The sequence below is a fragment of the Clostridium sp. Cult2 genome (genome assembly GCF_021655075.1).
In the GTDB taxonomy this organism is placed as follows: Bacteria; Bacillota; Clostridia; order Tissierellales; family Tepidimicrobiaceae; genus Schnuerera.
The window spans coordinates 1-57384 of sequence record NZ_PPXX01000048.1 but is presented as its reverse complement, the minus strand read 5'-3'; the positions used below and the strand labels follow the sequence as shown (position 1 = coordinate 57384).

Here is a 57384-nt window from a genome sequence, read left to right as displayed (position 1 = left end):
TGGCGATGGCTACCATTAATCCATATATTTAAAATTTTCTAGGTCCTTTTTAGCTTAATTTTTTTATTTTATTTTTTCATAGGTTACTTTACACTATCACCTTATTATCTTAAAAGGTTAGCTGCAATAACCATTTGCTGTACTTGAGAAGTACCTTCATATATCTCGGTAATCTTTGCATCTCTCATCATTCTTTCCACAGGGTAATCCCTGGTGTATCCGTATCCACCATGTAATTGGACACATTTAGTAGTTACATTCATAGCTGTATTAGCTGCAAACAACTTAGCCATTGCTGCTTCCTTATTATATGGAAGTCCCTTTGCTTTATTGTAAGCTGCCTTATATACCAATAGCTTTGCTCCTTCTATTTCAGTAGCCATATCTGCAATCATCCATTGTAAACCTTGAAATTTAGCCAAAGGTCTACCAAATTGTTGCCTTTCCTTTATATATTTAATAGTCTCTTCCAAGGCACCTTCTGCAATGCCTAAAGCTTGAGCTGCTATACCTATTCTTCCACCATCTAAAGTTGACATGGCAATTTTAAATCCTTTGCCTTCTTGTCCTAGGAGGTTTTCTTTTGGAATAATACAGTCTCTAAATATTAATTCTGCGGTAGATGATCCTCTAATTCCCATCTTATCTTCAATCTTTCCTATGCTAAATCCAGGAGCATCCTTATCCACTATAAAAGCAGATATACCTCTAGTACCTTTAGATTTATCTGTCATGGCAAATATTATGTAAACATCTGCTTCTCCACCGTTTGTTATAAATAATTTGGTTCCATTTAATATATAATTGTCCCCATCTAACACTGCTATAGTTTGTTGTCCTGATGCATCAGTTCCTGCATTTGGCTCTGTTAATCCAAAAGCTCCAAGTTTTTCCCCTTTTGCCAAAGATACTAGATATTTCTTTTTTTGTTCTTCAGTACCATATTTAAAAATAGGCCAACATCCTAAAGAAGTATGGGCAGAAAGTATAACACCTGTAGTGCCACAAACTTTTGATAATTCTTCTACAGCTATAGCATAGGCTATTTCATCCCCGCCAGCTCCACCGTATTCTACAGGAAAAGGTATCCCTAATATATGATATTTAGCCATTTTATCTACTGTTTCTCTTGGGAACCTGCTAGATTCATCGATTTCTGCTGCAATAGGTTTCACTTCGCATTCAGCAAATTCTTTCATAGTATTTCTTATCATTTCCTGCTCTTTTGATAATTTGAAATCCATATTTTTCCCTCCCTGATTTTAAACTAATCCTCCACATAGTTAATTATAAACCATTTTACTGATTATTTCCATAAATTTTGTTAAATTTTTGTCTTTCTTTCCTATAGGATAAATTCGTGTTATTTATCCATGATAATTACAAATGCCTATAGCTTCAGGTTTCCCTGAAGCTATAGGCATTTGCATACAACTTTTTTATAAGAATCTTATTTGCTTATCTATTAAATAATAGGTTTTTTGTGATTTGTTTCACGATGTTTCTATTGTTACTCCCTTACATAGTCAGATTTATTATTTAAGAAATAAGATAATGTAAATAAAGATTCATTTAGATGAACATTTTCTACTATCATTTCATCATCTACCCTCAAATCTGCTGGTGCAAAATTCCAGATACCTTTGATTCCGCTTTTCGTATAAATATCGGCAATATCTTGGGCACTTTCCTTAGGAGTAGTTATTATCCCTATTTCTACATTATTTTCTTTAATAAATTTTTCTAACTCATCTACGTCTTTTATTTCTATATCTCTAATTTTTAATCCTATAAGTTTTGGGTTTTTGTCAAATAATGCTAAAACTTTAAAACCTGCATCTTGAAATCCTTTATAATTTGCAACTGCTTGACCTAAATTACCAGCCCCTGCGATTACTGTGTTATAGACTCTATCTAGACCTAAAATTTTACCTAGTTGCCCCTGTAGTTCCTCAACATTATAACCATATCCCTGTTGCCCAAATCCACCAAAATTGTTTAAATCTTGTCTAATTTGGGAAGCAGTGAAACCAGTCATCTTACTCAATTCTTGGGAAGAAATCCTATTAATTCCTTTTCTAAGTAAATCTCCTAAATACCTATAATATTTAGGTAGCCTTCTAATCACAGTTATCGACACCCTATTTTCTCTGTCCATTTTCACACCCCTATCTATTACTAATTAAAGTTTAATCGATATTATTATAACATTTTGCCATTGATAGGTCAATTATAGCTGATTTTCCTCTACTTATTCCTATGTATATTATAAAATTAATTACTAATAATATTATTATAATAACCAAAAAGGAGGATTTCATGGCAAGTAAAGAACAATTGAGGAAAATAGCTATATATTGTGATTCTTATAGCCCGAGGAAAGATGATTCTTTAAATATGACTTCCCAAGTATATGAAGAGAAATTTGAAAGTTGTGAGAATTGCTCTCATTTTACTAAAGAAGGTAAATGTGATGTAGATTTAATTGATAAAGTTCTTACAAGTTTATCTATGGAACAAGATTTAAAATCATAATAAAGCCCTATACTTTAAAAGGGCTATTTTTTTTGGTAAAATATAAGATATAGTATGTAATAGATAGGAGATTGGAATATGATAGTTCTTTCATGTAATAATATATCAAAGACTTATGTGGTTGATAAAATTTTGGATAATATTAGTTTCACAATAGAAGATGGAGATAAAATTGGTCTTATAGGACTTAATGGTTCTGGTAAAACTACTCTTTTTAATATATTGGTTGGGGAGATTTCCAAGGATGAAGGGGATATTTATGTCCAGAAGGATTTAAATATTGGATACTTAAGGCAGCATACGGATATTAATAGTGACAAAACCGTTTTTAGAGAATGTCTTCAGGTATTTCAACCGTTAATTGATATGGAGAAAAATTTAAGAGAGTTAGAACATCAAATAAGCCTTGAAAGCGATAAAGGTAAATCGGAAAATTTGAACAAAATAATGATTAAATATTCATATCTGTTGGAAGAATTTAATAATCAAAATGGCTATGGTTATAAATCTGAGATTAAAGGAGTTTTAAAGGGTCTTGGGTTTAATGAAGAAGATTTTGATAAGGAAATAAATGTTTTAAGTGGTGGCCAAAAAGCAAGGCTTTCTCTAGCTAAGCTATTACTGGAAAAACCTGATTTGTTATTATTAGACGAGCCTACTAACCATTTAGACCTAGAAGCTATTAATTGGTTAGAGTCCTACCTTCTAGAATATAAAGGGGCTGCTCTGATAATATCTCATGACAGATACTTTTTAGATAATGTAGTGAGTCGAATATTCTATCTGGAAAATTTAAAGTTAAAATCATATAATACCAATTATTCTAAATTTATGGAAGAAAGAAAAAAAGAATTGGAACTATTAAAAAAAGATTATGAAAATCAGCAAAAAGAAATTAAAAGGCAGGAAGAAATTATTAGGAGATTTTTTAATTATGGAGGCCAAAGATATATAAGACAAGCCCAGAGTAGACAAAAATTATTGGATAAAATGAAAACTATAGATAGACCTGTGGGTACTAAAAAAGTAAAAATATCCTTTGAACCCAAGATTAAAAGTGGCAAGGAAGTTTTAAAAGTTGGAAATGTAAATAAATCCTTTGGGGAGTTTAAATTACTGGAAGATATTAATTTTGCCATTTATAGAGGAGAAAAAGTAGGATTAATAGGGCCTAATGGAATAGGAAAAACCACCTTGTTTAAAATGATACTAGGCCATATTCCTTATGAATCAGGTAGTATTACTCTAGGCCATCATGTTCATGCCGGTTATTTTGACCAGGAACAGTCTAAATTGAATTTGGACAAGACGGTAATAGATGAAATATGGGATGAAAATCCCAAGTTTAATCATTATCAGATACGGTCCATCCTCAGTCGTTTCCTATTCATTGGGGATGATATATTTAAAGAAATATCTGAATTAAGTGGAGGAGAAAGAGGAAGGTTAGCTCTTTTAAAGATGATGCTTTCCAATGCCAATTTTCTTCTAATGGATGAACCAACTAATCATTTGGACATTGATTCAAAGGAAGTGTTAGAAGATGCAATTAATAATTATGAAGGAACTCTATTAGTTATATCTCATGATAGATATTTTTTAAATAGAGTTACAGATAAAATATTGGAATTAACAAAAGAAGGAATTTCAGAATATCTGGGTAATTATGATTATTATTTAGAGAAAAAAAATGAAATAATAATAGAAGAAGATGAAGACTTTAGGACAAAAACCCAAATTAAACTAGAAAGAAAAAAAGAAAGAGAAAAAATTGAAATAGAGAAAAAAAGAAAGAAAGAAATACTAAAATTAGAAAAAACAATTGAAAAAAAAGAAAAGAAAATTGAAGAATTGGATAATATGCTATGTAAACCTGAATTATATGAGGAGCCAGATAAAATTATCCAATTGACTAAGGAGAGGGAAAATATTCAATTGGATTTAGAAACTCTTTATGAAAAATGGATAATAATGACAGAAAATTAGTTTTCCCATTTTATCTCCATCTTATACACATAATCCACAAAACTATCCACATATCCTTGTCCATTTCTTAGCAGTTGTACAAGCCTTTCCACATTATCCACAAATGTTTATTGTAAACCTATTGGCTTTTGTGAAGATAATGTGGAAATTTTGTTGACAATTATCCTTTTAACTCTAAATTTGGCACTACGTTTAGATGTAAATCAGAAACCTGTCCCTTTATATAATTAAAATAAGCAGCAGAACCTATCATGGCTGCGTTATCCGTACATAGTATTCTTGAAGGATAAAATATTTCTATATTTTCCTCCCCTCCCCTTTTTTTCATTAAATTTCTCAATCCTTCATTGGCTGCCACTCCACCAGCCATAACTATTTTTTTAGATTTCTTTTCCTTAGCAAGTTTAATGGTTTTTTCCACAAGAACCTCTATTACCGCTTGTTGAAAACTAGCAGCTACATCCTTTACCACTATTTCTTCCCCTTTTTGCTTAGTTTGATTAAGATAGTTCAACACAGCAGTTTTAAGGCCACTAAAACTAAAATCATAACTATTGTGTTCTAAATATACTCTTGGAAAATCTATAGCCTTGGGATCTCCTTCTTTGGATAGTTTATCTATTAATGGTCCACCAGGATAGGATAGCCCTAATGCTCTAGCTACTTTATCAAAGGCTTCTCCTGCAGCATCATCTCTTGTCCTACCTACTAACTCATATTGAGTGTAATCTTTTGCTTGAACTAAGTAAGTATGTCCTCCTGATACTATCAAACAAGTGAAAGGAGGTTCTAAATCCTTATGGTCGATATAGTTAGCACATATATGGCCTTCTATATGGTTTACTCCAATTAAGGGTTTATTTAGAGCATATGCTATAGCTTTAGCACTAGATATACCTACAAGTAATGCACCAACCAACCCTGGTCCTTGAGTAACTCCTATTAAATCTATATCATCAAAGGTAATACCACCATCATCTAAAGCTTCTTGGATTATTATATTTATATTTTCAATATGTTTCCTTGAAGCAACCTCAGGAACTACTCCTCCAAATTTTCTGTGAATTTCTATTTGAGAGGAGATTATATTGGATAAAACTTCTCTACCATTTTTTATTACAGCACAGGAAGTTTCATCACAAGAAGTCTCAATAGCTAATGTTATAATATCTTTATTCATTTCTTCACCTCATTAAAATTGGATACTCTTCCACATTATTATTGCATCTTCATTATTATCTTGATAATACTTTGGTCTAATTCCATGTTCCTCAAATCCATATTTTTTATAAAGGGATTTAGCTATTTCGTTAGATTTTCTAACTTCTAAAGTCATAGCCCTTATATTTCTATCTATACATAATTGAATTAGCCCTTCTAAGAGTCTATTACCTACACCTAACCCTCTATATTTTTCATCTACTGCAATATTAGTAATATGCCCCTCATCTAGTATTAGCCATATACCCCCGTATCCTGCCACATTTCCGTCTACTATTGCTACTATATATTTAGCCAATAGATTTTTTGTTAATTCTAATAAAAAGGCCTCCCTTGACCATGGAGGGATAAATGCTTCTCTCTCAATTTCCATTACTCGGTCTAAATCTTCCTCTCTCATTTCACGAATGAATATGTCCATAATTAGCTTTCCCTCTTTCTTAACTCTCGTTGCGCCTGAGATTCTCTTAGATATTCAGGAACAATATTATAATAATCATAATGATTATGTTCATTAACCTTCAACAATGCGAGTTCAGCAATACTTGAGGCTCTACAGCCATTTAAATTTATGGGAGATAGATTTGCTTTGTCTTTTAATCTACTATTTATCTTTTCTTGGTGAATAAAGGCTCCATTTCCATTTATCATTATATTGCTAAAATCTTTATTAAGCATCTCTAATAATTCATCCATCTCCATTATAGAAGGTTTTAATATATTTATAAGCCTGCCCTTTTCCCATTTATATATACCTGTATAAACCCTATTTCTTCTAGCATCTATCATAGGTACTATTGGACCTTCATGGACTAGATTAAAGGCCAATCCTTCTAAAGTAGAAATTCCTATAATAGGCTTATCAAATACATGAGCAAAGGATTTCATTGTAGCAATTCCAATTCTAAGACCTGTAAAAGAGCCAGGCCCTAGCCCTACTCCAAATAAATCTATATCTGATACATGCAAATTCAGATTATCCAATACTTCCTTTATCATAGGCACTAGATTTTCAGAATGGGTCATCTCTTGGTTTAAAGAATATTCACCTAACAATCTTTGATTATCTAGAACAGCACAAGTTGCCATCATGGTGGATGTATCTACCCCTAATACTTTCAATTTATATTCAACTCCTTAACTATTTTTTCATATCTTTCCCCTTGACCAGATATAGTTATGATTCTTTCATCTAATTTTTTACCCTTTTCTATATTAATATCTATCCTATTCCTTGGCAAAATATCCTCAATTTTATCGCCCCATTCTACTATGGTAACACCATTGGAGTAAAAATAGTCTTCATAACCTAAATCCAATAAATCCTCTTCATCTTCCAATCTATATACATCAAAGTGGTACAACCAAAATCTACCCTTATACTCATTAATTAAAGTAAAGGTAGGACTAGTAATATAATCAGAAACTCCCAATCCTATACCTATAGACTTGGTTAAAGTGGTCTTTCCTGCACCCAAATCTCCTGTTAGGGAGATTAAATCTCCACCTTCTAGGAGGCTTCCCAATTTTTCTCCAAGCTTTTCCGTTTCCTTTAATCCTTCTAATACTATTTTAACCATTAAATCAACCTTCCTATTCTGTAAACTACTTATTATTATAGCATTTCACTATTCAATTCACAATTATTAAAAAAAGACCCTTCGCATTCGTTCAGGGTGACATATAAGTAAATTGAAACTATCTCTAATTTACTCTTGTCATTCTGAACGTAGCGAAGAATCTCTTCATATCAGTGGTTCTGAAGATAGGGAAGAACCTTTCCCTTCAATTATTACTTGTGAAGTATAGGTGATACTCTTTTGTATAGCAGCAAAGTAACCAAAGTTACTACTGCACCTTTAAATAGATTAAATGGTACTACTGCATATAAAATCAAGGTTTTAAAATCTACTACATATTTATTTACTGCAGAACCCATAGCAACGATCTTATCTATGGGTAGTCCAAAAAGCTTTGCATAAAAAGGAATCATAAAGTAATAATTAATAAGTGATATGGATATTGTCATCACTAGGACACCTGTAACCATTCCAATTATTGCATTCTTAAATGTTTTCTCCCTATAATAGAATAACCCAGCTGTATAAACAAATATACTACCTACAAGGAAATTTGCGAATTCTCCTACTCCACCAGTACCTGAACCTTCTAGTAACAGATTTAGTAGATTCTTAACCAGTTGGACTAATACTCCCGCCATTGGTCCTAAAGCAAAAGAACCTATTAGAGCAGGTACATCGGAGATGTCGAATTTTAAAAATGTTGGTGTGAACCATAGTGGAAAATCTAATAACATTAATATTAGGGCGATTACGGACAAAACCGATATTTTCACCATTGTCTTAGTATTTAGATTTTCCTTTTTTAGTGTATACATAAAATTCCCTCCATATATTTATTTCTTCAGGGAGGTCAATAAAATAAGCCCCGAAATAAACTTCGGGGCGTAGGTAACAGACTTAACAGATTAAACCTTAAGTATAATCTATAATCTTCTTCCATCCAGACTTTAACTGTCGGCCTTGGAATTACACCAAGTCAGCTAATTGCTTAGCTCGCGGGCTTTACCGCCGGTGAGGAATTACACCTCGCCCTGAAGATATTTATTTAACTACATAAAGTATAGTATAATATTTATCAATTGTCAATAGTTTTAAATGGGACAGCGAGAACCGTCCCTGCTGCCCCAAGACAAGAGAACCGTCCCTCTGTCTTATTTAAAGTCCCTTTACCATGTGTATTGCTTCTTCTGTATAACTGGTTCGAACTTTCATATATCCATTAAACATGTTATTTATCTCATCATCTCCCGTATCTACCATCAAAGGTCTTCCATTTAAGGACATAAGCTTTTGTTTAGATGCTATTATAATTATATTTTCCTTTCCTACCTTTTTAATTACATCTCCACTAATCTGCTGGTTGCCTCTTCCAAATATATAGCCTTGTCCACCGATTACCGTAACTATTATCTTGGCTTTATTTCCTTCTATATATCTTAATATATCCTTTTCATTAACATCAGAGGCTACTAATTTCTTATTTTTTACTATATCTATACCTAACAAGGTATTAGGTAGTTCCAATTTTTCCATAATGGGTCTAGTGGAAGTACCTGAACCTATTATATATAATACATCCTCTTCCATCTGTTCAATAATCTTATCCGATATTCCATCTAAAGCTGCCTCTTCCCCCATTATTCCACCAGATTTTTGATTTTGTACTAGTCCTGGTTCAAAGGGCACTTTCATATAACCATATAATTTTGCAGTAACTTGCCCCATCCTAAAGGCATCTTCATCAATATCCATAACTTCCATTTCTTTTATTTCTATCTCCCTACCTTGGAGATATTTTAATGCTATCTCCCCTGCAGATTTAGGATGATTGGCATAAACTCCTGAATGAATTTTTACCCCTGCAGGTATACCTATGACTGGAACCCTATCTCCTATTGCATTAAAAATATTCCTTGCAGTTCCATCTCCTCCTGCAAACAATAGAAGGTCTATCCCTTGATGTACCATCTCAGTAGCTATTATTTCTGTATCCTCTGAACTATATCTTTTCTTTACTGTACCTACTATTTTAGGATTAAAACCTAATTCTTTAGCTTCTTCTTCTCCCATACTTCCAGGACCTGTTATTAATTCAATCTGATTCTTAATATCAATTAGCATTTCTAAAGCCTTTTTAGCCTTATTAGGCGATTCAGGAAAGGCTCCTAGTTCAATAGCTTTTTCTAAAACTTCCTCCCCATCAGTACCCTTCAATCCTACTTTTCCACCCATTCCTGCAATAGGATTTACTATGAATCCAAGCTTCAAATCATCACCTCTCTACTTTTTATAAACTATTTCTCCATTGATAATAGTTATATAAGTTTTACAATCAATATCCTTAATAGGATTGCTATCGAATATAACTATGTCTGCATCCTTGCCTACTTCAATACTACCAACCCTATGATCAATCCCTGTAATCTCTGCTGCATTTATGGTTATTGCCTTTAAAGCTTCCATCTCATCTAAACCAGATTTATGAGCTAGCCCTGCACATATTGGAAGATACTGTAATGGTATAACTGGGGCATCGGTGGTTATAGCTACCTTAACTCCAGCTTCATCAAGAATTCTTGGTGTATCAAAAGTAAGGTTTTTCAATTCAAATTTAGACCTATTGGATAGAGTTGGACCAACAATAGCTCCTTTACCTTCTTCTGCCAAATAATCAGCTATCAAATGGCCTTCTGTACAATGGTCTAGTGTTATATCTAAATCAAATTCCTTTGCAATCCTTATGGCGGTAAATATATCATCAGCTCTGTGAGCATGAGCCTTAAGTGGAATTTCTTTATTTATTACCTTAGCTAAAGCTTCCATCTTCATATCGAATTCAGGCATCTTTGATGAATCTTCCTTTGCTAATTCCTTCTTTTCTAAATAATTTTTAGCTTTATACAGGCTTTCTCTAAGTATAGCTGCAGTAGCCATTCTAGTCATTGGGGATTTTTTCTGAGATTCATATACCCTTTTTGGATTTTCACCAAAGGCTATTTTCATAGCTACTGGTTCTTTAACAATCATATCATCTACTCTTTTACCATAGGTCTTTAATGCCACAAACATTCCACCTATAACATTGGCAGAACCTGGACCTGTTACTGCAGTAGTAACTCCTCCCATATAGGCGTCTTTAAAGGATATATCCATAGGATTAATTCCGTCTATAGCCCTTAAATGAGGTGTTACCGGATCTACCATTTCATTTCCGTCACTACCTTCAAATCCTATTCCTTCTTCCCACATACCTAGATGGCAGTGAGCATCAATAAATCCTGGAACTACCATCCTTCCTTCTGCATCAATTACTTGAGCATCTAATGGAGCCACTAAATCCTTTCCAACTTCTACAATCTTATTGCCTTTGATAAGAATAGCACCATTTTCTATTATTCCACCAGCCATAGTAAATATTTTTCCATTTTTAATAAATATCATTGAACTTCCCCCCTAATTATTTCGTTACACTAATTAATATTATAACCATTATTTTAAACACGGGCAATATCATCTTTAATACTCATTGAAGAAAAATAGATGGTGAACTTAGTCCCCTCACCTAATTTGCTTTCCACATATACCTTTCCATTATGCTTATGAAATATTTTCTTTGCAATACTTAGTCCTAGGCCCGTACCTTTTGAGCCTTTAGTAGTAAAATAGGAATCGAATATTTTGTTTTTAGTACCTTCATCCATACCCTTTCCCGTATCTGATATTTCCAATACAGCATGTTCTTCATCATCATAGGTCTTTACAGTCAATACACCGTTATTATCCATGGCGTCTATTCCATTTAATATTATATTTATTACGGAATGTCTAATATCGTATTCATTTGCATATATATGGCTTTTGGAGTTTAAATCTACCACTAATTTCATACTATTATTATCACTACCAAATCGCTTGAATTTGTGTTTTATCATCTCTATAGAATTATTTATTATATAGTCAAACTCATATATTTCTTTTAAAGATTCATAAATTCCCTTTGTATGATTCTTTATTTTATCCGTAATACTTTTTCCATCTAAGGCAGTCTTAGCAATTATTTCAAGGTATTCTTTGATTTCTCCGGGATCTTGTAGATATAGGGAAAGTTGTGCATAGCCTAATATGGTAACCAATAGATTGTTTATATCGTGGACAGTGCTTTCCATTAACTCACCTAAAGTCTCTAAGTACTCGTTTCTTATCATTGCTTTTTTATATCTTTCATCAACAGCATGATATTTAGCTAGTAAAGCTAAGGATTCATGTGCCAATTGGGTAGAAGTATAATAATCAAAATCGTTAACTCTATCCACCAAAATAAAATCATGGTTGTCTAACATATAATTAATAAAATTTCTATTAAACTCTTCTATAATATACTTTAGAATAAATCCAGTTTTCCCCATTGCATTCATGCTTTTAAATGTCCTATAAATATACTCTACCTTATCATTTTCCATTGAATTCCAAAAATAATCTAAGGTTATATAAACTTGATTTTTGTTAGACCCTTTATTATCCAATAAGGTTAACCCCATCTCAATTGCCCCTAGAAACCTTTCTAAATCAATATTATCTTCTAATAAAAAGTTATCCCTATTAATGAACATAAGTTTACCTGTTTTAATTAAAAGGTTTAAATCTAGCTCCCAGATATTCCCCAAATAATTAATACATTGCTCTTCATTATCTCTTGAACATATATATACCATACCCCCACCATTGTTAAAATAGCTTTCTATATGTTTTTTAAAAGGCTTCCTTTCTTCACTACCATAATTAGAGCTCAACACACCAATAAATGCATTTTTACTATTGATTATTTTTTCAACTTCCCACATTTATATCCCCCCATAATTTAAACATCCTTAATGCTAAGGCTAATCCTTCCTCTGTCAATATCTACTTCTAGTATTCTAACCTTAACAATATCCCCTACTTTAACTACCTCCTTAGGATGCTTAATATATTTATTTGATAAATGAGATATGTGAACTAATCCGTCCTGTTTAACGCCTATGTCTACAAAGGCACCGAAATCCACTACATTACGCACAGTACCTGTTAACACCATATCCTCTTTTAAATCTTCCATCTTTAATACATCTGTTCTAAAAATAGGTTTTGGCATCTCATCTCTTGGGTCCCTTCCTGGTTTTTCAAGCTCTGTAATTATATCTTTCAAGGTCAAAATACCTACACCAAGTTCTTTTGAAATGGATTCTATATTGTTTTCATCTATGTTTTTGCCTATTAACTTTTCAGCAATAGGATAGGACTCTGGATGTACTGCTGTATTATCCAATGGATTGTCTCCCTCTGGAATCCTTAAGAATCCTGCACATTGGGTAAATGTCTTAGGCCCTAACCCTTTTACCTTTAATAACTCTTCTCTATTACTAAATTTACCCTTTTCTTCCCTATATTCAATAAGATTTAAAGCAACCCTTGATGAAATACCAGATACATATTTTAGTAAAGATGGGCTAGCAGTATTTAAATCCACTCCAACTGTGTTAACACAATCTTCTACTACTCCTTCTAAAGCTTCATTTAATTTCACTTGATTTAAATCATGTTGATATTGGCCTACACCTATATGTTTTGGCTCTATTTTTACCAGTTCTGCCAAAGGATCCTGTAACCTTCTTCCTATGGATATAGCCCCTCTAATAGATACATCTAAATCTGGAAACTCTTCCTGGCCTATTTCCGAAGCTGAATATACAGAAGCTCCTGCTTCATTTACTATAATATAGGATACTTTTTTATCGATTTCTTGAACCATTTCCGCTATTATCATTTCAGTTTCTCTAGAAGCAGTTCCATTTCCTATAGCGATTATCTCTACACCATATCTATCAATAAGGTCTTTTAACTCCTTCTTTGCCTTATCCACTTGATTTTGTGGTTCTGTTGGAAATACGGTTGTAAAAGTCAATAACTTCCCAGTGTCATCTATTACTGCTACTTTGCAACCCGTCCTGAAAGCAGGGTCTATTCCCATAACGACTTTTCCCTTAATAGGAGGCTGCATTAACAACGGCTTCAAGTTGAGAGCAAATACCTTTATAGCTTCTAATTCTGCCCTTTCTGATAGACTGCTCCTTATTTCCCTTTCTATGGAAGGGAATATTAGCCTTTTATAGCTATCTTCAATGCTCGTTTCTAAATATTCCTTCGTTTCTGTTGAGTTCTCAATAATTACATTGGATTTTATCTTTGAAAGTATTTCTTCATCCGGGAACAATAAATTGACTTTAAGAGCTTTTTCCTTCTCTCCTCTATTTATTGCAAGAATTCTGTGATTAGGTATGGTTTTGATAGGTTCTTTATAATCATAATACATTTCATATACGGATTGTTTCTCTTTTTCTACACCTTCAGTTTGGATTATGCCCCTCTGAATGGCTATCTTCCTTATCATATCCCTATATTCTGCATTATCGGAAATTACCTCTGCAATTATATCCATTGCTCCAGTTAATGCCTCTTTCTCAGTATTCACTCCCTTCTCTTCATCAATATAGGATTTGACTATCTCATTTAACTGTTCAACTTCTTGGGATAATAGGATATTAGCTAAGCCTTCTAATCCCTTTTCCTTAGCAATAGTTGCTCTAGTCCTTCTTTTTGGTCTATAAGGCCTATAAAGGTCTTCTACTCTTTGAAGGGTTTCAGATTTTAAAATATCCTTCTTTAAATCCTCAGTTAATTTCCCCTGACTTTCAATAAGCCTTATTACCTCTTCTTGTCTTTCCTTTAAGTTTCTTAGATAATTTAATCGTTCCGATAATTCCCTTAAAACCGTATCCTTTAAATCGCCTGTCTGTTCTTTTCGATATCTAGCGATGAAGGGGATGGTATTACCTTCATCTATTAGATTAATAGTATTTGAAACTTGGAAAGGTTTAAGATTAAATTCTTCTACTAATCTTTTATTTATATCCATCTTAGTCTCCTTTCAATTAATTATAGTTTATTATAAAAACAACTAATAATCTTAGTAGATTTTCTACAAAAATATATAATTCTAAATCCTTTAAAAAAGCCTTCTCTATTAGAAGGCCTTTTGTTTTAGATATTCATTTATAAACAAATCTATATCTCCATCCATAACCCTATTGACATCTCCTATCTCCGCCTCTGTTCTATGGTCTTTTACCAGACTATAGGGGTGGAATATATAGGAACGAATTTGAGACCCCCAAGCTATTTGTGTGTACTTCCCTTGCAAATCTTCTATTCTCTCTTTTTGTTCTTCTTCTTTTAATTGTACAAGTTTAGCCTTTAACATATTCATAGCTGTTAATCTATTACTATGTTGAGACCTTTCATTTTGGCACTGAACTGTAACACCAGTAGGTATATGGGTTATCCTTACAGCAGAGTCAGTAGTATTAACATGTTGACCTCCCGCTCCACTTGCTCTATAGGTGTCAATCTTTATATCTGATTCATTTATTTCTATATCTATATCATCATCTAATTCAGGATATATATCTATACTAGCAAAAGATGTATGCCTTCGATTGGAAGAATCGAAAGGTGAAATTCGTACTAATCTATGAACTCCCTTTTCAGATTTCAAATAACCATAAGCATTATAACCTTTTATAAGCATAGTAACAGATTTTATTCCACCTTCTGTATCCGATAGTAAATCTAATATTTCCACTTGAAAACTCTTTTGTTCAGCCCATCTTTTATACATCCTTAGAAGCATTTCAGCCCAGTCTTGAGCCTCCAATCCACCAGCTCCTGAATGAATGGATAGAATAGCATTATTTTTGTCGTATTCTCCTTTTAACAAGGTGGAAAGCTTAAATTCTTCTGCTTTTTTTGATAGCATTTCAAAATATACTTCTATTTCCTTATATACTTGATAATCTTCTTCTTCAATGGCTAGTTCTATTAATACCTCTAAATCCTCAATTCTACCTAATAAATCTTCATATTCTTTTACTTGGCCTTTTAAATTACTTACCTTTTGCATTATTTTCTGAGCTCTATCTGAATCCTCCCAAAAATCCTCTGCAAAAGACTCCTTTTCTAGCTTTTCAATTTCTTTCTTTAAACCATCTAAGTCAAAGTGAAACACCTAATTCGTCTATCATTTGATTTATTTCTTCTACTTTATCTTTATATAAATAAATTCCTTCCATATTTGCTCCTTTCAATTTCATATTCAGGCAACCAAAGGTCACCCCTACTGTCATTCTAACCATATTATTGTCATTCTGATCGACAGCGAAAAATCTTTTTTAGACCCTTCCTAAGTTATGCTCATACTGGAATTCTCAGGGTGACATATGGCAGTCATTGGCTAAGCTCCACAACATTTCTTGTATTTTTTACCGCTACCACAAGGACATGGATCATTTCTTCCTATTTTTTTCTTTTTCACAATTGGTTGTTGAGATTTGCCACCTGTGTTTAAGGGTTCTGCTACTCTTTTTCTTTGCATTTTTTCTGGTGATTGAACATGGTACAAATACCTTACTGTATCCTCTTGGATACTATGATTCATCTCTTCAAACATTTCAAATCCTTCATTTTGATAGGCTCTAACTGGATCTTCTTGACCATAAGCCCTTAAGCCTATGCCCTGTCTTAATTGATCCATAGCATCTATGTGATCCATCCATTTACTATCAACTACCTGTAATAAAATTACCCTTTCTATTTCTCTAAATAGTTCTTCTCCTATTTCTTCTTCTTTTTCCTCATATCTTTTTTCTCCAATATTATAAAGTACATCTATTAGTTTCTCCTTGTCTAAGGATTCAATATCATCAATCTTAAGCGTACCCTTGGGTAAAAACATATTCCCTAAGTGATTTTCTAATCCATTTATATCCCACTCTTCTGGATATTTGCTCTGTCTTGTATATATTTCTACTGCCTCTTCTATTATATTTCTTACCATCCCTAGGATATGTTCTCTTAAATCTTCCCCTTCTAATACTTTCCTTCTTTCAGCATATATAACTTCCCTTTGTTTATTCATTACATCGTCATATTGTAATACATGCTTTCTAATAGCGAAGTTGTTACTTTCTACTTTTCTTTGAGCATTTTCTATGGATCTAGTAAGTAATTTATGCTCCAATGGCTCATCATCAGGCATGTTTAAACCATCTACCATATCCTTCATCCTCTCGCCGCCGAAGAGTCTCATTAAATCGTCTTCTAAGGATATATAAAATCTAGATGAACCTGGATCTCCTTGCCTTCCAGAACGACCACGAAGCTGATTATCTATCCTTCTAGATTCATGCCTTTCAGTACCAATAATATGAAGTCCACCAACCTTGATTACCTCTTTTGCTTCTTGCTCCGTATCTTGCTTAAGCTGTTCATATAGCTTTCTATATTCCTCTCTGGCCTTAACGGTCTCTTCATCGGATATATCCATAAAACTATCAACTCTAGATATTATTTCCTCTGAGTGCCCTCTTTTTTTCAATTCTAATTTTGCCAAATACTCAGGATTTCCACCAAGTACAATATCCGTACCCCTTCCTGCCATATTAGTTGCTATGGTTATAGCTCCAAACCTTCCTGCTTGGGCTACTATTTCCGCTTCCCTTTCATGGTGTTTGGCATTTAATACTTCATGAGGTATACCTTCCTTTTTAAGCATTTTACTGAGGATTTCAGATTTTTCAATGGATATTGTACCTACTAAAACTGGTTGGCCTACGCTATGTTTTTCCTTAATCTCTTTTACTATAGCATTAAATTTTGCCCCTTCATTTTTATATACAATATCAGGAAAATCCTCTCTTATAACTGGTTCATTGGTTGGAATCTCAACTACATCCATTCCATATATTTCCCTAAATTCTTCTTCTTCAGTTTTAGCGGTTCCAGTCATACCAGCTAATTTTTCATACATTCTAAAATAGTTTTGGAACGTAATAGTAGCTAAGGTTTTTGATTCGGATTTTACATGTAATTTTTCCTTAGCTTCTATGGCTTGGTGTAAACCTTCGCTGTACCTTCTACCATACATAAGCCTTCCAGTAAATTCATCTACTATTATTACCTCTCCATCCTTCACCACATAATCTATATCCCTTTTCATTATATTATTGGCTTTTAGTGCTTGATTTATATGGTGAGCTATTTCCATATTACTTGGGTCTGCTAGGTTTTCTAAACCAAAATAGCTTTCTGCTTTTGAAGTTCCCTTTTCAGTCAAATTACAAGTTCTAGCCTTTTCATCTATTAAAAAGTCTACTACTTCTTCTTTTATCTCCCTATCGAAAGGATCCCTTTTATCCTCTTTAGGATCCAATATCCTGCCAGTCAAAGTCCTTACAAAGGAGTCAGCAGCTTCATATAGTTTAGTGGATTCTTCTCCCTGACCAGATATTATTAAGGGAGTTCTAGCCTCATCAATTAATATACTATCCACTTCGTCCACTATAGAATAGTATAATTTTCTTTGAACCATTTCCTCTTTATAGATGACCATATTATCCCTTAAATAATCAAATCCAAATTCATTATTGGTTCCATAGGTAATATCACAGTTATAAGCAGCTTTCCTCTCTGCATTACTCATACCATGGACAATACAACCTACAGTTAGGCCAAGAAATTCATATACCTTTCCCATCCATTGTCTATCCCTTTTTGCTAGGTAGTCGTTGACAGTTACTATATGAACCCCTTTACCAGTCAATCCATTTAAATAAGCTGGCAAAGTAGCAACTAAAGTTTTCCCTTCTCCAGTCTTCATCTCTGCAATTCTACCTTGATGAAGAATAATTCCCCCCATCAATTGAACTCTAAAATGTTTCATTCCTAATACTCGATAAGAGGCTTCTCTAACTACCCCATAAGCTTCTGGTAATATATCATCTAAAGATTCTCCATTGTTTAACCTGTTTTTAAATTCTATAGTCTTATTTTGAAGTTCTTCATCAGATAATTTTTGCATATCCTCATCTAAGGCTTCAATTTTATCTACTAAAGGTTCTATTCGCTTCAATTCCCTTTCGCTATAAGAACCAAATATTTTATTTAAAAAGCTTTTCATCCTTTTACCGCCTTTCAATATTGACTAATATCCACTATTACATTTTATCATTTATTAATATTTCAAACAAGATATAATAATTCAGCATAGATACACCTATAGTCTATATCCACCCATAAAAGAATCTTCACCAAGCATTATTTCTTGGATTAAGGCAAATATTCCAAAGCTAATAATCAAATCCCCTAAACTCATTGTTCTAGGAATTGGATAGGGTTCTGAAAATAGAATTGTATCCCCTAATACTGGAAATTTAATATCTTCTACCATAGGATTGTTTATTAAGTTTGGCCTTTCCCAGTTATTAGATATTAATACAATAAAATTTAACACATATCCGAATAATATTGCCCAGAAAGACCTAAGTTTAATGTTTGTAAGAACTCCTATTAAAATTAATATATAAGAAATTATCTGTAATTGTTTATTGTATACCAATAATTTATTTAAGCCGTCTATTTCTTCTACTTTAGATAAAAAAACAAATATGTATTGAATTAAAATTCCCAAAATAAAAACCCAGATGGTCTTATGATTTATAGATTTAAATCTTTTTAACTTACCACCTCTAATTAATCCAATGATTATAGAAATAAGTATAGCTTCTACAAACATGTTATCATCTCCCTTTTGCCTATTAAGGTAAAATAAAATTGCAGGATATACTATCCTGCAATTATAAATCTATCTTAATTATACTATTAAAACTCTGGTTCAATCAACCCATAGTTGCCATCTTTTCTTTTGTATAAAACATTTAAATCATCAGAATCCGCATTCATGAATACGAAGAAATTATGTCTTAATAGCTCCATCTGTAAAATAGCTTCTTCTACATTCATAGGCTTCATATCAAATCTCTTTGTCCTAACAACCCTTGGTTTATCTTCTTCTTCATCATTTAGAGGCATAATATTTTCAAATCTAATGGTCTCACCATTATTATACCTTCTTTGAAGTTTTGTTTTATGCTTCCTAATTTGACGCTCTAATACATCTACAGCTTTATCAATAGAAGCATACATATCATCACTTGATTCTTCAGCCCTAAGTATGGTTCCAGGTAGGTTTATGGTAACTTCAATAATCTTTCTATTCCTTTCTACACTGTAAGTTACATTCCCTTCTGCATTCTTTTGAAAATACTTGTCTAATTTCCCTAATTTCTTCTCAGTTACATCTTTTAAAGCTTCTGTGACCTCCATGTTTTTTCCAACAAAATTTAGTTTCATAAACCCCAGCTCCTTTCATATAAGCAAAAACTTATATCCTTTATTATTATAATATACCCATAAAAGGTGAGTATGTAAACATAAAAAATGTTTTTCTATTATAAAAGTTTATTCATCAATTTTGAATAATTATTTATCAAATAATTAACAATTTGTTGTTGATGGTTTGTGGATAAGTTCATGGGCTATTTGTGGATAATGTGGATTCTTTTGTGGGTAACTGTTTATAGCAAGATTATTTTGTGGATTGTTATCTTGATAAAATCTGCATAAGTTTTTTATTCTATTTTTTTCTACTTTTTTCCTTGTTTTTAGCAAATTTTTTACCTAATATTTATTATTTCTCTTGTAGTATTAAATTTCTTATCCACAAGATGATGTATTGTGTACAATTTACAATTCATATTCACCCTTAACAATTATTTGTGAATAAAATTTCCTTGAAATTAACATTTGCCAAAAACACAAAAAGAAATAGGCAATACTATATCCTATTTCTTTTCATCTATTAATATACTTTCCGTTGTAGATGCATTATACCCTTTATATGCTTTTTTCCCTTCTTTTAATTTTCTTAGTTCTAATTTAGTTTGTTCTAGTCTTTCTTTCATAGCTTGAGTATTTTTCTCATCCAACAATGAAATGGTCATAAGAGTTGAAGATACTTCCTTAACCACCTCTTTTAATTCTCCTAGATTAGGATATTCCTCTAAATTTAATTCATCTATACTATCAATTGAATTCTCTTTTTTAATCTGAGAAAATATGGTTATAAAGGATAAATCTAATTTATCGATTTTTTTCATAAGTCTATCCTTATTGTCCATAATATTGGTTAAACTATCCATATCTTCTTTTTCTATTTTATCCATCTGTTTCTTTGAAATATTGTACATACTATTTAATAATCGATTTTTCTCTTTAGTTATGGATATGAGTTCAGCAATCCTTTCTGTTGACATAAACTACACCTGCCTATTTTTATATACCTTCTTTTTAACCACTTTCATTACTTCTTTCCATGTATCTCTCATGTCAGTTATTATTTCCAATGCTTCATCTATAGGTTTAATGTCTTTACTAATATTTGCATCTATCAATTTATTTATAATAAAATCATATAGTTTTCTTAAATTTGATGATATTTCATATTCCATATTTAATGATGAATTTAATTCTATTATTATATCCTGTGCTCTAATTAACGCCTGGTGGGCTTTCTCTATCTGATTATTTTCTATATTGTATTTAGCAATGTTCATAAATTTAATACCTCCATCATATAACATGAGGGTTAACTCTTCAGGAGTAGCTGTATATACCGTGTTTTGTTTATATTGATTTAAGGCGTTATATGTCATCTTCCCCATCCTTTCATTGTCCCATAAACTGCTGCATTAGCCACATACTCTGCTGATTCATTCTACTTATGGCCTTTTCCATAGCAGTAAACTTTGCATAATAGTTATTCTCTTTTCTAAATAACATTTCATTTAAATCATCTATTTTTCTACTATATTGTAACACGTCTTTATCTAATAAACTAATACTACTATGATTTGTAACAAACTCCAGTAGAATATTGGATTTGACACCCCTATATAAATCTGCATTATCCCCTGCACCAGATTTTTTGATTATCTCTTCCATACCCATCATTAGGTTATCGTATACTCTTGTGATTATACCTCCTATTTCACCTTGCTGAATTACTTCTCCATTCTCATCCTTTTTTTCAGGTACACTTTCTTTGAATAGGAACTCCATTACTCCCTCTGGGTCTTTAGCTATAGCTTCTTTTAATTTTTCCTCATTTATTACCAATTTCCCGCCAGCACTGCCTCTAGAATATTGTTCTGTGCTAATACCTATTTCAGTAATGAGCTTAAAGGGCCCACTGAATTCATCAGAGCTTTCATATAAAGACTGCCTAATATTGAGCATAGTCCTCCCTATTATATCATCATTTCTAAGTAATCCTGATTTAGCCTTTTCTTCCCAAAGTTCTATATCTTCCTTTTCCATTGCTTTCTTTTGTTCTGATGTTAGGGGTTTATAATCTCTATATACCTTTTCACCTAATAGTTTATTGGCCTTGACCACCAATTCATTGTAGTCATTAATGAATTGTTCTAATTTTTCATAAACCCCATCTACATCTGTAGCTACATTTATGGTAAATTCACCTATACTAGCCAATTCCATAGTTATTCCGTTTATGGTAATATGGTTGGATTCATATTCTATGCCAGTGGCTCCGTTAAAGTCGATTTTAGCATTCACACCTTCCTTACTATAGTTTAAATTCTGCTCATCTTTATTAATGTTTAGCTTCAACTTATTAACAAAATCTTCTCCATTCCCATCAGCTTTTATTTCTATCTTAGCACCTTCACCTGTCCCTGTGGTCTGCAAGAAAAATCTATCAATGCTGGCATCATAGGAAGCTCTAACTCCTAAACTTTCACCCTTTTCATCTTTAGCTAAATTAATAGCTTTTACTAATTCATTCATAACTATTTTTCCATCAGAATTCCTCTTGACGGTTATAGGCTCTCCATTAATATTAAATGACAGTTCTTCCCCTGGTTCTCCATCTCCAAATGCATCGTTACCACCAATTTTATCACCACTAGCCAAACTTACTCCTTCAGCTAACTGAGTTACATTCACCTTATAGGTCCCATCTATAGCCTTCCCTGTACTGGATACTGTGGCTATACTTTCATCAGATGATGTGGCTTTTTTCACCCAGTTTAGGTTTTGATAGGAATTAGGTAAAAAGGTTCCTGTTCTGGTTACCGTAGTTAGACCAAACATCTTCCTAGTATTTAAAATAAAGTTGGCAAAATCCTTGTTTATGCTATTATATATTTCTTGTCGCCATAATATGGTCTGCCTGTCCTGTTCTACCCTATCCACTTTTACTCTTTCTGCTTTCATCAAACTTTGAATCATCTCTTCAGTGTCTATTCCCGAAGCCAATCCCGTTATCCTTAAATTATTATACATAGTATCACCGCCTATATCCTCTCATCTACTATTATGCCAGATATCTCCCATATGGCTGCTACCAAATCCAATATTTTCTCAGGAGGTATTTCCCTAATGATTTCATCTGTTGTTACATCTATAATCTTTACCATTATCTGTTTAGTTTTTTCATGAATTGAAAATTCAAACCTTCTATCAAAGGCAACAAATTGTTTATTAGCTGATTCTATAGATTTTATCAATTCTTCTTCTGTATATCTATTTTCTTCCCTTTGCAGTTTAACTGGCTCAATGCCAATATCCTTTGTACCGACTCTCCTCATATTAGAACCATTTCTATTGGAATTATTATAGTTAACAGAATCCACTGTATTAGAAATCCCTTTGATTTGCATTTCTATGGCCCCCTTAATATATTCTGTAATCTATATCGTCAAATTTTAGTTCATTCTTTAGCATTATATTTGCTTTTTCTTTGCCATAGTATAATTAATAATACATAGATTCCTTTAATCAAGGCAGCAAATAAAGCCTTCAATGGGTTGCGGCCGAAATTAATTGCTTTAACATAGAAATAGGAATTAATTGCTTGACTTGGAATTAATCCAAGGGTAGTTCCAAAAATATAATCTTTTATAGAAACAGAGCTAATACCAGATACATAATTTGCAATACCGAAAGGTACGAAAGGCATACTCCTCATAAAAAAAATATATCTTAATCCATATTTTTCAATCCGAATAGAAACTTCATCTAAATCTAAATTTCTTTCTTTTCTATAATATATTTTATTTAATATATTAATAATATCCGATTTAAATATCCTAGCGATAATAAAAGACAATATAGATGCTGCAGTCCCACCAATTACCACATAGATAAATCCTTTATATCCAAAGAAAAAAGCAGCTAATGGAGAAAACCAAGATAGAGGAACAAAAAACACCAATAAAAATGTAATAAATATTGTAAAAAAGATTCCAAATCTATCTCTTTCTTTTCCCAATAATAGAATATCCATTATACTATCCTTCTTAAATATATTAAGGCTAAATATTAAATAGATAAAAGTAAATATTAACGCAAGGACAAACCCTCTTTTTATAATTCTTTTATTCCTCTCCATCTCATCTACTCCTTATCATAATATTATAGTATATTAAAATTAATATTACCATTTTTAGGCTTTAATATTAGTATCTTGTCCAACCAGTCCTTGATTGATATAATATTGATACAATAGAAAAAGGTGAATGCTATGAAAGTAAAAAAAATTGGTATGAGGACAATTAAAACTGCTTTAGCTGTGTCCCTTACTATATTAATTTCTCAATTGTTTAATTTAAGAAGCCCCTTTTTTGCAGGTATTGCTGCCATAATCGCCATGCAAACTTCTGTTTCCGAATCCTTTACTACTGGAAAAAATAGAATGTATGGAACTATTTTAGGTGGTATCGTTGCATTAATATTCTCTTATTTTGCTCTTGAAAGTGTTTTGTCCATAGGAATAGGAATTATAATCATAATCTATACCTGTAATCTATTTGGATGGAAAAAATCGGTGCAAATCTCCAACATGGTGTTTTTATCCATTATACTAAATTATGAAGAAGGAAGTAGGTTAAACTATGCCCTTTATCGAACATTGGATACATTGATTGGATTAGTTATCGGGACTTTAATAAACTATTTCATTGTACCTCCTAAGGCAGAAGACAAAATAATAGAATCCATTGACAATATGTATTCAGAGCTCAAAAATATGGTAGAATCCATTATATGGAAGGACCAAAATCGCACTTTGGAAAATTTGAAAAAATATTTAGTCGATGTAGAAGAAAATTACAATATACTTAAAAATGATGTCAAATTAAATCTATGTAAACCTGACAATTATCATAATTATGATTGGATATTTAATACCTTTGAGAATATTTACAACCATTTGAGTATCCTCTTTGCCATAGAAAAAACACCCCAATTAACCGAAGGGAATAAAAGGACCTTAGAAAATTTATTCCATAAGAAAATACCCCTTTCTTCTAATGGTCCGTTAGATGAGTTGGATTTAGTATATAACTATCATTTGGAAAAACTATTAAAGGGATTGGATTCCATCAAAGAATCTTTATCTACTACTAACTTATAATTAATATATTTCCTAATTCAAAATAAACCCTTCGCTTTGTTCAGCATGAGACCTTTAATCATCCTGAAACTAAAGCAAAGGGTGTTTTTATCTAAAATTTGCTATCATCCACTGAATCTAACCATTCCCTTATAGGTCCTACTACTTCCTTTATTGTCCCATCTATGAATGGATTTTTTAGTCCAGCTAAATCTACTAACTCTAAGAAAGGTTTACTGCCACCTGCTTCACATAGATTTATATAGTTCTTCCAAGCCTTTTCTCTATTCTCCATCATCTTTATCCAAAATTGGAAAGCACAAACCTGGGCTAAAGTATAATCTATATAATAGAAGGGGTTCCCAAATATATGGCCTTGTCTAAACCAGTATCCTCCTCTATTTAATAGATCATTATCTTCATAATCTCTAAAGGGTAGATATTTTTTCTCTATTTCTCTCCATTTAGTTTTTCTCTCTTCTGGAGTAGCTTCTGGATTTTCATAAACAAAATGTTGAAACTCATCTACTGTAACCCCATAGGGAATAAAACTAACGGCTCCACTTAAATGGCTAAATTTATATTTATCCACTTCATCTTCAAAGAACAATTCCATCCAAGGCCAGGTTATAAACTCCATGCTCATGGAATGGATTTCACAAGCTTCTAATGTAGGAAAATTGTATTCAGGTACTTGAAAATCTCTGCTTAAATAGGATTGGAATGCATGGCCTGCCTCATGGGTTAATACATCTACATCACCACTAGTACCATTAAAATTAGAGAATATAAATGGAGATTTGTAATCAGGAATATAAGTGCAATACCCTCCACTCATTTTCCCTTTCTTACTAACTAAATCCAACAAATCTCTTTCTACCATAAAGGTGAAAAACTCATGGGTTTCCTTAGATAGTTCTTTATACATTCTCCTTCCATTTTCCAATATCCACTCTGGATCTCCCTTAGGTGTAGCATTTCCTGTCAAGTATTCTAAAGGTTCATCATAATATTTTAACTCCTCTAGTCCCAGCCTTTTTCTTTGTCTATCCTTTATTTCAGCTACTACAGGAACTAAATCCTCATATACCTGTTTTCTATAATTGGCTACCATTTTTGCATCATAGTCAGACCTAGACATTCGAGCATAGCCCATTTCCACGTAATTATCATAACCTAACTCCTTAGCCATCGTAGTCCTTACTCTTACCAATTCATCATAAACCTTATCAAATTGGGATTCATTTTCTTCAAAAAATCCAATATAAGCCTCATAGGCTACTTTCCTAGTTGCCCTATCCTTGGATTGCATAAAAGGAGCCATCTGACTTAGGTTTCTAATTTCTCCTTTAAATTCTATTTTTGCCGAAGCTATAAGCTTATCATATTGGGTAACCAATTTATTTTCCTTAATAAGGTATTCTATTATCTCCTCTGAGAAGGTTTTTAATTGTAACTCTGCCAATGTAAATATCTGTTTACCCCACACTTTTTCTAATTCTTTTCTAAATTTAGAATTTACTAAGGCCTTATAGAATTTAGATACTACATTTTGATATAAAGGCATATTTTCATCTAAAAAGTCCTGCTCCTTTGAATAAAATTCATCTAAAGTATCGATGGAATGGCGTATATAGACTAAATTTCCCATGGTCTCCACATTGGATCTTATTTTATTGATCTTTGCCATTATATCATTTTGTTCTTTAAAGGTTTCTGCATTATTAAACCTTTCTAATAGGTCATCAAATTCCTTTCCTATTGCATTTAAATCTGGTCTTATATATTCATACTCCTTAAACTTTAACAAATATAATCCCCCCTTACCATATATTAACTACCATTTTATCAGAAAATAAACAAAAATACACCCCTTATTTCAGAGGTGTAGCTTCCTTTCTACTATCTATATTTAATAGTCCAATTCCCATTACTACCAACAATAATCCTATGACCAAATTCATAGTAAAATATTCTCCTTTTACAAATAAAGCGGAGAAAACGGAACCGAATATGGGAATGAAAAGCCTATACATAGTAACCTTTCCTGGGGAATTATATTTTAATATCATATACCAAAGAGTAAATGCTGCTGCTGAAATAAAAGCTGCATACAATAATAAAGATACACTCCTTAAATTAAAATTAATACTATTCCCCTTTAAACCTATTTTACCTATTAATAACAACAATAAGGAACCAGTAAACATCTGACCTCCAGCACTTGAAAAAGGACTCATATCCCTAGGCATGGTTTTTACATACAAAGTAGCTAAAGCGCTTAATATGGAGGAAATTATCAAAAATCCTTCCCCTGTGATTTTAAAGCTTGAATCTAAATTTTTGCCTAGGTTTACGAAAACAACTCCACTGAACCCAAGTAGAAGGCTAATTACACCCTTTAAACCCAATCTATCCTCTTGGTATATAAAATGCGCCATAACTACTACGAAAAAGGTACTACCGGATTGGAGAATTGCACTTTTAATACCTGTGGTATTGGCTACCCCAATGTAGAAGAAAAAATATTGTAAAGATGTTTGAAGTAACCCTAAAAAGATTATAGGTTTTACATGATATTTACTAATGGGAATTCCCTTTTTAAATATTATCCTATGAATTAAAAACACCATCATAGAAGCTATGAAAAATCTTAATCCTGCAAAATAAATCTTCCCAAAAATATCGGATGTCTCTATTTCAAATAATTCATATCCTATTTTCACTACTGGAAAAGCACTTCCCCATAAAGCCATGCAAATTAAAGATATTATCAGTATATTAAGTTTTTTAGTAAAAAATTTTTCCATTTGTTCTCCTTTCTATGCCGAATACTTATATCCAATAACCAATTACCCATTATATCAAATATTAATAATCTTTTGTATAAATAAATATAATCCACCTTGAAAATCTGGCTACATATTGCTGAATATTCAGTATATTAAGGCATATAATTTATAGATAGTCATTTTACTTAAATTAATATTATACCCAAAGGATTGACATGGTATTAAAATAGGAATATAATATACGAAAAACGATCATTAAATTTTATATTAACAGCCTCAAATATTAGCCATTTTCCAACATTCTATTCCATATTCCTCTACAAAGATAATTTTAATTGCCATCATTTTCTTAATTTGCACAATATTCGACATATTCCATCATTTGCATATATGGTTTTTTATCCTTTCATTCAAAGGATTTAAAATATAAATATTTAAAGGAGGGAAAACTTTGAAAAGAAAATTTTTATCACTCTTATTAGTTGGTTTATTAGTCATAAGTATTTCCGGTTGTGGTAAAGATGATACAGCAACTGGAGGTGAAGATTTAGGATTTAAAATTGGACTAGTTACTGGGACTGTATCCCAAGGTGAAGAGGAATTCCGTGCTGCTGAAAACGCAGTAGCTACCTACGGAAGCAATGTAGTTAAACACGTTACTTATCCTGACAAATTTACTCAAGAACAAGAAACCACAATAGCACAAATTACAAGCTTGGCTGCTGACCCTGATGTAAAAGCAATAATCGTTCTACAGGCTGTACCTGGTACTGCTGCAGCCTTCGATAAAATTAAAGAATCTAGAGACGATATCTTGTTCATTGCAGGCGTACCTCATGAAGATCCTGAAACAATTGCACCTCGTTCAGATATTATCCTTGAAACAGATAATCTTAAACGGGGAGAGACAATAGTAGAATTAGCTAAGGAAATGGGAGCAAAGACCTTTGTTCATTATTCTTTCCCAAGGCATATGTCCTATGAACTATTGGCCCAGAGAAGGGATGTTATGGAAAAAACCGCTGCTAAATTAGGTCTAGAATTTGTTGAAGTTGATGCTCCCGACCCAACAGGAGACGCAGGTATTTCAGGAGCTCAACAGTTTATGATTGAAGATGTACCAAGACAAGTTGATAAATATGGTGAAGATACAGCTTTCTTCAACACTAACTGCTCTATGCAAGAGCCTTTGATAAAATCCGTAATAAGTACAGGAGCAATCTATCCAGAGCAATGTTGTCCAAGTCCATATCATGCATATCCAGGTGCTTTAGGCATTGAAATTCCGGAAGATAAAGCTGGTGATGTAGGCTATATGCTAGAACAAACCCATGCAAAAATTGAAGAAGCTGGAGCTTCAGGAAGATTGGCTACTTGGAAGGTACCTGCCAATATGGCTATGGTAGATGCCGCTGTAGAATATGCTATTGCTTATGGTAAAGGTGAAGTTGAAAAATTCGACAAAGATAAAATGGTAGAAATATTAAAAGCAGTTACTAAAGATGACAATGTTCCTGTAAGTGAATTAGAAGGATCCCCTAATTTCCTAATGTTTGTAGCTGGCTCAGAAATATTCTAAATAGAGAGGTCGTTCTTGCGACCTCCTTTTTCTTAAACTAAGGAGGTAGTTTAATGGATTTACTCCAAATGAAAGATATTACAAAATTATATGGTGAAAATAGAGTTCTAAATAAAGTTTCCTTATCCATTAAAGAAGGAGAGATTCATGGTCTTGTAGGAGAAAATGGGGCTGGAAAATCAACCTTGATGAATATACTATTTGGAATGCCAGTTATCCATTCAACTGGCGGATTTGATGGTGAAATATTCATCAACGGAAAGCCCTTTTCCCCAAAGTCACCCGAAGATGCTATGAATATTGGGATAGGTATGGTTCACCAAGAATTTATGCTTATTCCAGGATTTACCGTAACAGAAAATATTAAACTTAATCGAGAAAGAACTAAGCCTACCCTATTGAGTAAAATATTTGGTGAAAAATTAGAGAAATTAGACAAAAATGCTATGGCAAAGGATTCTAGGAAAGTTTTGGACAAATTGAATATGACAGTAGATGAATATTTGCCTTTAGCAGGCCTACCCGTTGGTTATATGCAATTCATCGAAATCGCCAGGGAAATTGATAAAAATCAATTAAAACTATTAATATTAGATGAACCCACAGCAGTCCTTACAGAAACAGAAGCCTCTCAGTTTTTAGATGTAGTTAAAAAACTTTCAGATATGGGTATATCCATATTATTTATATCCCATAGATTAGATGAAATAAAAGAGATAACCCAATCTATTACCATCTTAAGGGATGGTGAAATGGTTAAAACCATAGAAACTGATGAAATAAGCATTGTTGATATAGCTAGATTAATGGTTGGACGAAATATTGATATGGTTAGTACAGTAGATGATAAGAGAAATATTAAAGATGAATATATATTGGAAATAAAGGATTTAAAAGTCAATATGCCTGGTGAAAGGGTTAAAGGATTGAATTTAAATGTGAGAAAAGGAGAGATTTTAGGAATTGGCGGTCTAGCAGGCCAAGGAAAAATTGGTATATCCAATGGAATTATGGGTTTATATGAAACATGGGGAACCATAATAAAAGATGGTAAAAACCTACCCTTAAACGACCCAAGAACAAGTTTAAATTCTTCCATAGCCTTTCTATCTGAAGATAGACGAGGAGTGGGGCTTTTATTAGACGACCCTATAGATTTTAATATCATTTATTCTAGTTTGGAAATTCAAAATAGATTTTTAAAAAAAATTGGTCCAATAAATTTAATAGATAATAAATCTGTTAGAGAATATACTTTAAAGATGATTGAAGAGTTAGACATTAGATGTACAGGCCCTAAACAACATACCAGGTATTTAAGTGGTGGCAACCAGCAAAAAGTGTGTATAGCTAGAGCATTAACTTTAGAACCAGATTTGCTATTGGTTTCAGAACCTACTCGTGGTATAGATATTGGGGCTAAAAAGCTGGTATTGGATACATTAGTCAAATTGAATAAAGAATTGAATATGACCATTATCATCACCTCTAGTGAATTAGGTGAGCTTCGTCAAATCTCTCATAGAATAGCTATCATATATGATGGAAAGGTAAAGGGTATCCTTACCCCCCATGCCTCTGACGAACATTTTGGCCTCCTAATGGCTGGAGAAAGCTTAGACAAGGTGGTGAATTAAATGAAAAAATTTATAGGTAAGATAGGGGTTCCACGGCTAATAATTGCCCTATTTTTAATTGGATTGATAATATTAGCCGTCTATCTAAAAATTCCTCTTTCAAGCTTGATTACAGATATATTAGTCCGTTTTGGAATGAATGCTATTTTGGTTCTAGCTATGATACCAGCTGTTCAATCAGGAATAGGCTTAAATTTCAATATACCCTTAGGTATTGTATTTGGGTTAATTGGAGCCTTAGTAAGTATTGAATTTAAATTATCAGGGTTTTTAGGATTCTTAATCTCCATATTAATAGCAGTGCCATTGGCTGTTATAGCTGGCTATTTCTATGGAAAGATGCTCAACAGGATTAAAGGACAAGAAATGACTGTTGGAACCTATATAGGTTTTTCAGTAGTTTCTTTAATGTGTATTTTTTGGTTAGTAGCTCCTTTTAAAAGTCCAGAGCTAATCTGGGCTTATGGTGGAAATGGCCTTCGTGTTACCGTATCCTTAGAATCTTCTATGGCCCATGTATTAAATAATTTTTGGCATTTTTATATTGGTAACGTAAGAATCCCTACTGGATTGTTATTGTTCTTTGCCCTTTGCGCTTTAATAGTGTGGATTTACAGTAGAAGTAAAAAAGGTTTAACTATGATGGTAGCTGGCAGTAATGCCAAGTTCGCCTTATCTAATGGCATTGATGTAGATAAGGAAAGGATTTCAGGCACTATCATTTCCACAGTATTGGCTGCAGTGGGAATAATAGTGTATAGTCAAGCTTTTGGGTTTTTACAACTATATAATGCTCCCCTTTATGCTGCTATGCCAGCAGTGGCAGCTATATTAATAGGTGGTGCTACCCTACAGCGAGCAAGAATAATCCATGTAATAATTGGAACCTTACTATTCCAATCTTTATTGGTAGTTGCTCTCCCCGTTATCAATATATTATCTGAAGGTAGTATGTCTGAAGTCATAAGGGCAATTGTAAGTAATGGAATAATCCTCTATGCTCTAACAAGATCAGGGGGTGATACAGCATGATGGTACCCATAATATTTTTAATATTATGTATTGCAGGTTTCTTTTTTACTGGCCTTCCAGCTAGTTTTTTGATGAATGAAATGATTATTCGACTTGCAAGGAATTTAATCCTCGTTCTATCTTTGATAATCCCTGTAATAACTGGAATGGGTTTAAATTTTGGAATCGTTCTAGGAGCTATGGCAGGTCAAATTGGTTTAATAGCCATTACCAATTATCATATTGGTGGAGGATTAGGATTTTTTCTAAGTGTTATAATATCCACTCCCCTTGCCATCCTCTTTGGATTTTTAGTAGGCAAGGTTTTAAATAAGGCAAAGGGAAAAGAAATGATTACTAGTATGATTTTAGGATTCTTTGCCAACGGAGTTTATCAACTGGTGTTTTTAATATTGGCAGGCACTTTGATTCCCTTTAGAAATAAGAATTTACTCTTATCCTCTGGTGTAGGCCTTAAAAATACAGTAGACTTAGCAGGAGTAAGATATTCCTTAGATAAATTAATCCCCTTTCATAAAATCAATTTAGGCTTATTCCAATGGCTAAACAAATATCCAGTGGCCACCTTAATATTAACAATATTATTATATCTATTGGTAAGCTATTTTTTAAAGACAAAACTAGGACAGGATATGAGAGCAGTAGGACAGGATATGCATATAGCAGAAGTTTCAGGTATTAATGTAGATAGAACCAGAATAATTGCCATTATCATATCCACAGTACTAGCTGCTTGGGGTCAGATAATATTCCTCCAAAATATAGGAACATTAAATACCTATGGTAGCCACGAACAGGTAGGATTATTTGCTGTAGCCTCCCTCCTAGTAGGTGGAGCTACAGTGGACAAAGCTTCTTGGAAAGAAGCTTTAATAGGTACCTTCCTATTCCATTTATTGTTCATCATATCTCCATTAGCAGGACAAAATCTAATGAACAATGCCCAAATTGGTGAATACTTTAGAGTGTTTGTGGCCTACGGAGTTATAGGTGTAGCGCTACTACTTCACGCTTGGGAAAAAGACAAATCTAAAACCTCCTTGTCAATTGACAATTAACCTATAATCATTCTGAATGAAACGAAGAATCTCATAACTGAGATTCTTCGTCAATTCTCAAAATCACCTTTCCATTTTATTAACCAAAATTTTTTTGAATTTTATCCTTTTTTCATGCAGAATATTTAATATTAATATATAATATATATTAGCCTGACAATTATTTTTTATGGAGGTTAATATGAACAGACTAGATTATAATCAGATACAAACTATTCAAGAGAATACAACAAAAAAACTGATTAAATATATAAATGAATTTGTAAAAAAGGATAAAGTTTTGGACTCTATAGAGTTTTATTATCCTGATTTTGATGAACAAAAGACTAAAGTTGCCTTTAATGTCTGGATTAGTATCGATTATAGGACTAATTATGGCAAATCTTTTATAGAACATATGCTAGAAGAAAAATCTTCTTACCTTACCAGCTTAGAAAAGGAAATACTAATAGAGAGAAATAAATCCTTTATCTCCTTATTTGAAGTAGAGAATATTAAAGGCGATAATATATATATATTAGACCTATTGACTAGAAAAAGACGTATCATATGGGAACCCAATATGTCCAGTGTTCTTAAACCATCAGACCTTATCTTTGGGAGAATAGGAAGAATAATCGACTATGAAGGCTTTATTGGAAATATTAGTTTTTTACCCCATGCAGTTAAGGACTTGTTTATTGGGGAAGTCTTTGTAGATTATAATAGAATAAGGTTTAGATTTCCTGAACTATCCATAGATAGATATCTAAAAATATATAGTATTAATGTCTATAGGATTTATACGGAATGTGTATATCAAGTAATGGATATGGATGAGGATATTACTAATATTCTTTATGATGAATTAGATGAATTTGAAAATTACTTGCAAAATTATATGTCTAGGCTACAAATAAAAAAACATATTACCAATTTAATCAATATTTTTGAATACTATTTAATGGAAGAGGAATTATCCCTTTATGATTTAGACCAGTTTGATATCGAATCTATGCTGATAGAGTCCATCAATGATGGGTTTATTACAACCCAAAAGGAATTTAGCTCTTATATTTCAACATTGAAAAAATATATAGGATTTTTGAAAAACAAGAATCCAATTTATAAAAAATCCTATGAAGATATACTAAAAATAAGCAAAAATAGGTTTCTATATATAGATGATTTTAAACAAATTAAAACCCCCTTTAATATCAGTAGGAATATTGCCAATGGTATAAGCCATGAGTTAAATGAAGACGCTTTCGATTTTATTATGGATTACGAAAAATTCCTATTATATATAATGAGTAATCCTCTGGAAACAACATCAAAAAGAAAATATATTAAAAGGAAACATTTGATTGAGTTAAACGATATAATGGAATACAGAGAAACCATAGCAAAAAAATCACCAAATCAAGAAGATTTCCCAATGCTCCACCTTTTTTATAAGTTTTCCCTTAATAATAGATTGGTGAAGCTTGGAGATAATTTTTTATCTGTAACAAAAATTAGTTCTAATTTTTTGAGATTAAGTGACGAAGAAAAATATAGCTTATTTCTACAATACATTTGGAGTGAAGATCTGTTTTATGATAAAAAAGTATTAGAAATATTAATCAATTTAAAAGAAGGGATACCATATAAATTGAGCAATCTCCCCTTTGACAATAGCTATTCCTATGGTCTTCTTATTGAAATGTATAAATATTTAGGGATAATGGGAATATTGGAATATAGCCATTGCCCTACTACAAATATTAGCATTACCCCTTTTGGTAAGTTGTCTTTGAGTATTCTATCAAATAAGGATAACCACCATAAGAAAAATGGAAAGATTATCTACTTAAACAGATAGTTTTAAACTATCTGTTTAATAATGTAATCCATTTCCCTCCCCCTTTTGGTTGAAATGCCAAAGGGGGATTCATATTTTGTCAATTTTCTAAATAATACCTTATATCTATATATAAAACTTGATCTATCTAGTATAATAATATATATACCATTATAAGGTGGGATTATACTATGGATAATACAAGGTTAAACCATATTGTGAATAAAGTCGATGATATGCCTGTACTACCCAATAGAATTCACAAAATCATAGAAATTACAGAAGATCCAGATTCTACAATTCATGATTTAGAAAAGGAAATATTAAAAGATCAAAGCTTAACTTCTAAGATATTAAAACTTGCTAACTCTGCATATTATGGTTATCCACGAAAAATAAACACAGTTTCTCAAGCCACAATACTATTAGGATTTCAAACCATAAAAAGTATGGCTTTAGCTTCTACAGTTAGCAAAATGATGGCTGGTGCGTTAAAAGGTTATGCATTAGAAAAAAACGATTTATGGACCCAATCACAAACCTGCGCCATCACCTCTAGATATATAGCTAAAAAAGTGAAAATAACCAATCCAGAAACCGCCTATATAGGTGGCCTTCTCAGGGATATTGGTAAAACCATATTAAATCATCATGTAGAAAAAGAATATAATGCAATAGTGAATAAAGTTGAATATAGAAAAATTTCCTTCTTAGAAGCTGAAGAGGAAATCCTTGGGTTTAACCATGCCCAAGTTGGGGAAAGAATTGCAGAGAAATGGAATTTCCCAAAGGATTTAGTGGAAACCATAGGCCTACACCATTCCCCAGAAAAATCTACTATGGATCCAAAATTAGTTTCTATAGTCCACATAGCCGACGCAATTACTATGATGATGGGAGTTGGTATTGGAGTAGATGGACTTAGATATAATTTTTCTTCTTTTGCACTTGAAACTTTAAATCTAAATCCCAATGATATAGAACTGCTACTATCTCGTTCCCATGATTTGATTGTGGACAAAGATAGTTTTGATTTAATATAGATAGAAAAATAAGTAAGAGAACTCTATGGATTTCTCCAAAGAGTTCCTTTTCTTATTTTAATTCCTTCAATAATTCTATTAAGTATTTATATACTCTTTCTATAGAAGAAACACTTACCCTTTCCTGTGGCGTATGAACATCTGCCATATCTGGTCCTATGGATATAATATCTAAGTTAGGATATTTATCCGCAAGTACTCCACACTCTAAACCTGCATGGATAACTGTTGATTCCATTTCTTTATTGAACATTTCTCTATAGACCTTTAAAGCCTTATCCCTTAGTTCTGATTTAGGATTATATGGCCATTATCTAGAATTAATTTAATAGGATCCTTTTTAAAATCATGATCACTATCCTCTTCCTTTTCACAAACCATGTCCATATGTCCTTGGATAATAACTCCAGGAGAATTTTCACATCCTTTAGTAGCAGGCTTTCTTATTATTATATTTAATGAATCATCTTGAATAGTTTCAAGACCTAATTTTTCCCCTACACTTTTAATATAGTTACTAATTTTTTCTTCATCATAGGTACATCTTGGAATTTGTGAAATCTCCTGGAAATAGTGAAAAACCCTTTTTGGCTCCAAATCTTTTTAGTTGCTATTATTTTCAATGATTTTTACTATCAATTTAGAGGCTAATTTCATAGATTCAGTTGGTATTAATTCAAATCTTCCATGAAAATTATACCCACCAGTAAATATATTAGGACAAGGTAGCCCCATATAGGATAATCTGGCTCCATCTGTTCCCCCTCTAATAGGTTTGATTATAGGTTCAATTCCCAATTCAATCATAGATTTTTTAGCAAGTTCAATAATTTCCATATGAGGCTCTATTTTTTCTTTCATATTGTAATAGCTATCTTCTATGTCTGCCTCTATAATATTTCCATATTTCTTATTTAGAAAATCTACAATTTCCTTAAATAGAGCTTTCTTTTCTTCAAACTTTTCCATAGAATGATCTCTGATAATATAATTAACCACTGTATGGTCTACATTTCCAGTAATATCATCTAATAGATAAAATCCTTCATAGCCTTCTGTATATTCAGGCTTCTGTTCTACAGGTAACATGCTCTCAATCTCCATAGCCACTCTAAGGGAGTTAATCATCACATTTTTAGCTGCTCCCGGATGAACGTTTTTACCTTGGATTTCTATTCTAACGCTAGCTGCATTAAAGTTTTCATATTCTAATTCTCCTACAGGACCTCCATCTACAGTATAAGCAAAATCAGCATTAAACCCTTCTACATCAAATAAATCTGCTCCTCTGCCTATTTCTTCATCTGGTGTGAATCCTATTTTAATATCTCCATGTTTTATTTCAGGATTTTCTATTAAATATTCCATAGCATCTATAATAGCAGCTACACCTGCTTTATTATCTGCCCCAAGTAAAGTAGTTCCATCTGTTGTTATAATTTCCTCGCCTACAAGTTCTTTTAAGAAAGGAAATTCTTTCTGAGTCATAGAATATTTATCATTCAATTTAATATCTCCACCTTCATAGGTGAAAATTTGAGGATTTATACATTTTCCATCTAAATCAGGACTAGTATCTAAATGAGCTATAAATCCTATGATAGGTACTTCTTTGTCCATATTAGATTTTAATGTAGAATATACATAGCCATTTTCATCTTGTTTTACATCTTCAAGACCTATTTCCTTTAATTCTTCTACTAAAATAGCTCCTAATTCTAATTGTCCCTTAGTACTAGGACATGATTCTGAATTTTCATCCGATTTTGTATCTACTGCTATATATCTTTTAAACCTTTCAATAATCCTATCCATTTAATCTCTCCTCTCTAAATAAACTTCTTAGCTTTTGAGGATCTTATATTATGGTCTGTAATATTAACATTAAAATGGAGAAACCACCTACTATACCCATTAATGGTAATATGAATTTCAACCATTTATCATAGGTTACATCCACCATTTCAAGAGTTGCTAAAATCAACCCTGTTGGTGTTATAAATGCCATCCATCCTTGACCCCAGTTATAAGCTGTAACTACTATATCTCTAGATAATCTTACTTTATCAGCTAAAGGTGCCATTATAGGCATAGATAATGTAGCTAAACCTGATGAAGAAGTTATAAAGAATCCTAATATACTAAATAACACCATTTGAACTGCTTCCTTTTCAGAAAGTCCAGATAAGAATATTATTACTAAAGCAACTCCAAAGAATAATGCTGACATTTCTGCAAACCACCAGCCACCAACGGATACTCCCCAAATCATCACTGGAAATGCTGCTAAAAATACTAAAAGTATTAGTATTCTTCTCCAGTTGAAAGGTGCTACATTATCAGGATTGTAATCTTTTAAGAACCTCTCTTCTATTCTACCCATATCATCTGAAATTAAAGAGTTGTTTGGATCTTTTTGAACTTTTTAATCAATTTCTTTAATACTGCATAAATCATCCATTCTTTACTTATTGTTTCTAATAATTTAAATAAAACCCGTAAATTCTTACCTAATCATTAAGTCTAAAACAAATAAAGTTTAGTCCTTTACATCTAATTTATACTCTTTCAGACAAAATATTGTAATATTTTCATTTACAATAAACTCATATCAATTTTTTCATGTATAATGGATATATAGTTAAAATTAAAGGAGGATTTTTATGGAAAATTTGCGTTTAGACGATTTTACAAAGTATAAGTTTTTATCTGGAATTCAATATTCTCCTAATGGAAAAAATTTAGCTTTTCTTCTCCATGAAATGGATGTAGAAGAAAATAAATATCTATCCAATATCTACGTCTACAATATGGAAAAAGGTAAGTCTTTTAAATTAACTTCTGGGAAGGGAGAAAATAGCTTTCTATTCAAAGATGAAGATACCATATTATTCCCTGCTCTAAGGGATAAAAAAGATAAATCCCGTAAAGAAAAGGGAGAAGATTTAACCTGTTATTATGAGATATCTTTGTTAGGCGGAGAGGCTAATAAAGTATTTGAAATTCCATTAAATGTAACCAAAATAGAAATATTAGATGATAATAACTTTATCCTAACAGCTCTATATGATTACAATAAACCAAGTTTGGAAAACCTTAGTGAAGATGAGAAGAAAAAAGCCCATAAACGAATAGAAGAAGAAAAGGATTATGAAGTTTTAGATGAGATTCCCTTCTGGTTCAATGGGCAAGGATTTATCAATAAAAAAAGGAATAGATTATATATCTATAATGTGAAAGAAAATGCCCTTACACCAATTACTGATGAATTTACCAATGTAGAAAGTGTTAAATTAAATCAGGACAAGTCCAAAGCAATACTTATTACTAATTCTTTCATCGATAAAATGCATATTAAATCGGACCTATATATTTATAATATGGAAGATAATAGTTTAGAAAAAATAACTCATGATGACCCCTTCAACTACTCCTATGCAGATTTTCTAGAAGATAAAATAATTTTTACAGGTTCCCATATGGAAAACTATGGTCTTAACGAAAATGATTATATATATATAATGGACAAAAACGGTAATACAAAAGTCATTACTCCTAAGGATTTTGATAGTAGTCTTTGGAATTCTGTAGGTTCCGATTGTAGATATGGAGGTAGTACCAATAGAAAGGTAGATGGAGAGTATCTATACTTTATCACTACTGAATATAATAGTTCCTACATAAATAGGATAGATACTAGCGGAAATATTGAAAAATTAACTATTGAAAAAGGTTCAGTAGATGGATTTGATGTACTAGATGGAAAAATAGCATTTATAGGCCTTAGAGATTATAAACTTCAGGAAGTATATAAGTTGGATAATTATGAAGAAAAACAATTGACCTGCTTCAATGAGTGGGTAATGGAAGAGAAAAAAATATCCCTCCCTGAAAGGTTAACCTTTGAAACGGAAAATGGAATAACTATAGAGGGTTGGGTAATAAAACCCGTTGATTTTGATGAAAATAAAAAATATCCAGGAATATTGGACATTCATGGAGGTCCTAAAACCGTCTACGGTGAAGTGTTCTTCCATGAAATGCAGTATTGGGCTAATGAAGGATATGCTATATTCTTCTGTAATCCAAGAGGTAGTGATGGCAGAGGAGATGATTTTGCAAATATAAGGGGTAAATACGGTACCATCGATTATGATGATTTAATGAAATTTACGGATATAGTATTGGAAAACTATCCCTTTATAGATAAAGATAGATTAGGAGTCACTGGCGGTTCCTATGGTGGGTTTATGACTAACTGGATAATAGGTCATACCAACAGATTTAAGGCAGCTGCCTCCCAAAGAAGCATATCCAATTGGATTTCAAAATTTGCTACCACGGATATTGGATATTATTTTGTTGACGACCAACAAGGCTCAACTCCTTGGGAAGATATGGATAAATTGTGGTTCCACTCTCCATTAAAATATGCTAATAAAGTCATGACCCCTACTCTATTCATCCATTCAGAAGAAGATTATCGCTGCTGGATGGCTGAAGGATTACAGATGTTTACTGCATTGAAATACCACGGAGTAGAATCAAGGCTTTGTCTATTTAAAGGAGAAAATCATGAATTGAGTAGATCTGGAAAACCAAAACATAGGATCAGAAGACTAAAAGAAATTACAGATTGGTTCCATAGATATTTAAAATAATAGAGGGGATTCACCCCTCTATTCTACTTTAAGGTACTACAAGCAGCATAGAAATTGATTATCATATTTAAATCAATAAAAATATTCATTAAGAACAATAATATTTGTGAAGGTATTTATTATATATTATAATATGGTATTATACCAATAGATACCAAAAATTAATCAATTTATTTAAGGCGGGATTTGTATTGAATTTTATGGATAGATTGAAAAAACATAAAAATAAAAAATGGTATTATTTTATTGATGAACTCATCTGTGGAGTCAAAGAAGACGAAATAACAGCTGTTGGAGCCCAGCTTACCTATTATCTAATATTGTCCATTTTCCCCTTTCTGATATTTTTTCTCAATATATTAAAATATACTTCTATTACTCAGGAAAATGTATTGGATAATTTGTTGATAATGCTCCCTTTAGATACTCAAATTTTACTTAAAAATATAGTAAAAGAAATAGTAACTTCCAGTTCAGACACCCTTTTGTCCTTAGGTATTATATTAGCCCTTTGGACTGGTTCTTTAGGAATAACAGCCATAATAAGAGCCATTAATAAAGCCTATAATGTAAAGAAGAAAAGACCTTATTGGCGATTGAAAGGGTTAGCCATAATATTTACCGTTGCTTTAGCTCTTTTAGTAATAATAGTATTAGCCATGTTGGTCTTTGGAGAAATTATTGGTAATAATCTATTTGGGTTAATTGGAGCCACAAATTTATTCTATCACCTATGGGAATTGATGAGGATTATAATTCCTTTCGTATCTATGATAGTAATATTTGCCCTACTATATAAGCTAAGCCCTACCCCAGAAGAGGGGCTAAATATAAAATTTAGCCATGCTTTGCCTGGAGCAGTGTTTACCACCACTGGATGGATAATAGCCTCTATGGTCTTTTCCTATTATGTAAACAATTTTGGCAAATATTCTAAAACCTATGGTAGCCTAGGTGGGATTATAATATTATTAATATGGCTTTATATTACCAGTATTATGATAGTATTAGGTGGAGAGATAAACGGAGCTTATGCTGCTGTTATGAAAAATACAGGAGTGGAGGATTGTAAAAAGGAAAAAAGAGAATAGAATCATACATAAATAACCTAAGTTTAACTAAAGATAAGGTGTAGTATGATAAATACATAAAATTAACAAGGTGAAAATTGAAATGAACCATAAATTGAATAGTAGTAATATAGTCTATTTTATATCCAATAGATGCTCTCAAACTATAGGTGGAGTACAAACCATAATTAGATTGATAGAAGAGGGAATGCCTAAGCAAAGATTTGTTGAAATCCCTTTAGTATATAGAAAAAAAAGCATAAAGCTAGATAAACTCCCTAACGTAGAAATTGCTAATTTTAAGTATAATTCAAAGGATAAAAATAGAATTTTTAAAAATAAATCTAATGAATTAAAAGAAATGTCTATTATTCCAGAATCTAAGGTAATAGTCTTTGGAGTCCAAAAACTACTAATGATGTCCAAGAAGGATTTAGAAAGAAATGAAATAATTATTTTTCAATCCAATAGGCCAGATATAACCTTTGGAACTATAGACAAGGATAAAATTCCCTTCCTCATAAAAGATAGATTAAAATATATAGATAAATTCCTATTTTATACAGAAGAAGATAAAAAGGAAATTATGAAATATTTAGATAATTCACAGGTTGAATATCATTTTAAATCATATATAGTCCCCAATCCTTCTAAAACACAGAGAAATCAAATATGTAAGCATACTAATAATATTATGTATATGGGTAGATTTGATATTATACAGAAAAATATTAAAGAATATATGAGATTAGCTAATAGAATCTACCCTAAATATAGTTTAAATGCCTATGGCTATGGCTTTAATAAGGTATTATTAAAATGTTCAAAAGTAAATATTAAGGGCATTATCAAGGATATTAGTGAAGTAGCTGACAAAAATAGTATTCTACTATTGCTCTCAAATTATGAAGGGTTCGGAAATGTTCTAGTAGAAGCCTTTTCTGTGGGTATGCCTGTAATTGTTTATGACTCCTATCCAGCAGCCAAATCCATTGTAACATCTGGTGCTGGGAAATTGATTCCTTATGGAAACCTAGAAGGAGTAGAAACGGCCATTGAAGAAATATTGAAAGACGAAGACACCTTTAAATCTTATTCTACTAAAGCCTTTGAAGAGTCGAAAAAATATGTAAAAGAAGATATCGTAAAAAAGTATATTCATGTTATATGGGATGAAATATAAGGCTATAGCAAAATATCTAAATATTTGCTATAGCCTTAATTTTCCAGTTCCTATTTGAATTTTACTGCTGTACCATAAGCTATGACTTCAGCAGCTCCTTGCATAATTGCAGCTGAAGAATAACGAATATTAATTATTGCATCTGCTCCCAATTCCTCAGCTTCTTCCACCATTCTTTTAGTAGCAAGAGCTCTAGCTTCATTCATCATTTCATTATATGCTTTTAGTTCTCCTCCTACAAAGTGTTTTAATCCTTGGGTTATATCCCTTCCAATGTTTTTAGTTTGGATGGTACTCCCCTTAACTAACCCAAGCATTTCTAACTCTTTACCAGTTATATAATCAGTATTTACTAAGATCATCTTCCTCTCCACTCCTTATCTCTTTTATTCTTTCAATCAACACAAATACACTAGCACCCATTAGTGCTAATGGGATTAGTATCCCCATTATCTTTACCCAGAAAGGTACAGTAATATAAGACCAACCCCAGATGAAAAACGAAAAATATATTATCAATAGAATGGTGATTATTATAGGTGCTATCATTTTTTTAGCTTTCATTTTATCCTTCTCCTATTCCATATAACAGAAGTAAAATCTTAAATTAATTATATCATTATTAGTATATGATTTACTAGGTAAATATAACTATATTTGTGGTAAATTAGTGGATGATAGTATTTCACCCACAAAGCAATATAAATTTCGGCATACCTTTTTTTCTTAAAAAATTTCATCTATTTCATATTTAAAATCCATACTTCTAGAATTTTTCCAATCATAGGGGTAATATATACTATAATAGGATATACAATCTCAAGGAGAGAGGACGGGTCTATTATGAAAAATATAGAGGAATTTATTAAAATCAATTTGGATAAATATATGTTTAAAGGAGCTGTCATAGGTATAAGTGGAGGAATCGACTCCGCTGTGGTGGGAAAACTTCTAGTAGATTCTATAGGTAAAGATAAAGTCTATGGTCTTATATTACCAGAAAGGGACACAGATTCTACTACCATAGATGATGCTAAATTAGTATGTAATTATCTAGACATTGAATATGAGAAAATAGATATAACTGGAATATTAAGAAAACTTGGAGTCTATTCCTTAAAGCCACCTGCCTTTCCTTTTCCAAAAGCAGTCCAAAGGATATACTCAAAGAATATATGGAGAAAAGAGGACAACCCTTTTATCCAAGATTTGACTACTCAAGGAGATGAAAAGTTTCTTGAAGCCTTAGCTTATTATAGAACTAAACCAAGGATAAGGTCTGTTGTACTGTATTTTGAAGCTGAAAAAAAGAACTATGCTGTAGCTGGTTGCACCAATAAAACCGAATATGTAACTGGATTTTATACTAAATGGGGTGATGAGGTATGTGATATTGAACCCATACGCCATCTATATAAGACGGAAGTCTTTGAATTAGCAAAGAAGTTAAGTATTCCTCAAAAAATAATAGATAAAAAACCCAGTCCAGATATTGCTCCTGGTATTACAGACGAATTCGCCATAGGAATGGACTATTGGGAACTGGATAGGATACTTATGAAAATTGAAAGAGGAGAAGACTTGTCCTCTGAAAATAGAGAAAGTGTAGAAAAGGTTAAGGAAATGTTAGAGTTTAGTAGGTTTAGGGAAGCAAGACAATTACACCTACCATAGATACTTTCCATAGCCTTCCTCTTTATGATCCCAAAATTCATTTTGGAAGGGATGCTCTGTCTACATTCACTTCCAAATATTTTATTTAGCTAAATTCAATATCCAACTTATCCAGCTTGAAATGGTTTGAGCCCTTCTATAAAATGTACTATCAGAATTTATTCTATAGAGATTCGATTCTTTCATTATTTTAACAATATTATCTTTACTAGGCATTTGTTCTATTCTAAAATATTCTTTTAAAGTTTTATTGAAAGCATTATGTTTAAGAATCAATTCAATAAGCTTAAGTTGCCTTGTCTTTAAATTGACTTTAAAAAGATTTCTACCTTCATGGGTTAAAAAGTAAATTATTTCACCATCTTCTCTTTTTTTATCTATAATGCCTAAATATATACCTGCATCAGTATAGTAATTAGTTTGTCTAGGGTCAAAATCATATGTAGTCGTAATCTCTTCTTTTGTCATGTCATTATTATATAATAATTCGCATAAGTTTATAAGTCTTTTCATACTATTAGCTTGGGGAAATTGAATTCTGGGTTCTTCAATAATATTTACCTTATATAGAATATCTTTTATAGCATTTAAGTCAATATCATCTTGTACTAGGGTATAATTTTTTTGTTTTACTAGAACTAGTGAATTGTAATTATTAGGTTCTTGAAAACTATACTCGTATAATGTAAAAATACCATTAGAGTATACCATAAAAATTGGCTTAATCCTCTTAGTTATCTTTTCATTCCATAGTCTAAAAGGATAATATAATTGTCTAATTAAAAAATCCTCAGAAATTGAGTTTTTAGCCTCTATTAAAGCTAAACTCTCCGTTCCTTCATAACCACCATCTATTTCAATTTGAGAATTAGATACTATAACCTTTACATCTCTATTTATATTTAAGTTATTTATATAAAAAGAAAATTCATTGGAACTCATTCGACCACTAACTGTAGGTACTAGTTTGTTATCCTGAAGAAAATCTGATAATATTCCTGAAACAAAAGCGCAATTTATAGCTATCGATTCAGAAGTTATGTTCTCGTAATCAATGCTTTCTATATAATCTGGAAATGGGACCTTAGAAATTTCTATATTTATTTCGTTAAACTCCTTATATGCTTCAAAAGAAGAGATTATATAACTACCTCTAGTTATTGGTAAAATAGATAGATGATTATCTGTAAACAATTTTGGCAAATTTGTCTTATGGTCAAATTTTGTAGCCAATCTAGCTTCTCTAAACTCATTAATCTCTTTAGAAGTAATTTCATAGAAGCCTTTATTTTCTATTTCATACAAAATATTGTATTTATCAAAAAGTTTTTCCCAGGCTAAATCATTTTTAGTTTTACTCATAATTCATCACCAACACTTCGTTTACTTCTCCTCTTTTATGGCCTTTTGAATTTATAGATCTTTTAGCATGTACTATTTCTATTTTATAATCTTTATAAAGATCTAATATAAAATCAGTTTCTGAATTAGAAAGTAAAAATTTAATTCCCCTCTTATCCAATCTGTCACATAATTTTTTAAGCCTTATTTGTTCTTCTCTATCAAAGCCCCCTTTATCATAGCCTGTGAAACTACTCGTATCACTTACCGGATCATAAGGCGGATCAAAATAAATAAAGCTACCTTTTCTAGCTCCCTTAACCGCTTCTTCAAAATCACCACATTTAAAAGTTATATTTGCTTTATTAAAATATTTGCTTACTGCCCTTAACGTCACCTCATTTACGATATTTGGGCTTTTATATTTTCCAAAAGGGGTATTAAATTGGCCTTGAGAATTAACCCTAAATAATCCATTATAACAAGTTTTATTTAGATAATGTATTCTAGAGGCTCTTTCTACAGGATTTAATCTCTTATATTTGTCCACATCTCTATCCAATTCTCGTATTTTATAAAAATAGTCTGCCTCATTCTTATGCTCCTTTAGATCCTCTATTAATTCATCAACATTATCCTTTATTACTTGATACAGATTTATTAACTCATTATTTATATCATTAACAACTGCTTTTTTAGGTTGTAAATGGAATAACACTGCTCCTCCTCCTATAAATGGCTCATAATAAGTAGAAAAATGAGAAGGTATGTATTTTTCTATTGCAGGTAGAAGTTGTCTTTTTCCTCCTACCCACTTAACAACCGGCAGCACTAATTCATCTTTTTTCAATTAAATCCTCTCCCAACTTAATACCAATAAATTACTAATAATTTGGTTTTCTAAATATAAATAGATATTCATGAGCTATTAAAAGAAAATTATGTTGAATGCTCTTCTTATACCAGAATCCTGTTGTTTTACAATTGTGTTGTTCTTTAATAACTATTTCTTTTAATAAAAACCCTGCTTCTAAGCATTTTTCCATTACTTTAAACCCGAGGGGTACTATATGTTTTGACTTTCTGATATCCCCCATTAATATTGCACAATATTTTTCATTTTTTAATACCCTAAAAGATTCTTTTGCAACAATTTTCATCTGAGTTATGAACTCATTAATATCACAATTTGATAAATCTCCTTTTATTCCATTGCTATACTTTATTATATTTGCATAAGGGGAATGTGTACAAATTAAATCAATGCTATTATCAGGTATGAAATATAAATTTCTTGCATCTCCATTATAGATTCTAGGTTCATATTCTCCATTATGGGTAGCCCAATTACCTCTTTCTGGAAAGCTCCATAATGTGCTTACTTCTATCTTATAGTTTTCAGGTTCCCATCTCATTTTTTTCCCCTAATTTTTAGTATTATATTAATTCTATTATATTAAATCAGAACATAAGTTTCAAGTGGTTGGTTAAATATATTTATTAATAGAACTTTTGCCTTAAACCTATGAGTATTATTGAAAACCCTTATGGAGATTTTCTGAGCTTTATCTTCAGCTTCTTCTTTACCATTTTTCAGTTCTATTATTAACTCTTTTTCTACATGCCTTTTCTTTTTTCCTCCCTTTATTATTTAGACTCTGTTTTTCAAAAAAAGTTGCATGATTTAATAAATAAAATTTTTTTCTCCTTATCTAAATTTTTTCAGATATTCAGCTGCTGAAAGATTCATCTCCAAGGCAAATTCAGACATATATTTACGGTTACAAAATTTATTAATATAATCATTGATATCTTTGTCTTCTAAACCGGATTTCTTATTTCTTGTATAATGCATTTCACAATGTTCTTCCTTATTTAATCTATGATATTTATTTTCTGAAACAATATACTCTCTTTCAAAACGAATAGGTTTTTCTCTTTTCTTTTGTGACTCTGTAGGGTATCCATATACTACCATGGCTATAGGCAAAACATAATCTGGTAATTCTAATAATTCTCTTACAGTCTCACAATTTTCAAGGATATCACCAATATAACAGGAACCTACCCCTAAGGATTCTGCAGCTACCACAGTGTTCTGAGCAGCTATTATTGCATCAGCACAAGCAAGAAGGATATCCCCTTCACCAGGTTTTCTTGGATTGCAATCTTCATAGGCAAAACTATCATACCATCTCTGATAATCTGCAAGAAACACTAGTACCATTGGTGCTTTTGCAATAAAAGGCTGATTATCACAAGTCATCGACAACTTTTTCTTTAATTTTTCATCAGTAATATCTATTATACTGTAAAGCATCATACAACCGGCAGTTGGAGCTTCGAAAGCCGCATTTAATATTTCTTCTTTTACATCATCTGGAATTTTTCTATCTTCATAAACCCTTATTGATTTTCTATTTTTTATTTGTTTTAATACTTCGTTCATGGTATTCCCTCCAGTTTTGAATGTTATATATATAAATCTTCATTTTGAATTTTTATCTCCTCTATAATCATTTTCATTAGAGATACTCCTACTTGTTGATGGAGTTTAAATTGGTTCATGGCAATGGGTAGGGATGGTATGTTTATTTGTATCAATTCGATTGGTTGGTAATAATTACTTGACATATCTTTTCTATTTGCTCTTTAATTAAGCCTACTGAGCTGGGGAGATTTAAGCCTTTTTTGTTAAATCTCTTCTACTATTCTACTAGCAACTAATTTTGCTCCTTTTCCATCTACTAAATCATATATTTTATTATTTTCACTTAACCCGTTTTTCTGTAGTTCTTTAATTTTCCCTTCCAATAATGAATAATTAATATCTGGATGTTTTCCCAAATATTTAACCCCCATATTGCTTAACTCATTACAAATTAAGTCCTGATTGTCTACTAGGCTAAATATAATTGGTAAGCTTTTTTGTGATAATATTTCATAGGCAGTGCTACCTCCTGCAGTTATTACTATTTTTGAAGATAATATATAATCTTTTAGGCTATTAGGCTTATAAATCAATTTTATATTGTCAGTTATAGAGTCCTCAATTTTTCTGATATAGTCATCTTTGTACCCAGGCCCTATAATTACTTTTATCTTAGAACCCAGGTTTTTAAGCTGCTCTAATATCCTTAGTGAAACCCCATATTCATCCGTACCACCTGTAGTGATTAATATACCATCTTTGATTACATTTTTGTTTGTACCTCTATTCCAATATTCTTCTTTCATTATTAAAAATTTTGGTCCTAGTAATTGTAATTGGTTTCTAACGCCAAAATAGCCTAGTTTCTCAGCATGTATATTTCCATTATAAATAATGTCTGGTATAGATGTATCGTATATATCGTTATTATCATCTATTAGCATTAGTTTAGTTTTTTCTTTTACCATTTTTAGATATCTATTATCCCCTAAATATGAATCAAAGATAAATAGACTAATATCAAATCTATTTATCTTCTCATTATCTTCATTTAAATTGTTTGATACTACAAAATTAAAACCTGTACTACCTAATAAATCTTTTAAATCCTGGTTTATTAAAAAAATGATATTAATATCTTCGCTTATTAATTTAATCGCTTTAGCTAAAGATAAGCACCTATAAAAATGGCCATAACCTATTCCTTTACCGCCAAATGTCCTTATTAATATACTCTTCATTCAATCAAACTCCAATCCACCGGTGTCCCTTTTTTTATATCTTTCTTTACCTTTTTTCCTAGTATTTCATAGTAATATCTTGGATGTAAACCATGTCCTGGTCTAATTGATCTCATATTCTTTTCAGTTATTATATCTCCTGCTTTTATATCTTCTGTAAAAAATAGAGATCTTGAAAACACCCTATTATTCACCGTTTTTTCATCTAGATCATAATTAACTCTTCCTAATGCCTTTTCTAAGTTTCTAATTTCTTTTATCATAGATTTGAATTCATCTATTTCCATTGAAAATTCTGCATCAGGTCCTCCTATGCTTCTATCTAATATTATATGTTTTTCTACCATTTTAGCACCTAAGGCTACAGCTCCAAGTGCCACGGTACTCCCTATAGAATGATCTGACAAACCTATATCTACTCCAAATGTATTCTTCATATTTGGTATTGTTAGTAGGTTCATATCTTCATAGGGTGCTGGATATGAGCTTGTACATTTTAAAAGAATTATATTATCATTTCCCACTTTCTTACATGTATCTATTGCTTCTTTTATTTCACCTATTGTAGCAATCCCTGTTGATATAATCAAAGGTTTTCCTATTAATGCAATATATTCAATTAATAGAATGTCTGTTATCTCAAAGGATGCTATTTTATATGCAGGTGTATTTAAACTTTCTAATAAATCTACTGCAGTTTTATCGAATGGCGATGAAAATATTGTTATTCCTATATCCTTCGCATATCTAAAAAGTTCTTCATGCCATTCCCAAGGAGTATAGGCTTTTTGATAAAGTTTATATAAAGTAGTACCATCCCATAATGTCCCTTGTTTTATTTGGAAATATTCATTATCGCAATTTAGTGTAATTGTGTCGGCAGTATATGTTTGAATTTTTACTGCATCCGCTCCCGCTTCTTTAGCAGCTTTTATTGTATTTTTAGCTATTTGAATATCGTGTCCATGATTTGCTGATATTTCGGCCACGATATAGACTTTGTCACCAAACATAATTAATACCCCCATTACAATTCAAAATTCTTCGAGTAGAATGTATATATCTCTGAGTCTTGCCTCATATAATATCCAGCATTTTTAAATGCCCTAATGGAGGCAATATTATCTTTTTTTACTTTTCCTATTAATAAGTTTGAATTATATTTTTCTTTAATTAATTTTAATAATATAGTACCATAACCTTGTCCCCTGTATTCTCTGGCAATACTATAATTTATTAAATATTTATGCGCTAATATCTTATCCAGTCTAACTAAACCTATCTTTTTATTTTGTATTTCCAGTATGTACATACTAGAAGTATCTTGTTTTAACTTTGATTCAAACCATTTTACATGTTCATCGTATTTTATTTCATCTGTATTAAATGAATTTGCTCGAACCTCATAATCGTTTGCCCAGATAAATAATAAGTCGTAATCATCTTTTGTAACATTTACTAATTTATATTGATTATTATTCAGCATAAAAAGTTTCACCTTCTCTTAATTTGTACTATAACCTCTTCTGCTTAATAGTTGCATTTATATTATGTAGTTCTGGTTTTCTTTCAACAAGCTCGATTATTTCACGGAAATAAAAAGTATGTTCATTATTAAATAATTCTTTATATACTCTACTTATTAACTCATAATCCTCTTCTGTATCTAAAGTCCATCTTAAGTGTGAATAATTGACATTATTTTTATAATTCCCCAAACTAAACTTATTTGGATTATCCCATATATATGGTGTAACATGCTCCTTGTCTCTTTGTAATGTTGCTTCATTGAAAGCCTTTTCTAATGCTTCAAAACTAAATACTTCCGTGTCTAACCCTCTAGGAAAAGTTCTTTCTAATGTATTGCTAACATAATCTAAATTATTATTATTGTTTAAATAAAAATCAATTACATCATTTGTAACTTCTGGATCAATCAATGGACAGTCACTTGTTAATCTAACCACTACATCTGCCTTGTTTTCTTTAGCAGCGTAATAATATCTACTGAGTACGTCCTCTTCACTACCTCTAAAAACTTTAGCACCATATTTTAATACTTCTTCTACTATTACATCATCTTTTTTGCCTGTAGTTGTGGCAATAACTATTTCATCTATATTTTTTACTCTTTTAACTCTTTCAATTACATGCCATAACACTGTTTTCCCACATAAATCTAACATAACTTTTCCTGGAAGTCGCGTTGATCCCATTCTTGCTTGTATAATGCATACTGTTTTCATTGTTAATCACTACCTTCTATAATGTTTTAATACCTTCTCCAGTGCCATAACCACATCTTCCACATCCCCATCACTCATCTTAGGATATAATGGTATGGTTATGACTCTTTCATATAGCTTTTCTGCATTGGGACATATCCCATTTTCATAACCCATTTTTTTATAATATGGATGATAATAAACTGGAATATAATGGACATTCACCCCTATATTTTCGGCCTGTAAGGCTTTGAATATTTCTTTTCTTCCAACTTTAAACTTTTCCAGCTCCAGTTGTATCACATATATATGCCAACTAGAATTCGAAAACTTTGCTTGTTGTGGTATTATAATCCCATCTATATCTTTTAAGTACTTATTATATTTTTCAGCTATTTCTCGTCTTCTTCCTAAGAATCTATCTAGCTTATTTAATTGGCTTATACCCAAGGCACACTGAATATCTGTCATTCTATAGTTATAGCCTAAATCTAATTGTTCATAATACCAAGGGCCTTCATCTTTATTATGAAGTATTTCTCTATCTCTTGTTATTCCATGGGTTCTAAATAATTTCAATTTATTATATAATTCTTTACTATTAGTAGTAATCATTCCACCTTCACCAGTGGTAATATGTTTAACTGGATGGAAACTAAAAGTAGTCATATCTACTAAAGAACCAACTTTTTTGCCTTTATATTCTGCCCCTAGAGAATGAGCTCCATCTTCTATGACTATTAAATCATGTTTTTTAGCTATATCATTAATTTCATCTATATTAACAGGTTGTCCTGTAAAGTCTACTGGTATGATAGCTTTGGTTTTATTGGTAATCTTTTTTTCAATATCTTTTATATCTATATTGTAGGTTTCAGGATCTATATCTGCAAAAACTGGTTTCCCACCTTGGTACAATATACAATTAGCAGAAGCTGCAAAAGTTATAGGAGTAGTTATTACTTCATCCCCTTCTTTTATGCTTGCTGCAAAACAAGCTGCATGTAATGCAGCTGTACCATTAGATATAGCTACTGAATATTTTGCACCAACATAGTTTGCAAAACTTTGTTCAAATTCTCCTGCTTTAGGACCTGTAGTAAGGTAATTGGATTTTAGCACCTTTACTACTTCTTCTATATCGTCATCATCTATCCATTGTTGTCCATAGGGTAAATAAGTGTCTCTCACAGGAGTTCCTCCATATACGGCTAATTCCATTTAATTCACTTTCCTTTACTTGTTTACTAATCTAGAAATTTTGTAGCTAATATTGCATTTTGCGGTAACAAACATGGTATTCCCTCGACAATTGGGTATAATAAAAAGCTTTCCTCAGAAAAATAACAATTGTTTATTAAAATCAAATCTTTCTTCGTAACTGGACAGCATGTTAGGTTTGTTTCTTTTGCTTTACCATCTTTTTTTATTATTATTAATCCTGTTGGATTTAATGGATTAGTATTAATGCCAAAAAGTTTATGCTCAATAATATTATAACCAAGATCATTTGCCATAGAATATAAATTAGTAACATAACCATAATGCCTCATTCTGTTTCTAGCTTCTTCATTTGCAAGTTCATAAGCTGGTTCTAATAAAATTAAATATTTATTTGTTATTCTGTATAACTCCATTAAAGCTTCTCTTTCTTTCCCGCCATTAGGTTCTATTGAATGTGAAGTATAAACTATATCTATACAATTATCCTTTAGAGGTAAACAAAACAAATCTGCCACAAATAAATTGACATTACTTAGATTTTGTTTTTGTAAAAATTTTTTAGCATATTTTATTCTTGACCAAGATATATCAAAACCATAGGATGTAACTGATTTGTTTCTAATTAATTTAAGTACATTTCCTAATGTTGTCGCTTCACCAACCCCAACTTCTATAAGAGAATCATAATCTCCTATATCATCTATAATTTCAGCCAACTTTTCACAATACATATCTTTAATTTTAGGTTCTTTTTCATATGCTTTTATATAGCTACCTGCTTGAAAATCATAGCTAATCAATATATCCTCTAAGGAATTATTTGATTGCCCCTCTAAATCCTTTAAATATCGAATTATATTTCCACCATTTTCATAAACAGTCTTTATCCTATTTAAAATCTTAAATTTATCCATATTTGTCTCCTTGTCTTAATAAATAAATATCATGTTTTTATATAATATAAGTTATTTTACTTCCTTGCTAACTGCAACTTCTTTTATTGATAAAGAAGTATTAAAATTTAAATATCCTAGTTTAGCTAATTCTTCTTTTAGATCCTCCACACCTAACCATTCTCTATTCGTTCCTGAATTATATTCAAATCCTTCTTTTATAGGCTTACCACCATTTGTGAAATGTCTATCTGAGCTCCACCAGTCAAAATGTGGATATATTATGTAGTGTTTTTTATACTCATAGGTCATCCGAGAATCATCTTTAGTTATCATCACTTCATGGAGTTTTTCTCCTTCTCTGATACCTACTTCTTCTAAATTAGCATTGGGGTTCATAGCTTTGGCTAAATCCGTTATTCTAAAAGATGGTATTTTTGAAATAAAAGTTTCTCCACCTTTTGCTTCTTCTAATGCCTTAAATACTAATTCTACACCTTGTTCTAATGTTATCCAAAATCTTGTCATACGAAAATCAGTAATCGGTAGATTCTCTTCTCCTTTTTCTATTAGCCCTTTAAAAAAAGGTATAACAGAACCTCTGCTACCAGCCACATTCCCATATCTCACTACTGAAAATCTAGTTCCTTTACTTCCAGAATAGGCGTTAGCCGATATAAATAGTTTGTCTGAAACTAATTTAGTTCCTCCATATAGATTAATAGGATTTACTGCTTTATCGGTAGATAAAGCAATTACCTTTTTTACACCTCTATCTAATGCTGCATCTATTACATTTTGTGCACCATGAATATTGGTCTTTATAGCTTCAAAAGGATTGTATTCACAGGCTGGTACTTGTTTCATGGCTGCAGCATGAATTACATAGTCCACTTCATTAAAGGCTCTATACAATCTCTCCTTATCCCTTACATCTCCAATAAAAAATCTTAAGTTCTTTTCATGACTCTTAAATTTTTGTTTCATTAAAGATTGTTTATATTCGTCCCTAGAGTAAATAATTATTTTTTTAGGTTTGAATTTTTCAAATACTATTTGGATGAATTTTTCTCCAAAAGAGCCTGTCCCTCCAGTTATAAGTATTGTTTTATCATTTAGCATTATAATCCCCCACAATATAAAATTATTACTTCTTTTCCAAAAAAGCATATATGCTAGATTTCATTTCCTTATAAACATCTCCTATACCTTCAATATCTCCCTTACACAAATCCATAAAATTCTTAAAATTCTCCACTATCCTTCTACCCTTTTCCATTGGATTTTTTTCTTCATTTAGACTATCTATGCTATCTGCCAATAGTTTATAGTGGACTCTGTTCATGGGTAAAATGAAGGTTTGGAAATAATCGTTTCTTTCAATTTTTCTTAATACTTTATCTAGTTTTGCATAGGTTTTTTTGATTGATTAAAGTTTTGATTATTAATCAACTTTTCTATGATATTTATTATGTCATAGTATTCATCTATTAGTTTAAAAGCCCTTTTATAAGCTCTGTCAATCTTCTCTGACTGGGTCTTTAGATATCCTTTATCGTATTGGGTTTTATTGCCTTCAAGCCAATTATCCTCAGCAACCCTTTCCTTTAAGTGTTTATCTATTACTGATGTTAATTCTCTGAAACTTGTCCCTTCTATTTGAGCGCCTCCTTTTGTTGTGTTGATTATTTCTATATTTGGCAATGCTTCGATATAGTATTCCATCTGTTGTTTCATCCTATTGAAACCCTCATTGGTTAGTACTTCATTGCCATATACATCCTTAACCCATAATCCTTTTTCCATTTCTTTTTCTGAAACTTCTCTGCTATAATAAACACCTTCTGAATGACGTTCTTTACCTTTGTAAGCTAAGTTTTGACCTACTAGTACTATAGGATTAAAGCCTAGTTCGTACAATAGTTGTACTGTTACTACTGCAATAGATGGAGCATCTTGCATTATACTTATAGATTCTCCGTCTTGATTCTTTAGATAATAGTTAGAAACCGTATCTTGGCTAGTTATCATGTGGTATTTATCACCTGGATAGTTTATCAGAGTTTCATATCCTACACTGGAACCGAATATCACAGGTATATCTGATATTCCCTTTTCTTTAATCCTCTCGAAAACTTTTTGATTAAACACTCCGGGGTCATAAGTAGTGGCTGCATCTGGATATATATTATGATGGATCAATGTATTTATAGCTGATCCAACGCTAAATATATAAGCAAGTCCTTTTCCTTTTATATATCTAACATTCTCTATCTCTTCATCTAATGATGGTCCTGCTGCTACTAGTATGGCGGGTTTGTTTTTAAATGCACCCTTCTTTTCCAATAATATATTTGGGGTGGATAATACTTCTTTAAAGTTTTTCATACTATTTAATATCCATCTCTCTTGAAAGGCAAGATTGGTACCTATGCTAGATTTTTTATCCTTTATGGTTTCTTTGAATAAATCTAGGAACCTTTCATATTCTTCAGTGAATATGTTTTTATGACTACTCAAAACTACGTGGATATATTTACCACCTGCTTTATCAACTAATTGATTGAAGAATTTCCTAATATCTAACACATTATCAGCTAATATTATATCTTTTAATCTTAAGGAAGGTAATCTCTTTAATGAATTATAGGATAAATAGGTATATAATAATTCTGGTATTGGTTCATATATATAGTAGTTTATATCTGGATGTTTTTGTAAAAATAGATCTATATGATATCCTAATCCCGTTCCATAGAAGATTACCGTTGTATCTGGCTCTACTTCTTCATATTCTTCTATAATAGTTTCTACTTCCCTAATAGGGTTGTATTTACTATGGAGATAAAGTCTTCTTACCATCTTTTTCTATCCATATAGTTTTTTTTATCCCCTCTTCTTGTTTCTTATACTTTGATTAAAGAATTATCAATAGTATCTTCTAAAGAATTTAGCTTATTCCATAAGCTGGGATAATCGGATTTTAAAACATCTTCATTGTCAACTAATATCGCCTATTTCCACTTCTTCTGAAAACAACTTTAATAATTTCTCCTTCATATCCTTAAATAGTGGAATTATCTCATAAGATAGTATATCAGCAGTAGAAACAAAATCATTATTTTCTAGAATTTCTTCAAATTCTATCATCAGTTCTTTTAGTTCATATATGTCTTTTGCATATATATTCCATTCTTCATAGCTATTAACTATATTTTTTAGTTCATTATTGGTGTCTATGACTACAAAAGTATCCATTATCCATTTAATGCCTTCTAATAAATCCATTAATTTATACCATGATTCTTTTGATGGAGTTTTATAAAACTTATTTGATAGTATTTCTATTTCCGGAATAGCTCTTTCTAAATAATCTATGGTAGATAGTAATATTTCTTCAGTCATTCTCTTTACTGTTTTAGTTACAACCATTACTTCCCTTATATTATTAATATTGTCTAGGAAATAATCATAATAGTCATTGTAAATTATTACATCATCTATTATTAAGTGACTAAATATAAGGTTTGTAGCACTTACTATTTCATTGATTTCTTTAAACATATCATCGAGAATACATTTATTATTTTCATATTCTAAAGTTTTATCTAAAATATGTATTTTCATTAAATTACCTCCAAAAAATTGTCCGTAGTGTCAAATTTGACACTCCTATTTTTTATTAAAACCTTATATTATCAAGGGTTACATAGTTTTTTATAAAACAAAAACAATGACCCCCCATTTTC

The 57384-nt window shown here is 31.5% G+C and carries 54 protein-coding genes, 1 pseudogene and 1 riboswitch; of the genes and pseudogenes, 13 read left to right on the top strand and 42 right to left on the bottom strand.

Going from position 1 to position 57384, the window contains the following annotated elements:
• Positions 1–104: 104 nt before the first annotated feature.
• On the bottom strand, positions 105–1244 hold the full coding sequence (locus C3E90_RS05155) for an acyl-CoA dehydrogenase (RefSeq protein ID WP_236914597.1): 1140 nt from the start codon (positions 1242–1244) through the stop codon (positions 105–107).
• A gap of 266 nt (positions 1245–1510) precedes the next feature.
• Positions 1511–2158: a redox-sensing transcriptional repressor Rex gene (locus C3E90_RS05150; RefSeq protein WP_236914596.1), complete on the bottom strand. Its 648-nt coding sequence runs from the start codon at positions 2156–2158 to the stop codon at positions 1511–1513.
• A 161-nt stretch (positions 2159–2319) separates the two neighbouring features.
• Between C3E90_RS05150 and C3E90_RS05145 the strand changes: the two genes are divergently transcribed.
• Both C3E90_RS05145 and C3E90_RS05140 read left to right on the top strand, forming a co-directional pair.
• Positions 2320–2535 carry a hypothetical protein gene (locus C3E90_RS05145; RefSeq protein ID WP_236914595.1) on the top strand — a complete coding sequence of 72 codons (216 nt, stop codon included), beginning with the start codon at positions 2320–2322 and terminating at the stop codon, positions 2533–2535.
• Positions 2536–2613: 78 nt separating this feature from the next.
• Entirely contained in the window at positions 2614–4521 is a 1908-nt protein-coding gene (locus tag C3E90_RS05140) for an ABC-F family ATP-binding cassette domain-containing protein (RefSeq protein ID WP_236914594.1), read from the top strand.
• Between the two features lie 160 nt (positions 4522–4681).
• Here C3E90_RS05140 and tsaD read toward each other — a convergent pair whose 3' ends face one another.
• The 18 genes from tsaD to C3E90_RS05050 all read right to left on the bottom strand — a co-directional run bounded on the left by tsaD (position 4682) and on the right by C3E90_RS05050 (position 23727).
• The gene (gene tsaD / locus C3E90_RS05135; RefSeq protein ID WP_236914593.1) at positions 4682–5701 is read right to left on the bottom strand and encodes a tRNA (adenosine(37)-N6)-threonylcarbamoyltransferase complex transferase subunit TsaD; all 1020 of its coding nucleotides are present in this window, start codon (positions 5699–5701) and stop codon (positions 4682–4684) included.
• 12 nt (positions 5702–5713) lie between these two features.
• Entirely contained in the window at positions 5714–6163 is a 450-nt protein-coding gene (rimI, locus tag C3E90_RS05130) for a ribosomal protein S18-alanine N-acetyltransferase (protein ID WP_236914592.1), read from the bottom strand.
• Positions 6164–6165: 2 nt separating this feature from the next.
• Entirely contained in the window at positions 6166–6864 is a 699-nt protein-coding gene (tsaB, locus tag C3E90_RS05125; protein ID WP_236914591.1) for a tRNA (adenosine(37)-N6)-threonylcarbamoyltransferase complex dimerization subunit type 1 TsaB, read from the bottom strand.
• The gene (gene tsaE, locus C3E90_RS05120) at positions 6861–7322 is read right to left on the bottom strand and encodes a tRNA (adenosine(37)-N6)-threonylcarbamoyltransferase complex ATPase subunit type 1 TsaE (RefSeq protein WP_236914590.1); all 462 of its coding nucleotides are present in this window, start codon (positions 7320–7322) and stop codon (positions 6861–6863) included. The genes tsaB and tsaE overlap by 4 nt, the downstream gene beginning before the upstream one ends.
• 212 nt (positions 7323–7534) lie before the next feature.
• Positions 7535–8140: an ECF transporter S component gene (locus tag C3E90_RS05115; RefSeq protein WP_236914589.1), complete on the bottom strand. Its 606-nt coding sequence runs from the start codon at positions 8138–8140 to the stop codon at positions 7535–7537.
• Positions 8141–8249: 109 nt separating this feature from the next.
• Positions 8250–8368, bottom strand: a riboswitch (FMN riboswitch).
• A 112-nt stretch (positions 8369–8480) separates the two neighbouring features.
• Positions 8481–9593 (bottom strand): ATP-NAD kinase family protein, encoded by a 1113-nt coding sequence (locus C3E90_RS05110; protein WP_236914588.1) that lies wholly within the window; start codon positions 9591–9593, stop codon positions 8481–8483.
• A 12-nt stretch (positions 9594–9605) separates the two neighbouring features.
• Positions 9606–10766 carry an amidohydrolase gene (locus C3E90_RS05105; RefSeq protein ID WP_236914587.1) on the bottom strand — a complete coding sequence of 387 codons (1161 nt, stop codon included), beginning with the start codon at positions 10764–10766 and terminating at the stop codon, positions 9606–9608.
• 53 nt (positions 10767–10819) lie between these two features.
• Positions 10820–12166, bottom strand: a complete 1347-nt coding sequence (locus tag C3E90_RS05100) for a sensor histidine kinase (RefSeq protein ID WP_236914586.1) — start codon at positions 12164–12166, stop codon at positions 10820–10822.
• 17 nt (positions 12167–12183) lie between these two features.
• Positions 12184–14277 carry a Tex family protein gene (locus C3E90_RS05095; protein WP_236914585.1) on the bottom strand — a complete coding sequence of 698 codons (2094 nt, stop codon included), beginning with the start codon at positions 14275–14277 and terminating at the stop codon, positions 12184–12186.
• 108 nt (positions 14278–14385) lie between these two features.
• Positions 14386–15490 (bottom strand): peptide chain release factor 2 gene (gene prfB, locus C3E90_RS05090; protein WP_236914599.1). Its coding sequence is split into 2 segments (ribosomal slippage): positions 14386–15414 and positions 15416–15490, totalling 1104 coding nucleotides; the frame shifts between segments, so codons are not numbered across the junction.
• 161 nt (positions 15491–15651) lie between these two features.
• The gene (gene secA, locus C3E90_RS05085; protein WP_236914584.1) at positions 15652–18375 is read right to left on the bottom strand and encodes a preprotein translocase subunit SecA; all 2724 of its coding nucleotides are present in this window, start codon (positions 18373–18375) and stop codon (positions 15652–15654) included.
• Positions 18376–18471: 96 nt separating this feature from the next.
• The gene (locus C3E90_RS05080; RefSeq protein ID WP_236914583.1) at positions 18472–18990 is read right to left on the bottom strand and encodes a DUF5317 family protein; all 519 of its coding nucleotides are present in this window, start codon (positions 18988–18990) and stop codon (positions 18472–18474) included.
• A gap of 86 nt (positions 18991–19076) precedes the next feature.
• Positions 19077–19607: a ribosome hibernation-promoting factor, HPF/YfiA family gene (gene hpf / locus C3E90_RS05075; RefSeq protein WP_236914582.1), complete on the bottom strand. Its 531-nt coding sequence runs from the start codon at positions 19605–19607 to the stop codon at positions 19077–19079.
• 491 nt (positions 19608–20098) lie between these two features.
• Complete coding sequence (locus tag C3E90_RS05070) at positions 20099–20569, bottom strand: flagellar protein FlgN (protein WP_236914581.1); 471 nt, start codon at positions 20567–20569, stop codon at positions 20099–20101.
• 3 nt (positions 20570–20572) lie between these two features.
• Positions 20573–20968, bottom strand: coding sequence for a flagellar export chaperone FliS (gene fliS, locus C3E90_RS05065; protein WP_236914580.1), 396 nt, complete (start codon positions 20966–20968; stop codon positions 20573–20575).
• Positions 20969–20981: 13 nt separating this feature from the next.
• Entirely contained in the window at positions 20982–22619 is a 1638-nt protein-coding gene (gene fliD, locus C3E90_RS05060) for a flagellar filament capping protein FliD (RefSeq protein WP_236914579.1), read from the bottom strand.
• An 11-nt stretch (positions 22620–22630) separates the two neighbouring features.
• Positions 22631–22996, bottom strand: coding sequence for a flagellar protein FlaG (locus tag C3E90_RS05055; RefSeq protein ID WP_236914578.1), 366 nt, complete (start codon positions 22994–22996; stop codon positions 22631–22633).
• A 50-nt stretch (positions 22997–23046) separates the two neighbouring features.
• Complete coding sequence (locus tag C3E90_RS05050; RefSeq protein ID WP_236914577.1) at positions 23047–23727, bottom strand: TVP38/TMEM64 family protein; 681 nt, start codon at positions 23725–23727, stop codon at positions 23047–23049.
• Between the two features lie 132 nt (positions 23728–23859).
• Here C3E90_RS05050 and C3E90_RS05045 point away from each other — a divergent pair, with 132 nt between their 5' ends.
• Positions 23860–24750, top strand: coding sequence for an FUSC family protein (locus tag C3E90_RS05045; RefSeq protein ID WP_236914576.1), 891 nt, complete (start codon positions 23860–23862; stop codon positions 24748–24750).
• A gap of 91 nt (positions 24751–24841) precedes the next feature.
• Here the strand turns inward: C3E90_RS05045 and C3E90_RS05040 are convergent, their stop codons facing one another.
• Together C3E90_RS05040 and C3E90_RS05035 are read right to left on the bottom strand one after the other, a co-directional pair.
• A complete protein-coding gene (locus C3E90_RS05040) occupies positions 24842–26539 on the bottom strand; it encodes a M3 family oligoendopeptidase (RefSeq protein ID WP_236914575.1) in 1698 nt (565 codons plus the stop codon).
• Between the two features lie 64 nt (positions 26540–26603).
• The gene (locus C3E90_RS05035) at positions 26604–27539 is read right to left on the bottom strand and encodes a DMT family transporter (protein WP_236914574.1); all 936 of its coding nucleotides are present in this window, start codon (positions 27537–27539) and stop codon (positions 26604–26606) included.
• 433 nt (positions 27540–27972) lie between these two features.
• Between C3E90_RS05035 and C3E90_RS05030 the strand changes: the two genes are divergently transcribed.
• From C3E90_RS05030 to C3E90_RS05005, 6 genes are all read left to right on the top strand, one after another.
• Entirely contained in the window at positions 27973–29100 is a 1128-nt protein-coding gene (locus C3E90_RS05030; RefSeq protein WP_236914573.1) for a DUF3798 domain-containing protein, read from the top strand.
• A 53-nt stretch (positions 29101–29153) separates the two neighbouring features.
• Positions 29154–30737, top strand: coding sequence for a sugar ABC transporter ATP-binding protein (locus C3E90_RS05025; RefSeq protein ID WP_236914572.1), 1584 nt, complete (start codon positions 29154–29156; stop codon positions 30735–30737).
• Positions 30738–31769, top strand: a complete 1032-nt coding sequence (locus C3E90_RS05020) for an ABC transporter permease subunit (protein ID WP_236914571.1) — start codon at positions 30738–30740, stop codon at positions 31767–31769. It begins immediately after the preceding gene.
• The gene (locus C3E90_RS05015; protein WP_236914570.1) at positions 31766–32827 is read left to right on the top strand and encodes an ABC transporter permease subunit; all 1062 of its coding nucleotides are present in this window, start codon (positions 31766–31768) and stop codon (positions 32825–32827) included. Before C3E90_RS05020 ends, C3E90_RS05015 begins: the two co-directional genes overlap by 4 nt.
• Before the next feature lie 181 nt (positions 32828–33008).
• Positions 33009–34670 (top strand): hypothetical protein, encoded by a 1662-nt coding sequence (locus tag C3E90_RS05010; protein ID WP_236914569.1) that lies wholly within the window; start codon positions 33009–33011, stop codon positions 34668–34670.
• A gap of 170 nt (positions 34671–34840) precedes the next feature.
• On the top strand, positions 34841–35692 hold the full coding sequence (locus tag C3E90_RS05005) for an HDOD domain-containing protein (RefSeq protein WP_236914568.1): 852 nt from the start codon (positions 34841–34843) through the stop codon (positions 35690–35692).
• A 52-nt stretch (positions 35693–35744) separates the two neighbouring features.
• Here C3E90_RS05005 and C3E90_RS05000 read toward each other — a convergent pair whose 3' ends face one another.
• The 4 genes and pseudogenes from C3E90_RS05000 to C3E90_RS04985 form a co-directional block, all read right to left on the bottom strand.
• On the bottom strand, positions 35745–35945 hold the full coding sequence (locus C3E90_RS05000; RefSeq protein WP_236914567.1) for a hypothetical protein: 201 nt from the start codon (positions 35943–35945) through the stop codon (positions 35745–35747).
• Positions 35946–35974: 29 nt separating this feature from the next.
• Positions 35975–36289, bottom strand: coding sequence for a hypothetical protein (locus tag C3E90_RS04995; protein WP_442870561.1), 315 nt, complete (start codon positions 36287–36289; stop codon positions 35975–35977).
• Positions 36290–36295: 6 nt separating this feature from the next.
• Positions 36296–37507 (bottom strand): peptidase T, encoded by a 1212-nt coding sequence (gene pepT, locus C3E90_RS04990; RefSeq protein ID WP_236914566.1) that lies wholly within the window; start codon positions 37505–37507, stop codon positions 36296–36298.
• A gap of 43 nt (positions 37508–37550) precedes the next feature.
• Positions 37551–38102, bottom strand: a pseudogene (locus C3E90_RS04985) (YfcC family protein); the annotation flags it as partial.
• A 253-nt stretch (positions 38103–38355) separates the two neighbouring features.
• On the opposite strand from C3E90_RS04985, the gene C3E90_RS04980 reads away from it, so the two are divergent.
• The 3 genes from C3E90_RS04980 to C3E90_RS04970 all read left to right on the top strand — a co-directional run bounded on the left by C3E90_RS04980 (position 38356) and on the right by C3E90_RS04970 (position 42606).
• On the top strand, positions 38356–40353 hold the full coding sequence (locus C3E90_RS04980) for a S9 family peptidase (protein ID WP_236914564.1): 1998 nt from the start codon (positions 38356–38358) through the stop codon (positions 40351–40353).
• Between the two features lie 200 nt (positions 40354–40553).
• Positions 40554–41444, top strand: coding sequence for a YihY/virulence factor BrkB family protein (locus C3E90_RS04975; RefSeq protein WP_236914598.1), 891 nt, complete (start codon positions 40554–40556; stop codon positions 41442–41444).
• An 82-nt stretch (positions 41445–41526) separates the two neighbouring features.
• Complete coding sequence (locus tag C3E90_RS04970; RefSeq protein WP_236914563.1) at positions 41527–42606, top strand: glycosyltransferase; 1080 nt, start codon at positions 41527–41529, stop codon at positions 42604–42606.
• 50 nt (positions 42607–42656) lie between these two features.
• Here the strand turns inward: C3E90_RS04970 and C3E90_RS04965 are convergent, their stop codons facing one another.
• Positions 42657–42968: a YbjQ family protein gene (locus tag C3E90_RS04965; protein ID WP_236914562.1), complete on the bottom strand. Its 312-nt coding sequence runs from the start codon at positions 42966–42968 to the stop codon at positions 42657–42659.
• Positions 42949–43170, bottom strand: a complete 222-nt coding sequence (locus C3E90_RS04960; RefSeq protein ID WP_236914561.1) for a hypothetical protein — start codon at positions 43168–43170, stop codon at positions 42949–42951. Before C3E90_RS04960 ends, C3E90_RS04965 begins: the two co-directional genes overlap by 20 nt.
• Before the next feature lie 279 nt (positions 43171–43449).
• Between C3E90_RS04960 and nadE the strand changes: the two genes are divergently transcribed.
• The gene (gene nadE, locus C3E90_RS04955; protein ID WP_236914560.1) at positions 43450–44280 is read left to right on the top strand and encodes an NAD(+) synthase; all 831 of its coding nucleotides are present in this window, start codon (positions 43450–43452) and stop codon (positions 44278–44280) included.
• Positions 44281–44361: 81 nt separating this feature from the next.
• Here the strand turns inward: nadE and C3E90_RS04950 are convergent, their stop codons facing one another.
• From C3E90_RS04950 to C3E90_RS04885, 14 genes are all read right to left on the bottom strand, one after another.
• Positions 44362–45642, bottom strand: coding sequence for a type II restriction enzyme (locus C3E90_RS04950; protein WP_236914559.1), 1281 nt, complete (start codon positions 45640–45642; stop codon positions 44362–44364).
• The gene (locus C3E90_RS04945; protein WP_236914558.1) at positions 45635–46471 is read right to left on the bottom strand and encodes a DNA adenine methylase; all 837 of its coding nucleotides are present in this window, start codon (positions 46469–46471) and stop codon (positions 45635–45637) included. Before C3E90_RS04945 ends, C3E90_RS04950 begins: the two co-directional genes overlap by 8 nt.
• A gap of 34 nt (positions 46472–46505) precedes the next feature.
• Positions 46506–47036: a DNA methyltransferase gene (locus C3E90_RS04940; RefSeq protein ID WP_236914557.1), complete on the bottom strand. Its 531-nt coding sequence runs from the start codon at positions 47034–47036 to the stop codon at positions 46506–46508.
• Positions 47037–47329: 293 nt separating this feature from the next.
• A complete protein-coding gene (locus C3E90_RS04935; RefSeq protein ID WP_236914556.1) occupies positions 47330–48070 on the bottom strand; it encodes a nitroreductase family protein in 741 nt (246 codons plus the stop codon).
• Between the two features lie 245 nt (positions 48071–48315).
• Positions 48316–49293 carry a PseG/SpsG family protein gene (locus tag C3E90_RS04930; protein WP_236914555.1) on the bottom strand — a complete coding sequence of 326 codons (978 nt, stop codon included), beginning with the start codon at positions 49291–49293 and terminating at the stop codon, positions 48316–48318.
• Entirely contained in the window at positions 49290–50306 is a 1017-nt protein-coding gene (gene pseI, locus C3E90_RS04925) for a pseudaminic acid synthase (protein WP_236914554.1), read from the bottom strand. The genes C3E90_RS04930 and pseI overlap by 4 nt, the downstream gene beginning before the upstream one ends.
• Before the next feature lie 14 nt (positions 50307–50320).
• Positions 50321–50779: a GNAT family N-acetyltransferase gene (locus C3E90_RS04920; protein WP_236914553.1), complete on the bottom strand. Its 459-nt coding sequence runs from the start codon at positions 50777–50779 to the stop codon at positions 50321–50323.
• A gap of 28 nt (positions 50780–50807) precedes the next feature.
• Positions 50808–51539: a cytidylyltransferase domain-containing protein gene (locus C3E90_RS04915; RefSeq protein WP_236914552.1), complete on the bottom strand. Its 732-nt coding sequence runs from the start codon at positions 51537–51539 to the stop codon at positions 50808–50810.
• A 9-nt stretch (positions 51540–51548) separates the two neighbouring features.
• Positions 51549–52739: a UDP-4-amino-4,6-dideoxy-N-acetyl-beta-L-altrosamine transaminase gene (gene pseC, locus C3E90_RS04910; protein WP_236914551.1), complete on the bottom strand. Its 1191-nt coding sequence runs from the start codon at positions 52737–52739 to the stop codon at positions 51549–51551.
• A 26-nt stretch (positions 52740–52765) separates the two neighbouring features.
• Positions 52766–53656: a methyltransferase domain-containing protein gene (locus C3E90_RS04905; protein WP_236914550.1), complete on the bottom strand. Its 891-nt coding sequence runs from the start codon at positions 53654–53656 to the stop codon at positions 52766–52768.
• Positions 53657–53707: 51 nt separating this feature from the next.
• Positions 53708–54757, bottom strand: a complete 1050-nt coding sequence (pseB, locus tag C3E90_RS04900; RefSeq protein WP_236914549.1) for a UDP-N-acetylglucosamine 4,6-dehydratase (inverting) — start codon at positions 54755–54757, stop codon at positions 53708–53710.
• A 25-nt stretch (positions 54758–54782) separates the two neighbouring features.
• Positions 54783–54956 carry a hypothetical protein gene (locus C3E90_RS04895; protein WP_236914548.1) on the bottom strand — a complete coding sequence of 58 codons (174 nt, stop codon included), beginning with the start codon at positions 54954–54956 and terminating at the stop codon, positions 54783–54785.
• Positions 54957–55036: 80 nt separating this feature from the next.
• Entirely contained in the window at positions 55037–56497 is a 1461-nt protein-coding gene (locus tag C3E90_RS04890) for a motility associated factor glycosyltransferase family protein (protein ID WP_236914547.1), read from the bottom strand.
• Positions 56498–56635: 138 nt separating this feature from the next.
• Positions 56636–57262, bottom strand: coding sequence for a hypothetical protein (locus tag C3E90_RS04885; protein WP_236914546.1), 627 nt, complete (start codon positions 57260–57262; stop codon positions 56636–56638).
• Positions 57263–57384 lie beyond the last annotated feature (122 nt).

Coding starts and splice junctions, on each gene's coding strand:
- C3E90_RS05155 (WP_236914597.1), bottom strand. CDS start 1,244: ATGGATTTCAAATTATCAAAAGAGCAGGAAATGATAAGAAATACTATG.
- C3E90_RS05150 (WP_236914596.1), bottom strand. CDS start 2,158: ATGGACAGAGAAAATAGGGTGTCGATAACTGTGATTAGAAGGCTACCT.
- C3E90_RS05145 (WP_236914595.1), top strand. CDS start 2,320: ATGGCAAGTAAAGAACAATTGAGGAAAATAGCTATATATTGTGATTCT.
- C3E90_RS05140 (WP_236914594.1), top strand. CDS start 2,614: ATGATAGTTCTTTCATGTAATAATATATCAAAGACTTATGTGGTTGAT.
- tsaD (WP_236914593.1), bottom strand. CDS start 5,701: ATGAATAAAGATATTATAACATTAGCTATTGAGACTTCTTGTGATGAA.
- rimI (WP_236914592.1), bottom strand. CDS start 6,163: ATGGACATATTCATTCGTGAAATGAGAGAGGAAGATTTAGACCGAGTA.
- tsaE (WP_236914590.1), bottom strand. CDS start 7,322: ATGGTTAAAATAGTATTAGAAGGATTAAAGGAAACGGAAAAGCTTGGA.
- C3E90_RS05115 (WP_236914589.1), bottom strand. CDS start 8,140: ATGTATACACTAAAAAAGGAAAATCTAAATACTAAGACAATGGTGAAA.
- C3E90_RS05105 (WP_236914587.1), bottom strand. CDS start 10,766: ATGATATTTATTAAAAATGGAAAAATATTTACTATGGCTGGTGGAATA.
- C3E90_RS05100 (WP_236914586.1), bottom strand. CDS start 12,166: ATGTGGGAAGTTGAAAAAATAATCAATAGTAAAAATGCATTTATTGGT.
- C3E90_RS05095 (WP_236914585.1), bottom strand. CDS start 14,277: ATGGATATAAATAAAAGATTAGTAGAAGAATTTAATCTTAAACCTTTC.
- secA (WP_236914584.1), bottom strand. CDS start 18,375: ATGAAAAGCTTTTTAAATAAAATATTTGGTTCTTATAGCGAAAGGGAA.
- C3E90_RS05080 (WP_236914583.1), bottom strand. CDS start 18,990: ATGTTTGTAGAAGCTATACTTATTTCTATAATCATTGGATTAATTAGA.
- hpf (WP_236914582.1), bottom strand. CDS start 19,607: ATGAAACTAAATTTTGTTGGAAAAAACATGGAGGTCACAGAAGCTTTA.
- C3E90_RS05070 (WP_236914581.1), bottom strand. CDS start 20,569: ATGTCAACAGAAAGGATTGCTGAACTCATATCCATAACTAAAGAGAAA.
- fliS (WP_236914580.1), bottom strand. CDS start 20,968: ATGACATATAACGCCTTAAATCAATATAAACAAAACACGGTATATACA.
- fliD (WP_236914579.1), bottom strand. CDS start 22,619: ATGTATAATAATTTAAGGATAACGGGATTGGCTTCGGGAATAGACACT.
- C3E90_RS05055 (WP_236914578.1), bottom strand. CDS start 22,996: ATGCAAATCAAAGGGATTTCTAATACAGTGGATTCTGTTAACTATAAT.
- C3E90_RS05050 (WP_236914577.1), bottom strand. CDS start 23,727: ATGGAGAGGAATAAAAGAATTATAAAAAGAGGGTTTGTCCTTGCGTTA.
- C3E90_RS05045 (WP_236914576.1), top strand. CDS start 23,860: ATGAAAGTAAAAAAAATTGGTATGAGGACAATTAAAACTGCTTTAGCT.
- C3E90_RS05035 (WP_236914574.1), bottom strand. CDS start 27,539: ATGGAAAAATTTTTTACTAAAAAACTTAATATACTGATAATATCTTTA.
- C3E90_RS05025 (WP_236914572.1), top strand. CDS start 29,154: ATGGATTTACTCCAAATGAAAGATATTACAAAATTATATGGTGAAAAT.
- C3E90_RS05020 (WP_236914571.1), top strand. CDS start 30,738: ATGAAAAAATTTATAGGTAAGATAGGGGTTCCACGGCTAATAATTGCC.
- C3E90_RS05015 (WP_236914570.1), top strand. CDS start 31,766: ATGATGGTACCCATAATATTTTTAATATTATGTATTGCAGGTTTCTTT.
- C3E90_RS05010 (WP_236914569.1), top strand. CDS start 33,009: ATGAACAGACTAGATTATAATCAGATACAAACTATTCAAGAGAATACA.
- C3E90_RS05005 (WP_236914568.1), top strand. CDS start 34,841: ATGGATAATACAAGGTTAAACCATATTGTGAATAAAGTCGATGATATG.
- C3E90_RS05000 (WP_236914567.1), bottom strand. CDS start 35,945: ATGTTCAATAAAGAAATGGAATCAACAGTTATCCATGCAGGTTTAGAG.
- pepT (WP_236914566.1), bottom strand. CDS start 37,507: ATGGATAGGATTATTGAAAGGTTTAAAAGATATATAGCAGTAGATACA.
- C3E90_RS04980 (WP_236914564.1), top strand. CDS start 38,356: ATGGAAAATTTGCGTTTAGACGATTTTACAAAGTATAAGTTTTTATCT.
- C3E90_RS04975 (WP_236914598.1), top strand. CDS start 40,554: ATGGATAGATTGAAAAAACATAAAAATAAAAAATGGTATTATTTTATT.
- C3E90_RS04970 (WP_236914563.1), top strand. CDS start 41,527: ATGAACCATAAATTGAATAGTAGTAATATAGTCTATTTTATATCCAAT.
- C3E90_RS04965 (WP_236914562.1), bottom strand. CDS start 42,968: ATGATCTTAGTAAATACTGATTATATAACTGGTAAAGAGTTAGAAATG.
- C3E90_RS04960 (WP_236914561.1), bottom strand. CDS start 43,170: ATGAAAGCTAAAAAAATGATAGCACCTATAATAATCACCATTCTATTG.
- nadE (WP_236914560.1), top strand. CDS start 43,450: ATGAAAAATATAGAGGAATTTATTAAAATCAATTTGGATAAATATATG.
- C3E90_RS04950 (WP_236914559.1), bottom strand. CDS start 45,642: ATGAGTAAAACTAAAAATGATTTAGCCTGGGAAAAACTTTTTGATAAA.
- C3E90_RS04940 (WP_236914557.1), bottom strand. CDS start 47,036: ATGAGATGGGAACCTGAAAACTATAAGATAGAAGTAAGCACATTATGG.
- C3E90_RS04935 (WP_236914556.1), bottom strand. CDS start 48,070: ATGAACGAAGTATTAAAACAAATAAAAAATAGAAAATCAATAAGGGTT.
- C3E90_RS04930 (WP_236914555.1), bottom strand. CDS start 49,293: ATGAAGAGTATATTAATAAGGACATTTGGCGGTAAAGGAATAGGTTAT.
- pseI (WP_236914554.1), bottom strand. CDS start 50,306: ATGTTTGGTGACAAAGTCTATATCGTGGCCGAAATATCAGCAAATCAT.
- C3E90_RS04920 (WP_236914553.1), bottom strand. CDS start 50,779: ATGCTGAATAATAATCAATATAAATTAGTAAATGTTACAAAAGATGAT.
- C3E90_RS04915 (WP_236914552.1), bottom strand. CDS start 51,539: ATGAAAACAGTATGCATTATACAAGCAAGAATGGGATCAACGCGACTT.
- pseC (WP_236914551.1), bottom strand. CDS start 52,739: ATGGAATTAGCCGTATATGGAGGAACTCCTGTGAGAGACACTTATTTA.
- C3E90_RS04905 (WP_236914550.1), bottom strand. CDS start 53,656: ATGGATAAATTTAAGATTTTAAATAGGATAAAGACTGTTTATGAAAAT.
- pseB (WP_236914549.1), bottom strand. CDS start 54,757: ATGCTAAATGATAAAACAATACTTATAACTGGAGGGACAGGCTCTTTT.
- C3E90_RS04890 (WP_236914547.1), bottom strand. CDS start 56,497: ATGGTAAGAAGACTTTATCTCCATAGTAAATACAACCCTATTAGGGAA.
- C3E90_RS04885 (WP_236914546.1), bottom strand. CDS start 57,262: ATGAAAATACATATTTTAGATAAAACTTTAGAATATGAAAATAATAAA.